At 71.4% G+C, this 55041-nt stretch carries 54 protein-coding genes, 6 pseudogenes and 1 riboswitch (2 of these 61 only partly in view); of the genes and pseudogenes, 26 read left to right on the forward strand and 34 right to left on the reverse strand.

The window, feature by feature from the left end; translation table 11 throughout:
• A protein-coding gene (locus ACWD0A_RS12855) for an MmcQ/YjbR family DNA-binding protein (RefSeq protein ID WP_451297385.1) crosses the window boundary here: on the reverse strand, positions 1-140 show its 5' portion. Its footprint begins 214 nt before the window's first position; the window shows 140 of its 354 coding nt (coding positions 1-140); it begins with the start codon at positions 138-140; its stop codon lies beyond the left edge, outside the window.
• Positions 141-242: 102 nt separating this feature from the next.
• Between ACWD0A_RS12855 and ACWD0A_RS12860 the strand changes: the two genes are divergently transcribed.
• Both ACWD0A_RS12860 and ACWD0A_RS12865 read left to right on the forward strand, forming a co-directional pair.
• Positions 243-2324, forward strand: coding sequence for a DUF4139 domain-containing protein (locus tag ACWD0A_RS12860; protein ID WP_451297557.1), 2082 nt, complete (start codon positions 243-245; stop codon positions 2322-2324).
• Positions 2325-2332: 8 nt separating this feature from the next.
• Positions 2333-3895 (forward strand): mucoidy inhibitor MuiA family protein, encoded by a 1563-nt coding sequence (locus tag ACWD0A_RS12865; RefSeq protein WP_451297387.1) that lies wholly within the window; start codon positions 2333-2335, stop codon positions 3893-3895.
• Between the two features lie 187 nt (positions 3896-4082).
• On the opposite strand, the gene ACWD0A_RS12870 is transcribed toward ACWD0A_RS12865, so the two are convergent.
• The 4 genes from ACWD0A_RS12870 to ACWD0A_RS12885 form a co-directional block, all read right to left on the reverse strand.
• Positions 4083-5681, reverse strand: a complete 1599-nt coding sequence (locus ACWD0A_RS12870) for a solute symporter family protein (RefSeq protein ID WP_451297389.1) — start codon at positions 5679-5681, stop codon at positions 4083-4085.
• On the reverse strand, positions 5678-6097 hold the full coding sequence (locus ACWD0A_RS12875) for a DUF485 domain-containing protein (RefSeq protein ID WP_451297391.1): 420 nt from the start codon (positions 6095-6097) through the stop codon (positions 5678-5680). Before ACWD0A_RS12875 ends, ACWD0A_RS12870 begins: the two co-directional genes overlap by 4 nt.
• Positions 6098-6459: 362 nt before the next feature.
• Positions 6460-7110: a TetR/AcrR family transcriptional regulator gene (locus ACWD0A_RS12880; RefSeq protein WP_451297393.1), complete on the reverse strand. Its 651-nt coding sequence runs from the start codon at positions 7108-7110 to the stop codon at positions 6460-6462.
• A gap of 115 nt (positions 7111-7225) precedes the next feature.
• The gene (locus tag ACWD0A_RS12885) at positions 7226-8524 is read right to left on the reverse strand and encodes a PucR family transcriptional regulator (protein WP_451297395.1); all 1299 of its coding nucleotides are present in this window, start codon (positions 8522-8524) and stop codon (positions 7226-7228) included.
• A 182-nt stretch (positions 8525-8706) separates the two neighbouring features.
• Here ACWD0A_RS12885 and ACWD0A_RS12890 point away from each other — a divergent pair, with 182 nt between their 5' ends.
• The 4 genes from ACWD0A_RS12890 to ACWD0A_RS12905 all read left to right on the forward strand — a co-directional run bounded on the left by ACWD0A_RS12890 (position 8707) and on the right by ACWD0A_RS12905 (position 11699).
• On the forward strand, positions 8707-8850 hold the full coding sequence (locus ACWD0A_RS12890) for a hypothetical protein (protein WP_451297397.1): 144 nt from the start codon (positions 8707-8709) through the stop codon (positions 8848-8850).
• A gap of 5 nt (positions 8851-8855) precedes the next feature.
• Positions 8856-10136 (forward strand): ABC transporter substrate-binding protein, encoded by a 1281-nt coding sequence (locus ACWD0A_RS12895; RefSeq protein WP_451297399.1) that lies wholly within the window; start codon positions 8856-8858, stop codon positions 10134-10136.
• 158 nt (positions 10137-10294) lie between these two features.
• On the forward strand, positions 10295-10903 hold the full coding sequence (locus ACWD0A_RS12900) for a carboxymuconolactone decarboxylase family protein (protein ID WP_451297401.1): 609 nt from the start codon (positions 10295-10297) through the stop codon (positions 10901-10903).
• On the forward strand, positions 10896-11699 hold the full coding sequence (locus tag ACWD0A_RS12905; protein WP_451297403.1) for an SDR family NAD(P)-dependent oxidoreductase: 804 nt from the start codon (positions 10896-10898) through the stop codon (positions 11697-11699). The genes ACWD0A_RS12900 and ACWD0A_RS12905 overlap by 8 nt, the downstream gene beginning before the upstream one ends.
• 15 nt (positions 11700-11714) lie before the next feature.
• Here ACWD0A_RS12905 and ACWD0A_RS12910 read toward each other — a convergent pair whose 3' ends face one another.
• From ACWD0A_RS12910 to ACWD0A_RS12920, 3 genes are all read right to left on the reverse strand, one after another.
• Positions 11715-12254, reverse strand: a complete 540-nt coding sequence (locus tag ACWD0A_RS12910; protein WP_451297405.1) for a hypothetical protein — start codon at positions 12252-12254, stop codon at positions 11715-11717.
• 70 nt (positions 12255-12324) lie between these two features.
• Positions 12325-13251, reverse strand: a complete 927-nt coding sequence (locus ACWD0A_RS12915; protein WP_451297407.1) for a hypothetical protein — start codon at positions 13249-13251, stop codon at positions 12325-12327.
• 453 nt (positions 13252-13704) lie between these two features.
• Complete coding sequence (locus ACWD0A_RS12920) at positions 13705-14313, reverse strand: TetR/AcrR family transcriptional regulator (protein ID WP_451297409.1); 609 nt, start codon at positions 14311-14313, stop codon at positions 13705-13707.
• A gap of 131 nt (positions 14314-14444) precedes the next feature.
• On the opposite strand from ACWD0A_RS12920, the gene ACWD0A_RS12925 reads away from it, so the two are divergent.
• A complete protein-coding gene (locus ACWD0A_RS12925; RefSeq protein ID WP_451297411.1) occupies positions 14445-17276 on the forward strand; it encodes a LuxR C-terminal-related transcriptional regulator in 2832 nt (943 codons plus the stop codon).
• Between the two features lie 250 nt (positions 17277-17526).
• Here the strand turns inward: ACWD0A_RS12925 and ACWD0A_RS12930 are convergent, their stop codons facing one another.
• Together ACWD0A_RS12930 and ACWD0A_RS12935 are read right to left on the reverse strand one after the other, a co-directional pair.
• The gene (locus tag ACWD0A_RS12930; RefSeq protein ID WP_451297413.1) at positions 17527-17862 is read right to left on the reverse strand and encodes a hypothetical protein; all 336 of its coding nucleotides are present in this window, start codon (positions 17860-17862) and stop codon (positions 17527-17529) included.
• Between the two features lie 265 nt (positions 17863-18127).
• On the reverse strand, positions 18128-18931 hold the full coding sequence (locus ACWD0A_RS12935) for an EamA family transporter (protein ID WP_451297559.1): 804 nt from the start codon (positions 18929-18931) through the stop codon (positions 18128-18130).
• A gap of 176 nt (positions 18932-19107) precedes the next feature.
• On the opposite strand from ACWD0A_RS12935, the gene ACWD0A_RS12940 reads away from it, so the two are divergent.
• On the forward strand, positions 19108-19962 hold the full coding sequence (locus tag ACWD0A_RS12940) for a LysR family transcriptional regulator (protein ID WP_451297415.1): 855 nt from the start codon (positions 19108-19110) through the stop codon (positions 19960-19962).
• Positions 19963-20008: 46 nt separating this feature from the next.
• On the opposite strand, the gene ACWD0A_RS12945 is transcribed toward ACWD0A_RS12940, so the two are convergent.
• The gene (locus ACWD0A_RS12945; protein ID WP_451297417.1) at positions 20009-20590 is read right to left on the reverse strand and encodes a VanZ family protein; all 582 of its coding nucleotides are present in this window, start codon (positions 20588-20590) and stop codon (positions 20009-20011) included.
• Between the two features lie 139 nt (positions 20591-20729).
• On the opposite strand from ACWD0A_RS12945, the pseudogene ACWD0A_RS12950 reads away from it, so the two are divergent.
• Positions 20730-20975 (forward strand): annotated as a pseudogene (locus ACWD0A_RS12950) (ferritin-like domain-containing protein); the annotation flags it as partial.
• Positions 20915-21106 (forward strand): annotated as a pseudogene (locus ACWD0A_RS12955) (beta-propeller fold lactonase family protein); the annotation flags it as partial. The pseudogenes ACWD0A_RS12950 and ACWD0A_RS12955, both read left to right, overlap by 61 nt.
• A 41-nt stretch (positions 21107-21147) precedes the next feature.
• On the opposite strand, the gene ACWD0A_RS12960 reads toward ACWD0A_RS12955, so the two are convergent.
• Both ACWD0A_RS12960 and ACWD0A_RS12965 read right to left on the reverse strand, forming a co-directional pair.
• On the reverse strand, positions 21148-22140 hold the full coding sequence (locus ACWD0A_RS12960; RefSeq protein ID WP_451297419.1) for an NAD(P)H-dependent flavin oxidoreductase: 993 nt from the start codon (positions 22138-22140) through the stop codon (positions 21148-21150).
• Between the two features lie 13 nt (positions 22141-22153).
• Positions 22154-22595 (reverse strand): annotated as a pseudogene (locus ACWD0A_RS12965) (MaoC family dehydratase).
• Between ACWD0A_RS12965 and ACWD0A_RS12970 the strand changes: the two are divergent.
• Positions 22594-23781: an acyl-CoA dehydrogenase family protein gene (locus ACWD0A_RS12970; protein WP_451297421.1), complete on the forward strand. Its 1188-nt coding sequence runs from the start codon at positions 22594-22596 to the stop codon at positions 23779-23781. The pseudogene ACWD0A_RS12965 and the gene ACWD0A_RS12970 overlap by 2 nt on opposite strands.
• 97 nt (positions 23782-23878) lie before the next feature.
• Here ACWD0A_RS12970 and ACWD0A_RS12975 read toward each other — a convergent pair whose 3' ends face one another.
• A complete protein-coding gene (locus ACWD0A_RS12975) occupies positions 23879-25510 on the reverse strand; it encodes an FAD-dependent monooxygenase (RefSeq protein WP_451297423.1) in 1632 nt (543 codons plus the stop codon).
• Between the two features lie 338 nt (positions 25511-25848).
• Between ACWD0A_RS12975 and ACWD0A_RS12980 the strand changes: the two genes are divergently transcribed.
• Together ACWD0A_RS12980 and ACWD0A_RS12985 are read left to right on the forward strand one after the other, a co-directional pair.
• Positions 25849-27072, forward strand: coding sequence for a serine hydrolase domain-containing protein (locus ACWD0A_RS12980; RefSeq protein WP_451297561.1), 1224 nt, complete (start codon positions 25849-25851; stop codon positions 27070-27072).
• 119 nt (positions 27073-27191) lie between these two features.
• A complete protein-coding gene (locus ACWD0A_RS12985; protein ID WP_451297424.1) occupies positions 27192-27887 on the forward strand; it encodes a nucleotidyltransferase domain-containing protein in 696 nt (231 codons plus the stop codon).
• A 112-nt stretch (positions 27888-27999) separates the two neighbouring features.
• On the opposite strand, the gene ACWD0A_RS12990 is transcribed toward ACWD0A_RS12985, so the two are convergent.
• A complete protein-coding gene (locus ACWD0A_RS12990; RefSeq protein ID WP_451297426.1) occupies positions 28000-28599 on the reverse strand; it encodes a dihydrofolate reductase family protein in 600 nt (199 codons plus the stop codon).
• Positions 28600-29304: 705 nt separating this feature from the next.
• Positions 29305-29796 carry a lamin tail domain-containing protein gene (locus ACWD0A_RS12995; RefSeq protein ID WP_451297428.1) on the reverse strand — a complete coding sequence of 164 codons (492 nt, stop codon included), beginning with the start codon at positions 29794-29796 and terminating at the stop codon, positions 29305-29307.
• A gap of 356 nt (positions 29797-30152) precedes the next feature.
• Between ACWD0A_RS12995 and ACWD0A_RS13000 the strand changes: the two genes are divergently transcribed.
• Complete coding sequence (locus ACWD0A_RS13000) at positions 30153-30716, forward strand: hemerythrin domain-containing protein (RefSeq protein WP_451297430.1); 564 nt, start codon at positions 30153-30155, stop codon at positions 30714-30716.
• Positions 30717-30751: 35 nt separating this feature from the next.
• Here ACWD0A_RS13000 and ACWD0A_RS13005 read toward each other — a convergent pair.
• Positions 30752-31501: pseudogene (locus ACWD0A_RS13005) on the reverse strand (M20/M25/M40 family metallo-hydrolase); the annotation flags it as partial.
• Positions 31502-31750: 249 nt separating this feature from the next.
• On the opposite strand from ACWD0A_RS13005, the gene ACWD0A_RS13010 reads away from it, so the two are divergent.
• Complete coding sequence (locus ACWD0A_RS13010; RefSeq protein WP_451297432.1) at positions 31751-32215, forward strand: MarR family winged helix-turn-helix transcriptional regulator; 465 nt, start codon at positions 31751-31753, stop codon at positions 32213-32215.
• A 145-nt stretch (positions 32216-32360) separates the two neighbouring features.
• Positions 32361-32531, forward strand: coding sequence for a hypothetical protein (locus tag ACWD0A_RS13015; protein ID WP_451297434.1), 171 nt, complete (start codon positions 32361-32363; stop codon positions 32529-32531).
• Here the strand turns inward: ACWD0A_RS13015 and ACWD0A_RS13020 are convergent.
• Genes ACWD0A_RS13020 through ACWD0A_RS13030 form a run of 3 tightly spaced genes read right to left on the reverse strand, consistent with a single transcriptional unit; the run spans position 32482 to position 33936 of the window.
• A complete protein-coding gene (locus ACWD0A_RS13020) occupies positions 32482-32895 on the reverse strand; it encodes a gas vesicle protein K (protein WP_451297436.1) in 414 nt (137 codons plus the stop codon). The two genes, ACWD0A_RS13015 and ACWD0A_RS13020, sit on opposite strands and share 50 nt — an antisense overlap.
• A complete protein-coding gene (locus tag ACWD0A_RS13025; protein ID WP_451297438.1) occupies positions 32885-33124 on the reverse strand; it encodes a gas vesicle protein in 240 nt (79 codons plus the stop codon). Before ACWD0A_RS13025 ends, ACWD0A_RS13020 begins: the two co-directional genes overlap by 11 nt.
• Entirely contained in the window at positions 33121-33936 is an 816-nt protein-coding gene (locus ACWD0A_RS13030; RefSeq protein WP_451297440.1) for a GvpL/GvpF family gas vesicle protein, read from the reverse strand. Before ACWD0A_RS13030 ends, ACWD0A_RS13025 begins: the two co-directional genes overlap by 4 nt.
• A 40-nt stretch (positions 33937-33976) precedes the next feature.
• Between ACWD0A_RS13030 and ACWD0A_RS13035 the strand changes: the two are divergent.
• A pseudogene (locus tag ACWD0A_RS13035) lies at positions 33977-34603 on the forward strand (SRPBCC family protein); the annotation flags it as partial.
• Positions 34604-34749: 146 nt separating this feature from the next.
• Here ACWD0A_RS13035 and ACWD0A_RS13040 read toward each other — a convergent pair.
• The 4 genes from ACWD0A_RS13040 to ACWD0A_RS13055 all read right to left on the reverse strand — a co-directional run bounded on the left by ACWD0A_RS13040 (position 34750) and on the right by ACWD0A_RS13055 (position 38116).
• Positions 34750-35754 (reverse strand): ABC transporter substrate-binding protein, encoded by a 1005-nt coding sequence (locus ACWD0A_RS13040; protein WP_451297442.1) that lies wholly within the window; start codon positions 35752-35754, stop codon positions 34750-34752.
• Positions 35755-35805: 51 nt separating this feature from the next.
• The gene (locus tag ACWD0A_RS13045) at positions 35806-36633 is read right to left on the reverse strand and encodes an ABC transporter ATP-binding protein (RefSeq protein WP_451297444.1); all 828 of its coding nucleotides are present in this window, start codon (positions 36631-36633) and stop codon (positions 35806-35808) included.
• A complete protein-coding gene (locus ACWD0A_RS13050) occupies positions 36633-37724 on the reverse strand; it encodes a FecCD family ABC transporter permease (protein ID WP_451297446.1) in 1092 nt (363 codons plus the stop codon). Before ACWD0A_RS13050 ends, ACWD0A_RS13045 begins: the two co-directional genes overlap by 1 nt.
• A gap of 100 nt (positions 37725-37824) precedes the next feature.
• Positions 37825-37951: riboswitch (cobalamin riboswitch) on the reverse strand.
• Between the two features lie 24 nt (positions 37952-37975).
• The gene (locus ACWD0A_RS13055; RefSeq protein WP_451297448.1) at positions 37976-38116 is read right to left on the reverse strand and encodes a hypothetical protein; all 141 of its coding nucleotides are present in this window, start codon (positions 38114-38116) and stop codon (positions 37976-37978) included.
• Positions 38117-38227: 111 nt separating this feature from the next.
• Between ACWD0A_RS13055 and ACWD0A_RS13060 the strand changes: the two genes are divergently transcribed.
• On the forward strand, positions 38228-38599 hold the full coding sequence (locus ACWD0A_RS13060; RefSeq protein ID WP_451297450.1) for a hypothetical protein: 372 nt from the start codon (positions 38228-38230) through the stop codon (positions 38597-38599).
• A gap of 49 nt (positions 38600-38648) precedes the next feature.
• On the opposite strand, the gene ACWD0A_RS13065 is transcribed toward ACWD0A_RS13060, so the two are convergent.
• Positions 38649-38987, reverse strand: coding sequence for a hypothetical protein (locus tag ACWD0A_RS13065; RefSeq protein WP_451297452.1), 339 nt, complete (start codon positions 38985-38987; stop codon positions 38649-38651).
• Between the two features lie 281 nt (positions 38988-39268).
• Between ACWD0A_RS13065 and ACWD0A_RS13070 the strand changes: the two genes are divergently transcribed.
• The 5 genes and pseudogenes from ACWD0A_RS13070 (at position 39269) to ACWD0A_RS13090 (ending at position 44269) form a co-directional block, all read left to right on the forward strand.
• A complete protein-coding gene (locus ACWD0A_RS13070; protein WP_451297454.1) occupies positions 39269-40162 on the forward strand; it encodes an oxygenase MpaB family protein in 894 nt (297 codons plus the stop codon).
• 91 nt (positions 40163-40253) lie between these two features.
• Positions 40254-40849 (forward strand): annotated as a pseudogene (locus tag ACWD0A_RS13075) (aldehyde dehydrogenase family protein); the annotation flags it as partial.
• Positions 40850-41026: 177 nt separating this feature from the next.
• Positions 41027-42304, forward strand: a complete 1278-nt coding sequence (locus tag ACWD0A_RS13080) for a cytochrome P450 (protein ID WP_451297456.1) — start codon at positions 41027-41029, stop codon at positions 42302-42304.
• 256 nt (positions 42305-42560) lie between these two features.
• The gene (gene bla / locus ACWD0A_RS13085; RefSeq protein ID WP_451297458.1) at positions 42561-43490 is read left to right on the forward strand and encodes a class A beta-lactamase; all 930 of its coding nucleotides are present in this window, start codon (positions 42561-42563) and stop codon (positions 43488-43490) included.
• 212 nt (positions 43491-43702) lie between these two features.
• The gene (locus tag ACWD0A_RS13090; RefSeq protein WP_451297460.1) at positions 43703-44269 is read left to right on the forward strand and encodes a hypothetical protein; all 567 of its coding nucleotides are present in this window, start codon (positions 43703-43705) and stop codon (positions 44267-44269) included.
• A gap of 32 nt (positions 44270-44301) precedes the next feature.
• On the opposite strand, the gene ACWD0A_RS13095 is transcribed toward ACWD0A_RS13090, so the two are convergent.
• Positions 44302-45444 (reverse strand): winged helix DNA-binding domain-containing protein, encoded by a 1143-nt coding sequence (locus ACWD0A_RS13095; protein ID WP_451297462.1) that lies wholly within the window; start codon positions 45442-45444, stop codon positions 44302-44304.
• A gap of 762 nt (positions 45445-46206) precedes the next feature.
• Between ACWD0A_RS13095 and ACWD0A_RS13100 the strand changes: the two genes are divergently transcribed.
• Positions 46207-46407, forward strand: a complete 201-nt coding sequence (locus tag ACWD0A_RS13100; RefSeq protein ID WP_177149747.1) for a hypothetical protein — start codon at positions 46207-46209, stop codon at positions 46405-46407.
• A 15-nt stretch (positions 46408-46422) separates the two neighbouring features.
• On the opposite strand, the gene ACWD0A_RS13105 is transcribed toward ACWD0A_RS13100, so the two are convergent.
• The 6 genes from ACWD0A_RS13105 to ACWD0A_RS13130 form a co-directional block, all read right to left on the reverse strand.
• Positions 46423-47061: an RBBP9/YdeN family alpha/beta hydrolase gene (locus tag ACWD0A_RS13105; protein ID WP_451297464.1), complete on the reverse strand. Its 639-nt coding sequence runs from the start codon at positions 47059-47061 to the stop codon at positions 46423-46425.
• Positions 47062-47276: 215 nt separating this feature from the next.
• Entirely contained in the window at positions 47277-48044 is a 768-nt protein-coding gene (locus tag ACWD0A_RS13110) for an SGNH/GDSL hydrolase family protein (RefSeq protein ID WP_451297563.1), read from the reverse strand.
• A gap of 4 nt (positions 48045-48048) precedes the next feature.
• A complete protein-coding gene (locus tag ACWD0A_RS13115) occupies positions 48049-48618 on the reverse strand; it encodes a PadR family transcriptional regulator (protein ID WP_451297466.1) in 570 nt (189 codons plus the stop codon).
• A 38-nt stretch (positions 48619-48656) separates the two neighbouring features.
• Positions 48657-49382: a class I SAM-dependent methyltransferase gene (locus ACWD0A_RS13120; protein ID WP_451297468.1), complete on the reverse strand. Its 726-nt coding sequence runs from the start codon at positions 49380-49382 to the stop codon at positions 48657-48659.
• 20 nt (positions 49383-49402) lie between these two features.
• A complete protein-coding gene (locus ACWD0A_RS13125; RefSeq protein ID WP_451297470.1) occupies positions 49403-50473 on the reverse strand; it encodes an NAD(P)/FAD-dependent oxidoreductase in 1071 nt (356 codons plus the stop codon).
• A 145-nt stretch (positions 50474-50618) separates the two neighbouring features.
• The gene (locus ACWD0A_RS13130) at positions 50619-51509 is read right to left on the reverse strand and encodes an SDR family oxidoreductase (RefSeq protein WP_451297472.1); all 891 of its coding nucleotides are present in this window, start codon (positions 51507-51509) and stop codon (positions 50619-50621) included.
• Between the two features lie 456 nt (positions 51510-51965).
• Here ACWD0A_RS13130 and ACWD0A_RS13135 point away from each other — a divergent pair, with 456 nt between their 5' ends.
• Positions 51966-52433 carry a PPOX class F420-dependent oxidoreductase gene (locus tag ACWD0A_RS13135; protein ID WP_451297474.1) on the forward strand — a complete coding sequence of 156 codons (468 nt, stop codon included), beginning with the start codon at positions 51966-51968 and terminating at the stop codon, positions 52431-52433.
• 199 nt (positions 52434-52632) lie between these two features.
• On the opposite strand, the gene ACWD0A_RS13140 is transcribed toward ACWD0A_RS13135, so the two are convergent.
• Positions 52633-53253 (reverse strand): L-threonylcarbamoyladenylate synthase, encoded by a 621-nt coding sequence (locus ACWD0A_RS13140; protein WP_451297476.1) that lies wholly within the window; start codon positions 53251-53253, stop codon positions 52633-52635.
• Positions 53254-53576: 323 nt separating this feature from the next.
• On the opposite strand from ACWD0A_RS13140, the gene ACWD0A_RS13145 reads away from it, so the two are divergent.
• Positions 53577-53960: a VOC family protein gene (locus ACWD0A_RS13145; RefSeq protein ID WP_451297478.1), complete on the forward strand. Its 384-nt coding sequence runs from the start codon at positions 53577-53579 to the stop codon at positions 53958-53960.
• 51 nt (positions 53961-54011) lie between these two features.
• Here ACWD0A_RS13145 and fusA read toward each other — a convergent pair whose 3' ends face one another.
• Positions 54012-55041, reverse strand: partial view of an elongation factor G gene (gene fusA, locus ACWD0A_RS13150; RefSeq protein ID WP_451297480.1) — the final stretch only. The gene runs 1064 nt beyond the window's last position; 1030 of the gene's 2094 nt are visible here — the last part of the coding sequence; its start codon lies beyond the right edge, outside the window; its stop codon occupies positions 54012-54014.

A 55041-nucleotide genomic window follows, 5' to 3' on the forward strand; every position in this document is an offset into this window, starting at 1 on the left:
ACGGCCATCGACGTCTCGTCGTCGGGCAGGGTCAGGAACATCTTCCCGGCGACACGGAAGGTGGGCATGGACCAAGCCTCCTTCTCGGTCGTCTCCGGCAAGGCGAGGGCGAGCTCACGGACTTCGTCGGACGTGCTCATGCCCCGACCGTACGACGAGCCACCGACATCGGGCGCCGACGCGGACGCCGGACCGCTCGGGCGTAGGATCCGCTCAGCATGGACGCGGCGGGGGCGGAGCACATGACGGCGGAGACAGCACACAGGTGGGGGTCGACCCTCGATTCGGTCGTGGTGTACGCGCAGGGCGCGGTCTGCCGCCGCCTGGCTCGTGGCAGCGTGCCGCCGGACGGCCGGGTGAGGGTGACGGGACTGCCCCGCTCGCTGGATCCCGGCTCACTGCGGGCCCGTGTCCTTCGCACCGCCCGGGTGCGCGTCACCGAGGTACGGGTGGAGGTCGAAGCCGAGCCCCTCGGCTCCGGCACGCCCGACGACTTGCGACGCGAGGTCTCGCGGCTGCGCGACGCGTACGCGGCGGCGCAGGGGCGCCGGGACCGGCAGCTGAGCCTGATCGAGGAGGTCGGGGCTCTGCGCCCGGTCCCGCCTGCCCGCAGACGCGAGGACCCGCACCGCCGCACCCCGGTCGACGCGTGGCTGACGCTCGCCGACTTCGTCGACGAGCGGCTGACAGGACTGCACACGCGCCTCGTCGAGCTGGAGGAGGCGCTGCACCGCGTCGAGCACGAGCTCACCGTCTCCGCGGACAGGCTCGCCCGCGCCTCCACCGACGCACCGTCAGCGCACGTGGAGACCACGGTCTCCGCGGTCCTGACCCTCGACGGCACCGGTGACACGGAAGTGGAGCTGGAGTACGGGGTACCGGGCGCCGTCTGGGTGCCGGCCTACCGTCTCACCCACCGTCAGGGCGACGGCAGCGGCCGTCTGGTGCTGCGCGCTTCGGTCGCCCAGCGCACCGGCGAGGACTGGACCGGCGTGCGCATCGCCTTGGCCACCGCCGACCTGCGGCGCCGCACCGACCTGCCGAGGCTCCGCTCGATCCGGATCGGACGCCGTCAGCCTGCCCCCACGCCTTCTGGCTGGCGCGAGCCTCCGGCGGGGCTCGCCGACCTGTTCGCCGGGTACGACTCGGCGGGCCCTCGCCCTGCCACGACCGGCGCACCCGCGGTTGTCGGGGCCGGCTCGGTGCCCGTGGCTGCCGCGGGCGGCTCCGCGTCCGGCCCTGTCCCGCCACCGCCGCCACCGCAGGGCTACGGCGGGCTGCCCGCCGCGCTCCCGGTGCCCGGCGACGCGGGCATCGCTCCCCCGGAGGTCTTCGGCGGAGCGATGCCCGCCCCCGCGCAGCCGGTCCGATCGCGTCCGAGCGGCAGGCCGGGTGCCGGCGGCAGGCCCTTCGCGGCGCCCGCCCCCATGGCACCCGCGGCTCCTGGCGGAGCCGCGCCGCCGCCCCCTCCGGCACCGATAGCAGGTCCGCCACAGCCGAGCGACGCCGAACTCGACTACGCCGCCCTTGTCCTGTGCGGCCCCGACGAGCAGGGCGGTCGCAGAGGCCGGCTGTTTCCCGACTCTCCTATCGACGCGGTGGCGGCCGAGTACCGCCGCCGCGCCGAGGCGGTGGCCGTGCTGCCGCTGCCCGGGCACGCCGTGCGGCCCCGCGAGTCGGCGGGTTCCTTCGACCACCGCTTCGATGCCGCCGCGCGCGCCGACATTCCGTCGGACGGGACCTGGCACACCGTCACCGTCGGCGAGATCCCGGTCGGCCTGCGCATCGAGTACGTGTGCGTTCCGTCCGTGGAGCAGACGGTGTACGCGACGTTGGTGCTCTCCAACGCCACCGACCAGGCTCTGCCAGCCGGCCCGGTGGAGGTCACCGTCGGCGACGACTTCCTGCTGACCGCCGCACTGCCCACGCTCGCCCCGGGCGGTGTCCGCCGGGTGGGGCTCGGGCCTGCCGAGGGGATCCGGGTCACCCGCCGTACGAACCTCCACGAGTCGACCTCGGGCCTGCGCAACAACACCACCGTGCTCGACCACCGCGTCCACGTGGAGCTGGCCAACCGGCTCGCGAGGCCCGTCACCGTCGAGGTCCGCGAGCGGGTGCCGGTCACCTCCGAACCGGACGTCCGCATCGTGGAGCGGGCCGACTGGACGGCACCCGAGGAGGGCGCGGGGCCCGAGCACCATGCCCCGGGCACCCGCGTCCGGCGGGTGGACCTGCCCGCCGGCGGCACCGCCGTCCTCGACGGCGGCTACGAGATCCGCATCCCGGCCGGCAAGACCCTGGTCGGCGGCAACCGCAGGAGCTGACACACGGCATGTCCACGGCCCCGAAGCCGATCGCCCTCCCCGTCACCGCCGTCACCTGCCTGGAGGACCGTGCCCACATCGAGCGCGCCATCGTGCTCGACCTGGAGGCCGGGGTCCAGCGGCTGCGTCTCGGGCCGGTCAGTGCGCTGGCCGTCGACCGCACCCTCCATGCCGAGCTGACCGCCGATCACCCGGCGACCGTGCTCGACGCGCGGATCGTCCGCAGCTGGACGCCGCGCGGGCCGCTGCCGTCCACCGACGACGACTCGGCCCTGCGCCGCCGCGTGCACACGCTCGAAGAGGAACGGCTCGCCCTGGGGCGGCGACGCGATCGGCTGCACGCCCGCCTCGACCTGCTCGGCCGTCTCGCCGCCGATCTGCTGCGGGAGATCGGTGAAGGCGCCGGCTCCGGGGAGACCGAAGTGGCCCGCTGGACCCGCGAACTGGACCGGGTGGACCACGAACGCGACTCGTACGGCGAGCAACTCCGCACCGTGGAGGCCCGGCTGGCCGACCTCGCTGGCGAACTCGGGGAGGCGCAGCGGGCCCTGGGCCTCTCCGAGGAGGAGCCCGCCGAGCTGGTCGGCCATCTCGAACTGACCGTGGAGGCGGCGGTCGCCGGACCGGTCGGGCTGCGCCTGAGCCACCTCACCCCGTGTGCGCTGTGGCGGCCCGCCTACCGGGCCGTGCTCGACGGTGACTCCCTGACGCTGGAGACCGACGCGATGGTCTGGCAGCGCACGGGCGAGGACTGGTCGGACGTACGGCTGACGTTGTCGACGGCACGGTCGGCACTGGCCACCGATCCCCCGCGGCTGGGCGAGGACCGGCTGACGCTCAGGGACCGCTCGGCCGCGGAGCGCCGCACGGTCGACGTCGAGCTGCGCGAGGAGGAGATCGGGGACCTCGGCCCCGCCCCGGTGCTCGGGCTTCCGGGGGTGGACGACGGCGGCGAGGCGCGCGTGCTGCACTCTCCCGCACCGGTCTCCGTGCCCGCGGACGGCCGCGCCCACCGTGTGCCGCTCTCCGTCTTCACCGCGGCCGCGAGCAGCGAGTACGCCTGCTCACCCGAGCTGTCCCCGCTGGTCACCCAGGTGGTGCGGTTCGACAACGTGTCCGGACATGCGCTGCTCGCCGGGCCCGTGGACCTGGTCCGCGGCAGCGGATTCAGCGGCCGCGGCACGCTGGACTTCGCCGCCCCGGGTGCCCCCGTCGAGCTCGCCTTCGGCAGCTCCGACGACTACCGGGTGGTCCGGCAGGCCGAGGAGACCCGCGACTCCGCCGGAATCACCCAGCGGACCGTGGTCACGCGCACGGTCCGGCTGCACCTGTCCCGTTTCTCCGCTCCCGGGGAGAACGGCGAACGGGTGGTCGTCCTCCGGGAGCGCATCCCGGTCTCCGAGGTCTCGGCGGTGGAGGTACGCCTGCGCAAGGAAGCCTGCTCCCCGGCGCCCGACGTGGTCGACGCCGAGGGCATCGCCCGCTGGGACGTCACCCTTGCGCCCGGCAGCCGCCGCACGGTCACCCTGGTCTACGAACTGTCGGCGAGCGCCAAAGTCGCCGGGCTCTGAGTTCGGAAGGGGGCGCTGGACCGGGCCGTGCGCCGCTTCGCGCCGCCCTCCATGCGGCCTTCGTCGCGTGGGACCTCCTTACCGGCCGGGCCGCCCGTCTCCCCGGCCCCTTCCCCATCACCGCAAGAAGGAGTCCGGCCCGGCCGTTCACGCGGCGGGGCCGGAACCCAAGACCTTCACGATCCTTCTAGGCGGAGGTGTCGTCCGCGCCCGTGAGCGTGTGCAACTCGAGCGCGGAGTACGTGGCCTGCTCCGGCCTGTCCCTCCCCAGCACCGAGCCCAGCCACCCCAGGAGGAAGCCCAGGGGGGCGGAGACGATGGTGGGGTACTGCAACGGGAACAGGTTGAAGTCCATGTCCGGGAACAGCGCGGTGGGGGCTCCCGACACCGCCGGGGACAGCACGGCCAGGATCACCGAGGAGACCAGTCCGCCGTAAATGCTCCACAGCGCGCCGGTGGTGGTGAAGCCGCGCCAGTACAGGCCGTACAGCAGCGCGGGAAGAACGGCGGAAGCCGCGACGGAGAACGCCAGCCCGGCGGCGAAGGAGACGTTGAGGCGCTCGGCGAGCAGGGCCAGGCCCACCGCCGCGCAACCGATCAGCACGACCGCCCAGCGGGCCACCAGCAATTCCTTCTCCTCGGTCGCGCGTCCTCGCTTGAGCACCACACCGTAGATGTCGTGCGCCACGGACGTCGCGGCGGCGAGGGCGATGCCCGCAACCACGGCCAGGATCGTGGCGAAGGCCACGCAGGCCATGACGGTGAGCATCCACGACCCGCCGAGGGAGTGGGCGAGCAGCAGGGTGGCCGTGTTCCCCGAGGGGCTCCCGGCGAGGATGGTCTCCGGGCCGAGCACCGCCGCGGCGCCGAATCCCAATATCCCCGCGGTCACGCAGAACACGCACGTCAGAACCGCCGTCCACTGCACTGAGCGCCGGGCAGCGCGCGCCGAGGGCACCACACACATGCGCATCAGGAGGTGCGGGAGTCCAGCGGCTCCGATCAGGGCTCCGAGCTGGAGACTCAGTCTGTCCAGCGTTTCCAGAGCGGTCCCCTGAGCGCGGGCGCCGGGCGCGAGGAAGTTCTCGCCGACGCCGCTGCGGCCGGCCGCGGTTCCCAGCATGTCACTGGGGTTCCAGCCGAACTTCGCCAGCACCAGCAGCGCCAGGAAGATGCTGGCGACCAGCAGGAGGGCCGCCTTGAGCAACTGCACGAGCGTCGCGCCGTGCATACCGCTGAGGGCCACGTAGATGATCATCAGGACGCCGAGGAAGACCATCAGGAAGTTCTGGGCCGCCTCACCGGACAGGCCGAGCAGGGGTGCCGCGAGCGCACCGGCTCCCACGAGTTGGGCGGTGAGGTAGAACAGCGAGATCACCAACGTGGCGAGGCCCATGGCCAGATGGACGGGCCGCGGCCGCAGCCGGCGCGCCAGCGCGTCGCCCACCGTGTAGTGGCCGGTGTTGTGGAACGGCTCGGCGACCACCAGCAGAATGACGGCCCAGACCACCACGGGCCCCACCAGGTACGGGATGCCGTCGAACCCGGCCAGTGCGATGAGCCCCGGAGTGCCGAGCAGCGTCGCCGCGGAGATGAAGTCGCCGAACAGGGCGATTCCATTGCGCGCGGAGGGCAGTTCGCGGCCGCTGATGAAGAAGCGGCGGGGGGTGTCGCTGTCCGCCGCACCCCACAAGGCGATGAGGATGACGCAGACGACGAAGACCGCGAAGACGATCAAAGTGGCTCCGTTGTGCGCGATCTGGGAAGAAAGCTGAGAGGCGCTCACCGACGCCTCCCTCTTGGTCGGAGGCCGCCCCGGACCCGCTCGGCCAGCGGATCCAGGGTGGTGTGGGCGTAACGCCCGTACCAGCGGCACACCAGGAGCGTGGTGACGCACTGCAGGAGCGCCAGGGCGAGCCCGATGTTCAGGTGGCCGACCAGCCTCACGGCCATCAGCCCGCCGGCCACGTTGGCCAGAAGGGCGTTGAGCAGATAGAAACCGACCACGGCGGCGGCAACCGGAAGGACCCTGGAGCGGCGCTCGGCGCGCAACCGCTCGACGTCCGCCGGAAGGTCCGGCTCCGCGTAGGACGGGTGCGCGTAAGGGGTGTGCGGGTGAGGGGTTTGCGAGTAAGGGGTTTGCGCGTGGGAACCGGGGGCGTATGAGCGCGGTCGCTCGTACGGCTCAAAGGGACTGGTCAAGACGACATCAACTCCTCTTGGCTGTATGCCGCGGCGAGGGCGAGGCGTCACCGCAGGGGCAGTCGACCGGGTCGGTGTCAGCCAGAGCACGGGCTCGGTGTCCGAGCCGTGCCGCAGTGATGTGCTCAGCCCTTGTGGATCCTGATCTACTCGGTCAGCGAGGGATGTCGACCACGATCCTCAGCTCACGGGCGGCCGCCGTGAGCCAGGGCGAACAAGTGAAAGACGACCGGACGGCATCGACAATGCCGAACGGCGTTCGGTTCGGGAGCCTAGAGGTCCCCGGCGCGCAGGACAAGACGTCGCCGGAGAGTCACGCTCCGTGTCCGCCCGAGGTTTGCCGCCGCGGTCTTGCGCGGCGATCAGTCCCCGGCCGGTTTCGGGGGTGCGGCGACGCGGGCGTGCAGTGCGGTGAGGCCGTCGAGGAACATCTCCAGGGCGAGTTCGAAGCTGTCCCGGTCGATCACACCTGCGCGGTCACGCAGGCGATGGGCCCCTGCCAGGTGCGGATAGCGCTCGACGTAGACCTGGACGTCGTCGTCGAACCCTCCGGCGAACGAACTCATCGCGGCCCCGAGCACCAGGTACTTGGTCGAGGCGCCGATCAATGTGGCATAACGCGGCGGCCAGCCGGCGCCCACGAGGCCGCCGTGAACGGCGTCGGCGCGCCGCAGGGAGGCTTCACGGCGAGCGGGGCCATAGGCCAGGAACGGGACGATATGGGGATGGGCGGCCAGCGCGGCGCGGTAGGACCGGGCCCAGGAGGCCACGCCGTGCCGCCAGTCGCCGGTCTCGAAGCCGGAGACGTCCACGTCCTCCATGATGGTGTTGGCGACTTCGTGGAGGACGTCGTCCTTGGTCTTGACGTGCTCGTAGAGCGAGGAGACCTGAACGCCGAGGTCCCGCGCGAGCCTTCGCATCGACAGCTCGGCAAGCCCGTCCTGGTCCACGATCGCCAGCGCCGTGGCGCAGATGCGCCCGCGACTGAGAATCGGCTTGGTCGGTCGGCCCACCGATGCACCCCCACACCGTGAGGCGCCACGGCCAGCGGCGCCCAGCTTCCGGGTTCACCTTACACCTACCACCAGTAACCGATCGCCGTTCGGAAGCCTCCGGATGGATTCCGGCTCACTGCACGTCCTCCGATTCCCCGGCCGCGTCGCGTATGGCGAGAGCGACCAGCAGTTCCAGCAGATCGGCGATCCGGCGTACGTTACGCCCGGTGCGTTCCTCGACGCGGCGCAACCGGTAGTGCGCCGTGTTGTGGTGCACCTGCAGCCGGTCCGCCGCCAGCCGCAGGTTCAGATCCGCCTCGGCGAACGCCCGTATCGTGGCCGCGAGCGCACCCCCGCGCCGGACGTCGTCATCAAGCATGGCGCTGATCCGCGGGTCGACCAGCTGACGGGCGATGTCGTCCGCGCGCAGGGCAAGGTACCGGAACGGAGACAGCCGCGGCAGCGCCGCCACCCCTCCCCCGCTGGGTACGAACTCCAGGGCGGCCCTGGCCTCCTGGTAGGCCCTCGGCAGCTCCGCCGCGCCCCCGGCCACCGTGCTGATCCCCATGGCCAGGACCGTCCCGTCCCTGGCCAGGTGCCGCTGCGCATCTTCGAAGCGCGCGCACATCTCGTCCGGATCGGTGCCTGCTGGCAGCACCGGCACGGCCACGACCTCGCCGTGCCGCACGACCACCAGGACTCTGGCGGCCCGCACGCCGGCGGCGGAGATCGCCGCGCTGGTGAGGTACCCGCGCTCGGCCGCCGTATCCGCTCCCTCGTGCGGGGCGCCGTCGGCGCCGACCGCCACGACCACCATCATCGGCACGTGCGCGCCGATGCCGTAGTCCTGTGCAGCGGCCAGGAGAGGCCCCCGGGTCGGCATGTGGCCCGCGAGCAGTTGCTCGAGCAGGTCCCTGCGCTCGCGGTCCGCGTCGGCCACGACGTGCTGGCGGAACTCCATGTAGGCCTGTGCTGCCTGGGTGGCGGCGAAGTCCATGTACCGCATCAACGGGGCGACCAGGGTGAGCACGGCATCCTGCCCGGCGGCCGACGGGCCCGCGCAGTCGCGCAGGGCCTCCCAGAAGACCTGCCGGCCGACCCGGAACGCGCTGATGTAGTCCTCCAGCGCGAACCCTTCGCGGGCCCTGCGCATCGCCGCCGCGCGACTGAAGGCGAGTTCCTCGGAGGCGAAGCTCCGCTCGCCCGCCAGCAGCGCCAGCTGGACCCGGTAGTGCGAGAGCACCTGGTGACGCACGTCCTCGAAGAAGTGCTCGTCCTGCGCCGCGTAGGCGGGGATCTCGGCGCGCATCACTGCAAGCGCGGACTCCGTCACCTGCTCCACGCGCGCCTTCACGGCGCACAGGATCCGCAGCCGCTCGCGGCGCAGTTGCTCGGTCAGGGGAGGCACACTCGGAACGATCGCGGGATGCATGGCGGGATCGTCGACGCCGAATCGTGACCCGTCAACAGGGCGGGGACCGGTTCTTCACGTCGGACTGTGCGCGGCACACAGTCCGGCGACCGCGAAGTTGAGTGCTCACACCCAATGCCCGCGCAGCCGGGGCCCTCCTACTGTGGCGCTCGCCCACGGGGCCCTGCTGAAAGGCGGTGCCCATGCTCGAGGTTGACGGCGCGCCCGACAGGGAGCCCTACGGCGTACGGCGCACCTCCGCCACACCTGCCGCCGGCCGGACCCCGCTTCCCCCACAGCCCGACCCCCAGCCCCTCACCGCACCGCCCACCACCGGAAAGGGATGATCCGGATGCGCCACACCACCGCCGTGCGGGCAGCCGCCGCGGGCATCGCCGCCCTGCTCACCGCCACCGCCTGCTCAGGTCAACGGGGACAGGACGATGCCGCCGCCTCGGCCGACGGCGCCTGCAAGGGCCAGCAGACCACGGGTATCACCGACAAGAGCATCAAGATCGGCGGCATCTACCCGATGTCCGGACCGGCCTCCGCCTACGGCACCATCAGCAAGGGTGTCAGCGCCTACTTCCAGTACGTCAATGCCGAGAAGGGCGGAATCGGCGGCCGCAAGGTCGAGTTCGTCGTCCGTGACGACGGATACCAGCCGCCGAAGGCAGTGGAGGAAGCCCGGCGACTGGTGGAGCGGGAGAAGGTCTTCGCGGTGTTCCAGACACTGGGAACAGCCTCCACCTCGGCCGTGAGGGACTATCTCAACCAGAAGAAGGTGCCGCAGCCGTTCGTGGCCACCGGCGCCTCCCTGTGGGGTACGGACACCCAGCACCCGTGGACCATGGGGTGGCAGCCCAACTACGTGGCCGAGTCACGGATGTACGCCGACTACCTCAAGAAGGAGAGGCCGAAGGCGAAGGTGGCCGTCCTCTTCCAGAACGACGACTTCGGCAAGGACCTGCTCGGCGGCTTCAAGCAGGCCGTCAAGGGCAGCGGCGTCGAGGTGGTCGCCGAGGAGAGCTACGAGGTCACCGACCCGTCCGTCTCGGCCCAGATGACCAGCCTCGCCCGCTCCGAGGCGGATGTGCTGCTGAACGTCACCACGCCCAAGTTCGGCAGCCAGGCCCTGGCCGCGGATGCGAAGAACCCCAAGTGGAACCCGCTGCACATCGTCAACAGCGTCTCGGCGTCGACGAGCGTGCTCAAGCCCGTCGGCTTCAGGAACGTGCAAGGCGTGGTCTCCGCCACCTACTTCAAGGATCCCGCCGACCCCCAGTGGGCCGACGACGCGGAGATGCGGACCTACCGGGCGGCGATGAGGAAGTACGCCCCGGACACCGATCCCTCGATCCAGTTCAACGCCTACGGCTGGGCCGTGGCCTCGAGCCTGCACAAGGCACTCGACGCCATGGAGTGCCCGACGAGAGAAGGACTGAGGGACTCCATCCAGAAGCTCGAGGCCGTCGAGGTGGGCATGCTGCTCCCCGGTGTCACTCTGATCACCGGCCCCCAGGACCGGTTCCCCATCGAGACGATGCAACTCGTGCGCTTTCAAGGGGAACGATGGGTCCTGTTCGGGGAACCCCTCGACACCCGGAAGAAGTTCGGCCCCGTCACCGGCTGACGTCCGGCCGACGGGGAGGGACGGCTTCGCGCACACCGGCCGGCCCTCCCGGTCGCCCGCGGACCTGCCACGCCCGTCCGCACCACACGCCCACACCACCGCGACGTACGCACCCGCCCCCCTGGTGTTCCGGGTAGGCACCTCACCTTGGAGACTCCATGCCGGAGCAACACCCTGTACGGCACGGCCACGCCCTCCCGCGGGTCGTGCCCCTGCCCGAGAACGACTGGGACACGCGGACCCGTCACCTGCTGGCCGCGGTGCCGCGGGACCCGGGGGGCCGGGTTCCGAACATCTTCACCACTCTCGTGCGTCATCCCGAGCTCTACGAGCAGTTCATGCCCTTCGGAGGTCAGCTGCTCCGCCGGGGCCGGCTCTCGGGAAGGTTCCGTGAACTGCTGATCCTGCGCACCTCGTACAACACCGGCGCCCCGTACGAGTGGGGACGCCATGTCCCCCTGGCCAAGGCGTCGGGCCTCACCGACACGGACATCGACCGCATCGTCCAGGGCCCGGAGGCCGACGGGTGGACCGCCCTCGAAAGGAGCCTCATCCGGGCCGCGGACGAGCTGAACCGCGACGCGCGGCTCTGCGACGCCACGTGGGAGGCCCTGGCCGAGCACTTCGGCGACGCGGAGATGATCGAGATCACCATGCTCGTAGGTCAGTACCACATGGTGGCGTTCTTCCTGAATTCCGCCGGTGTGAAGCTTGACCCCGGCTTTGACAGCGCAGGCCCTGTGGAAAGGAAGGCTGACGATGAGTGAGGCGGAACCGGACCGCGCCGCCCGTCGGCTGGCAGGCCGCAGGGTACTGGTGGTCGGCGCGGGCACCCGTCCCGACGACGCCCCGCAGGCGCCCGTAGGCAACGGCCGGGCGATCGCCGTTCTCGCCGCCCGCGAAGGTGCGGACGTGGCCTGTGCCGACGTCGTCGGCCCGGCCGCCGCCGTGACCGCCGACCTGGTCACCGCCGAGGGTGCCCTGGGTGTTCCCGTGGTCGCCGATGCCACGGACGCGGAGCAGTCGGCCGCCATGGTCGCCGAGACGGTCCGCAGGCTGGGCGGGCTGGACGCACTGGTGGTCAACGTGGGCATCGGCCTCGGCACCGGACTGGCGGGCTCGTCACCCGAGGAATGGGACGACGTTCTCAGCCTGAATCTGCGTGCGCCCTTTCTGGCCGCCAAACACGGCCTGCCGTCCATGGCTGATGAAGGTGCCGTCGTCTTCATCGGGTCGGTCGCCGGACTGCGGGCCGCGACCGGCTCTCCCGCCTACGACACCTCCAAGGCCGGCCTCTACGGGCTGACCCGCCATGTGGCGAGGGAGGGAGCGGCACGAGGCATCCGCGCCAACCTGGTCGTCCCCGGCCTCGTCGACACGCCCATGGGCCGCCACGCATCGGCGAACCGGACCTCCCGGGCCTCCTCCTTCGCCCGCATTCCGCTCGGCCGTCAGGGCACCGCCTGGGAGGTGGCAGAGGCCGTCACCTTCCTGCTCTCCGATCGGGCCTCCTACATCACCGGCCAGAGCCTGGTGGTGGACGGCGGTCTCACCGCGGCGTGAAACGCCGGGTACCACTCAGGACTGACTGTTGAGGAATCCGATCCCTACAGCCCCCCACCACCCGACCTGGGAAACCACGACGGAGATCGCTCCACGCACCAGCAGCCGGTTGGCCACCTGGCCTCCCGCCTGCTCGGCGAGGGATCGGTGCAGAGCGTGCGCGTGCACGCCGTTGAGAGCGATCAGGAGGACCAGTCCTAGCTTCACCCGGGTGGCTGCCAGCGCCGGATCAGGGTCGAGGAAGGCGCCACTGATCACCATGCCCGTCAGACCGGACCAGACGAGCACGTGCAACGGGCGGGTGAAGTCAAGCACTTCACGCAGGCTGCGCCGCCCCAGCAACCAGAGCAGACCGTAGTAGTCAATGGTCTGCACAGTGCCGAGTCCGAGGATCAGAGCTGCCAGGTGTACGAAGAGTGCAACCGCGCGCAGCGTGGGGCCGGCTTCGAGGTACAGCGCCGCCCACACACTGGCCGCCCACACCAGACAGACCAGCGCGTCGGCGACACCGATCATCCAGCCGGGCACCGGTCCACGGAACAGATCCAGGCTCATGGGAATCACCTCTTGGCGGCGGGTCGTGGGAACGGGCCGGGCCGTCCCCACGACCCATGTGCGGCCCTGATCAGTCCTCAGCCACCCAGCCGGCCATGATGCCCATGACGCCGCCGTGCGAATGTCCTGCGCTCTCGTACCTGCTGGTGATCTGCAGGACGTCACCCCGCTCGATGGTGCCGAGCGGATCGCCGCTGCACGGCGGCATGTCCGAGATCTCCGTATTGCCGTGGAGGTCGATGAACTCGGGGCTTCCGCCCTCCTCCGCCACGATGTTGCACAGCAGCTTTCCCGTGGTGAGGTTCTCCGTACGCACAGAGCGGCCCGCGTGGTGCAGGTGGCCGCGCATGTGGACGAGCCTTCCGGAAATGCTGGAGCGCCACCGCCTGACCTTTTCGCTGACGCCGTCCGGGGCGTCGTACGCACTGCCCAGACAGCCGCCGGCATCCATCCAGATCGGCGTCACGTGCTCGAGCCGCGAGCCCGCGGCCGGCTCATGGGTGAAGATGAAGGTGATGTAGACGGTCTTGCGCTGGGGCGCATGGTTCATGAGGTCGTAGAGCATGTTCCAACGCTCGCCCCGGCGCACCTTGATGCCGTATCCGGACGGCAGGACGCTTTCCACTCGCTCGTTCCCGGAGGCGAATTTCCGCTGGGGGCCGCGGCAGACGACGTCGCTTTTCGCGTGGGTGCCCAGCACCGCGTGGTGGAGCATCGGACCGGTGTTGACGTTCGCGTTCGACCCGTCCGCGTAGACCAGGTTCGGCTTGAAGCCCGTGATGAAGCAGTCGTCGCACGGCTTTTGGACGTTCAGCGCCAGGCGGTTGCCGGTTTCGCCGTGGTCGTGCCCTGACGCGGCGGGAAGGGTGAACGGGCCGTAGCGCACGGTCGTTGTCGTCCTGGCATCAGCGGCTCCGTGCACCGCAGGCGTGGACGCCTGCTCCGCGGCAGGCACCGGGGCGGCACCGGTGACGACCAGTGCCAGAGTGGTCCCCACCGCGGTAACGATCAGAGGGGCAGTGAGGGGCAAAGTTCGCTGGGGCATGTCTCTCCCTTTTCGGATCGGGAACTGGTTGCCGGACAGGCAAGGACATGATGGGGAATTCGTGCGGCGGCCCCGAGGCTGCTGAACCGATTTCCTCCTAGTGGTGTTCCAAGGAGGCGATCTGGGTTGGCGAAGGAGAAACATCGGCCCTGGCATCGGGAATCCGGTTCACTTTTATGGCCTTGCCGCGACTCACCGGTAGGGTGACGTGCGCCGTCTGCAGTGTCAACGGACGCAGAAAGCATGCAGAATCAGAGGAAGCGCGCGTGATGCACTGACCAGCATTCTCGCTGCATTTCTTGCCGCATTGACCAGGGCAGGACCGGTGACTTCACTGATTCGTGGTCGTATCCCGCCGGTGATGCGGGATGCTGACCGATGACCCGGGCCGCGCCGCGGAAGGCCTCATTCGGCAGCACCCAGCCCGGCGAACAGAACGCGCATCAGCGAGGACCAGGCACCGTGATCCGGGCTTTCGGTCTTCACGGCGGCGAGTACGTCCACTCCCAGGGACACGCACAACACGAGGCGGGCGCAGGCCGCTGCATCGATCATCGGGCCGAACGTGCCGTTCCGCTGGGCGAGTTCCACCAGGTCCCTCAACTCGCTCTCCACCCGACTGAGCGCGGCATAGACCCTGCGGGCAACCTCGGCGTCCCGCCTGGCGGCTGTGAGCGCTTCGCTGACCAGCGGCGCCCAGGTCTTCTGACGTGGATCGGAGAGATCTGTGACGATCAGGGCGAGGACATCGGCGGGTCCGGCACCGCTGCTCATGGCCTGGGCGAGCTTGTGCGATGCCGCCGCCAGGCCGTAGTCCACCGCCTCGGCGAGAAGTTCGGCCTTGTTGCGGAAGTTGCCGTAGATCGCCCCGGTGGAGAGGCCGGCCCGGCGGGCTATGTCCTGCACCCTCGTGCGGTCGTAGCCCTGTTCACCGAACTCCTGGACAGCAGCCTCGACCAGGCGTTCACGGATCACCGGCCTGGACGGCCTCGCGAAGGAATCAGGCTCTGCCACGCGCCCAGCCTAACCGCGTCATGCGGCCGGTCCGCTCGGGTCACGGCAGTCTTCCACCGCTCGCTCTCCGCCTCGGCCACGGTACGGGCCCAGGGTCCTCTTGCACTCCCGGCCGCGAATAATCATTATTCTTGCCCCAGGGTCAGTCCATCCAGGAGGCGTACGTCATGACGTACGGCACCGAGCACACCATGGTCGGCAGACGGGCCGAACGCCGGCAACTCATCGCGTGGATCGAGGCCTGCCGCAGTGCGAGGAAGGGTGGTGCACTGCTGCTGATGGGGGATCAGGGGCTCGGCAAGACCACGCTGATCCGGCACGCCACGCACCTCGCGCAGGAGTTCCACACCGTACGCGCTGACGGAGTGCGGGCGGAGCAGAGCCTGGACTACGCAGCGGTACAGCGAATGGTCCGCCCCTTGGCCGTCGGCGTACGCCGCCTCCCACCACACTTGGCCGAGCTGCTGGAGAGGGTCCTTCTCGGCCTGGCGCCGCCGCCCCGGGAACGGCCGCTGATCTCCGTAGCCGTGCTGGCCCTGCTGTCGGTGAGCTCCGTCAGGCGACCGGTGCTGGTCACCGCCGATGACCTGCAATGGGTCGACGCCGAGTCACAGCACGTCCTCGGTCTTGTGGCCCGTCGGATCAGCACCGAACGGGTCCTGGTCCTGGCTGGTGCGGACGGTGAGGAACCCATGCTGATGCCGGGTGTTCCGGTACTGCATCTGACCGGCATGAGCGACCGCGACTGCCTGCGGTTGATCGCACAGCACCACCCGTCAACGGTGGCCCCCGCCGTATGCGAGGTACTCGTCCATGCCGCCAACGGCAATCCACTGGTCCTTCTCGAGCTCCTGCGGACCCGGAACCCCGGTCAGCTGGCGGAGCTGCCACGGCTGCCTGATCCACTCCCGCTGGGGCCGCGACTGACCGAGCTCAGGCTCGCGCCGTTGCGCAGTCTCTCCGGCGACTGCCGCCGGCTGCTCACGCTGCTGGCCACGGAACCGCGCCTGGATCCTCTGACGCTGTACCGGGTGGCCCAGCTGGCGGCGATCGACCCCGCGGCCTTGAAAAGCGCCGAGGTGGCGGGGCTGATCACTGTGTCGAGGACGACCGTGTCCTTTCGCGACGCCGCCCTCGCCCGGGCCATCCGCCAGAGTCTGGATCTGAGCGAACGGCACTGGGCGCACGAACTCCTGGCGCGTGTGTTCGCCGCCGGCCACGACGACCGTCGTGGCTGGCACGAGGCCGCCCTGTCCACGGAAGCGGACGCAGGCCTGGCCGACGAGCTGGAGCGCCAGGCCGGCCGGGCGCGTCGGCACGGCGAGCCATGCCACGCCGCTGTACTGATGGAACGCTCGGCGGAGCTGACCGGTGAGGACGGTCAGCGGGCCGGCCGCCTCGTCGCCGCTGCCACCTGCAGCAGCATGGCCGGGCGTCTGCGGCGTGCCGCCCGGCTGCTGGAGCAAGCGGCGGTGCTCGCCGGTACGCAACGCTCGTCCCTGTCAGGGGACATCGCTCTTCTGCAGGGCGTGCTCTCGCTCCACCAGGGCACACTGGACGACGCCTACGACGCACTGCTGACCGCCGCGGACGTACTGGCGGTCGGCAACAGCCGTCTCGCGGCCAAGGCACTGGCCGCGGCAGGCGAGGCCGGCCTCTACGCGGGAAGCCAGGACTTGCCGGTACGGGCGGCCCGGAGGGCGCGGGCGCTGCTCGGTGGATCCGAGGTCCCGGACGAGCCCGACGCCCGGCTCGCCGTCCACTGCCTCCTCGGAGTCGCCGAGTCATTACGGGGGCTGCCGACCGCCGGTATCCGGCTGCGCAAGAACGTCGCAGATGCCGCGCAGGCGGAGGACCCGCTTCTGCTCGCCTGGGCGGCCCATGGAGCACTCTTCACCGCCGACGACGCCCATGCCCGTTCACTGGCAGCACGTGCGGTGGCGCTGGCGCGCAGGGCAGGTGACATCCCGGCGGTTGCGCACGCCATGCAGTACCTCGCCTATTCCGAGTGCTGGCTCAGCGGACCGGACTCTGCGCGGCTCATCGCGACCGAGGCGTTGCGGCTGGCCCGCGGAACAGGTCAGTTCACCTGTGTGCGCAACCTGATGGGGATGCTGATGCTCACCGCCGGGCTCGCCGGTGACACCGAGACCTGCGAGCGGTACGCGGACCGGGTGGTCGACAAGGCGACGGAACACGGGAACGGGCTCGCCTGCGCCCTCGGTCTGTGGGGTCTGGCGCATCTCGATCTCGCCTCGGGACGCTGGGAGGAGGCGGCTGCGAAGCTGCGTCGGATCACCCGTATGAAGCCGGGGCACCCCGGTGTCGCGCTCCAGGCGGTGCCCGCCTATGTGGAGGCCGCCGTCCGCGCCGGGCTCCGGCCCCGGGCGGAACGGGCCACCGCAGCGTTCGCACGGTGGGCGGAGGGTGTCGGCCAGGGCTGGCCGACCGCGCTGGTGGCCCAGTGCCGCGCGGTCCTGTCAAACGGAGACCCCGAGGAGTACTTTCTGCTCGCTCTACGCCTGCATGCGCCCGGTGACCGTGAACTGGAGCTGGCGCGCACCACCCTCCTCTACGGCGAGTACCTCAAGCGCGAACGCCGGCGGGCGGAGTCCCGTGTTCAGCTCCGGGAGGCCGCGGAGATCTTCCGCAGGCATCGGGCCCGGCTGTGGCTCGACCGGGTCTGTGCGGAGTTGCGCGCCAGCGGCGGCAACGCGACTGCCGAAGCCGAGGACAGTACCCACACGGCTCACCCGGCAGGGACGGACAGCCTGACCGCCCGTCAACGCGAAATCGTCCGGCTGGTCGCGAGGGGCGCGACCAACAAGGAAGCGGCGGCGCGGCTCTGCCTGAGCCCGCGCACGGTCGACTACCACCTTCGCCGCGTCTTCCAGCAGTTGCACATCACCTCCCGCGCCGAACTCATCCGGCGGTTCGGCGCCGAGTCCGTCCGGAGCCGGTGACGGACACACCACGCAGAGCACGTTCACAGGCTCACTCCCCAGGCGCTCGTCCCCCGCACCCCTCGACGAGCCCGCATCCGGTTGGCCATGGACCTGTCCCGCCGCAGGCGCCCGGTCCACCCCCGTTGTCTCCGGCAGCCACCGCGTCGGCGCGGGCGGTGGTGACGGCGGGGCCGGACACCGAGACGCCCGAGCCCCTGCCCCGCATCGTCAACGCGTGCCTCTTACCGATTACCGACGGCCGCAGCCTTCAGCGCAGCTCGGCGAGCGGGTGTACGGTCCACTCCCAACCGCCGGTCCGGCTGAGTTCGGCGAAGACGACCTGGTCCTCGTCGCCGTTGCGCGCTGCCCGTCGCGCACGGGCGACGGCGGCGACGAGCTCGATGTGGAAGTCGAGCGGGAGCGCGTCGTCCCCGTCCACCGAGTCGGCAAGTACCACGGTCGTCGCGCCGTGCTGCCCGGCCTTGACGCTGTATTCGTTCGCGCGCAGCAGGCTGATCGTGTCGGCCCGCACGAGAACGGAGGAGGCCGCCGACGTGTCCGTGGCCGGGGCCGGCGTGCGGTGAAGCACCCATACGTCTGCCACAAGTCCCTCCCAAGGGCTCGAGGATCCCTTGCCGCCATCAGGTACCGAAACGCCACCCCCGGGGCCGGCCTCCGCAAGGGCGGCGAGCACGCTCCGCCCCAAGGCAGCCTCGACCGCAGAGGTTCTCGCCCACCACTCCATGGGGAGCGCTTGGAGTGTCCCACTTACCTCCGCGCAACGGCCGGACCGCCACGGCACTGACCGCCGACCGCGGCCGCGAGGTCTGCCCGCGGGCTCGCGGAACCGCTCACCGCGCGGGCAGCGGTCAGGTGCGCGACGTGAAGATGCTGAGTGAGTTGGCGGTGACGATGGCTCCGACGGCGGCCCACTCGATCCACCCCAGGCTCTGTCCCAGGCCGATCCATCCGGTCAGCGCGGCCAGGACAGGATTGACGCTCATGAAGAGCCCGAAGGCGTGGGCCGGTACGCGGCGCAGGGTGAAGAGGTCGGCGAGGTACGGCACTGCCGAGGCCAGGACGCCCGCGGCGACGGCGCAGCCGACGGCCTCCGCCGTCGGTGGGTGCCTGAGGACCAGGACGAGACCGACCGGCAGGAACATCAGCGCGGACAGGCCGGCGGCGGCCGCGGTGCCCTGCGCTCCGGGGACGCGGCGGCCGACGGTGCGGTTCAGCAGGATGTACGACGCCCAGCAGACGGCGGCCAGCAGGCCCAGGCCCATTCCGAGGTAGTCGGTGGAGGGCTGCGGACGCATGAGGGTGACGACGCCCGCTGCGGCGATCACCGCGCAGCACAGGTCCACGCGGCGGCGAGTGGCGGCCAGGGCGATGGCCAGCGGGCCGAGGAACTCCAGGGTCACCGCCAGACCGAGCCCGACGCGCTCGATGGCGCTGTACAGGGACAGGTTCATCGTGCCGAACACGAGGGCCAGCAGTATCACCGGCCGCCACTGCTGCCACGTGAAGTCGCGCAACCGGGGCCGGCCGATGGCGAGCAGGACGATCGCGGCGACGTACTGGCGTACCGCGACGACGCCCACGGGGCCGAGAACCGGAAAGGCGAGGGAGCCGGTCGCGGCGCCGATCTGGTTGGACAGGCCGCTGCCGAGCATGGTGGCCACACCGGCCAGGGAACCGCCGCCGGGTCGGGGCGCGGAAGGCACCGACGCGGTCCGGGAGTGCGAAGACGCTGTGGGTGCCGAGGCGGGCGCTGCATGCATGCGTCGATCCTGCGATGCCGTGACCGTTGCGCAAAATGCACAGGCTGAGGCATCTATACGCTTGAGTCATGGATATGGAACTGCGGCAGCTGCGCTGTCTCGTCGCGATCGTCGACGAGGGCACCTTCACCGATGCCGCCATCGCGCTCGGTGTCTCCCAGGCGGCCGTCTCGCGCACCCTGGCCTCGCTCGAACGGGCCCTGGGCGTACGGCTGTTGCGGCGGACATCGCGCGAGGTGGCCCCGACGGCGACCGGGCTGCGCGTGGTGGCGCACGCGCGACGGGTGCTCGGCGAGGTGGAGGACCTGGTCCGGGAGGCCACGTCCGGTCACACTCTGCTGCGGATCGGATATGCGTGGTCGGCGGTCGGCCGCCACACGCTGGCGTTTCAGCGCCGTTGGGCTGCCGCGCACCCAGGGACCGAGCTGCACCTCCTCCGCGTCCCTTCCGCCACGGCCGGGCTGGCGGAGGGAGCCTGCGACCTGGCCGTGGTGCGCAGATCGCTGGACGACCGTCGGTTCGAGTCGGCCATCGTGGGGCTGGAGCGCCGCATGTGTGCCATGGCCTCCGACGACCCGTTGGCCCGCCGCCGCTCGGTCCGACTCGCCGACTTCAGCGGACGCACCCTCCTGATCGACCGGCGGACCGGCACCACGACGACAGAGCTGTGGCCGCCCGAGGCCCGCCCGGCAACCGAGGAGACGCACGACGTCGACGACTGGCTCACCCTGATCTCCACCGGCCGCTGTATCGGAATGACCGCGGAGTCGACCGCCAACCAGTATCCGAGACCCGGTGTCGTCTACCGTCCCGTCCGCGACGTCGAACCCATCGCAGTACGGCTCGCCTGGTGGCGGGAGGATCCGCATCCCGCCACCCAGGCCGCGATCGAACTGCTCACCACCCTCTACCGCAGGGCGTGACCGGCTGAAGCGACCGCGACCGGCCGGCCCTTGCGCCGGGCGGGCCTTATCCGGACGACACATCGGTGCCTGCGTTCCGGCCCTTCGTCCAGCGGTGCCACCAGTGATGGCGGCGCGGGTGGACGGCCCGGCCGAGCCTTCGGCCGAGCAGCAGGTAGCCCAGCACGGCGCCCGTGGTGTTGAGGATGACGTCGTCGATGTCGAAGGCTCTTCCGGTGACGAGAGCGCCTTGGATCAGCTCGACATGCAGCATGGTCACCACGGTCACGAAGACCACACGGAGCAGCCCGCGTGCGCGAGGCGCCAGCACGGGCAGCAGCAGCCCGAACGGAATGCCCAGGGCGATGTTGCCGCCCAACTGCTTGACGGTGTCCTGGAACGCCGGTTGGGCGAGGTAGTCGCTGATCGAGTCGCCCGGTCGAAGGTTGCTGTGCGTAAGAGGTTCCGAGGCGACCGACCTCTCGAGAGTGAGGTGGGCGAGCGCCACACTGAACACGACCGTCCCCGCGAAGGCCGCGAGCATGGCGAGGGCTCGGAGCGCAGGGGGAGCCGGTGCGCGGCCGGAGGGTGAGGCCGGGCTGAGGCCGTCGTCGGCGCCACGGTTGTCCTTGTCGGCGCTGCGTCGCATCGTAACCCTCCATCAGACGGTGATTCCGGCTCTGCGGTTACCCGCGGTGAGGTGAGGCATGCGTCAGGTATTCGCCAGGGATGTCCTCGTGCCTGAGGGCGGGCGGCAGTAGCGCCGCTCCGGATTTCACACGCAGGGCATCAGCCGCGAGACCGGCGCCGACATCATCGGCCTGCTGCAGATGCGCCCGCACGCACTGAACGATGTCGCACTGTCGCTCAAGGACGACCGTTGGAACGTGGTGGGGCCGCATTTCATCGCCGTGCACGAGATGCTGGACCCGCAGGTGGAACGGGTCCGCACCATGACGGACGACCTGGCCGAGTGCATCTCGGCCCTGGGCGGCGAGCCGAAGGGAACACCCGGCGCCCCGGGCGCCGACCGCCGAAGCCGCCTGCTGACGCCAACTACGCGTCGGGCAGCGTCAGAAGCTTGCCGCTCGAATCCGACGGCAGCCTGTCGGGTGCCACGACCGAATTCGCGCACCGGGGCTCCGGACCCGATACCGACAGGCAGGCGGGCCGCCGGCCGTCCGCCCTGCTCGCTCCGGGGCCAGGTCAGGCCCCCGGTCGAGCGACCAGGCCCGGCAGGCGCCGCCGGATCAGGTCACCGGCTCCCGTCACCGTTCTGCCGACGAGCTCGGCGACGGTGGGGATGTCGTCGATGAGGCCCATCGCGGGCCCGGCGGTCCAGATGCCCGATTCGGGGTCGCCCAGTTCGTACACCTGCCGGCCGCGTGATCCCGCCACCAGATGCCGTACGTCCTCGAACCGGCCGCCGGCGGCGAGCTTCCCCACGGCCTCGCGGCTGACGGCGTTGCTCGCCACCCGGGAGGTGTTGCCCAGCTGACGCAGGATCAGCTCGGTGTCGAGTTCGCTCGACGCGACGATGTGTTCCTTGACGTTGCGGTGGACGGGCGCCTCCTCGGTGCACAGGAAGCGGGTGCCCATGGTGACGCCCTCGGCTCCGAGGGCCAGCGCGGCGACGAGGCCGCGGGCGTCGACGATGCCGCCCGCCGCGAGGACCGGGACGGTGAGCGTGGCCGCGGCGCGCGGGATCAGGACGAGGCCGGGGATGTCGTCCTCGCCGGGGTGCCCCGCGTATTCGAAGCCGTCGATGCTGACGGCGTCGGCGCCGAGTGCCTGCGCCTTGAGGGCGTGGCGCACGCTGGTGCACTTGTGCAGGACCTTCACACCGGCGGGCTTGACGTCGGCGATCTGCTCGGCCGGGTTCGCTCCGGCGGTCTCGACGACGGTGATGCCGGACTCGATGACGGCCCGCCGGTACTCGGCGTACGGGGGCGGGGAGATGGCCGGCAGGACGGTGAGGTTCACCCCGAACGGCTTGTCCGTCAGGTCCCGGCACCGGGCTATCTCCTTGACCAGCGCCTCGGGGGTGGGCTGGGTGAGCGCGGACAGCATGCCCAGCGCCCCGGACTCGGCGACGGCCGCGACGAGTTCGGCCCGGGCGACCCACTGCATGCCGCCCTGGACGACGGGGTGGTCGACGCCGAAGAGATCGGTGAAGCGCGTGCGCAGCACGGCGGTCATGGACGGCTCCTCATCAGGGGTAGAAGTGCGTGAGCGATTCGGCGACGCAGGCGGGCTTGGCGGAGCCTTCGAGCTCGAAGGTGAAGGAGCGGGTCATCCGCATTCCGCCGTGGGCCACGGGTTCGACCGAGGTGACGGCCGCGTGCAGGCGCACCCGGCTGCCGACGGGGACGGGCGCGGGGAAGCGCACCTTGTCGACCCCGTAGTTGAGGGCCCTGCCGACTCCGGTCACCTGGAGGAGTTCGGCGAACATCGGAATGCCCCAGCTGAGGAACCATGTAGCCGTGCGCGATGGTCCGCCCGTACGGGCCGGCCGCCGCGCGTGCGGTGTCGGTGTGGATCCACTGATGGTCGCCGGACACGCCCGCGTAGGTGTCGATGAGTTCCTGGGTCACCTGGGGCTCCCGCTGACCGAGCCGGGCGCCTCCCCCGGTTGTTGAAGGAGAACACACCATGCTGAACAGGGACTTCGGTCTCACCGAGACCCAACGGGACTTCCGCGCGATGGCCGCGGAGTTCGTCGACACCGAGATCCTTCCCCACGCCCGTGACTGGGACCGCGCCGAGCAGGTCGACCCCGGCATCCCCGAGCGCCTCGGCGAACTGGGGTTCCTGGGGCTGATGCTGCCGGAGCAGTACGGCGGCATCGACGTCGACATGCTGTCGTACGTCCTCGTCACCGAGGAACTGGGCCGCGGCGACTCCTCGGTGCGCGGCATCGTCTCGGTGTCGCTCGGCCTGGTCGCCAAGACGATCGCCACGCACGGCACGGACCAGCAGAAGGAGACCTGGCTGCCCGCCCTGGCGAGCGGCGACGCGGTCGGCTGCTTCGCGCTCACCGAACCCGGCACCGGCTCCGACGCGGCCTCCCTCACCGCCCGCGCCACCCGCGACGGTGGGGGCACCTCCCGGACGAAGCCTGGGGGAGACTGGCTCATCGAGGGCAGCAAGATCTTCATCACCAACGGCACGGTCGCCGACGCCGCTCTGACGTTCGCGCGCACCGGCGAGAACGAGATCACCGCCTTCCTGGTGCCCACGGACTCCCCCCACTTCACCGCCACGGAGATCCACGGCAAGCTCGGCCTGCGCGGCCAGGCGACCGCGGAACTGTCCTACGACCGGGTCCGGGTCCCCGACCGGGCACGACTCGGCCCGGTGGGCAAGGGCCTGGGCATCGCCCTCGGCGCGCTGTCCCGGGGCCGCATCTCGGTGTCGGCGGGTGCGGTCGGTGTGGCCCAGGGCGCACTGGACGCGGCCGTCCGCTACTCCACCGAGCGCACCCAGTTCGGCAAGCCGATCGCCTCGTTCCAACTGGTGCAGGAGCTCCTCGCCGACTCGGCCGTCGACGTGCAGACCGCCCGGCTGCTCACCCACCACGTCGCAGGGCTGGTGGATGCGGGCGCCGGTCCCAGGGAGTACGCGACGGACGCCTCGGCCGCGAAGTACCACGCCAGTGAGACGGCGGTGCGGGTGAGCAACAACTGCCTCCAGGTCTTCGGCGGTGACGGCTTCATCGACGAGTACCCCGTCGGCAAGTACCTGCGCGACGCCCGCGTCCTCACCCTCTACGAGGGCACCAGCCAGGTCCAGAAGCTGATCATCGGCCGTGCCCTCACGGGGATCGACGCGATGAGCTGACGGAGTGACGGTCCGCCGGACCGCCGGTGCAGGCGGCCCGGCGGTCCGTCTTCCCCTCACCGCACGGACAGCAGCGGGCGTCCGCGACGGTCACCGCCTAGCGCGGTGCCCCGAACACGCCGGACAGGTACGCGGCCAGCCTCCGTGCGTCCGCCGCGGTCAGGCGCAGGCCCAGATAGCCGTCCGGCCGGATCAGGAACGCGGTGGGGCCCCGTGCAGCGTAGAGGCGGCGGAACTCCCCACGGCTGTCGTGGCGGGAGGGAAGGCCCAAGAGGCCGTCCGGCCGGGCGTCCGCCCCCAGAACGGCACAGCACCGCACCTGGCCGTGCGTGAGGCGTTGTGTCTCCACCATCAGTCCGGCAAGCGCCCCGAAGGACCCCGTGTCCTCGGCGTACAGCAGCAGTGTGTGACCCTCGTGGCCGCGCAGGACGTCGAACAGCCGCTCCGGAAACTTCGCGACGGTGCCGACGAGGCCACTGCAGTCCGGTGCCCGGTCACCGGAGCCGGGTCCGTGCAGGCCGGCTGCCCTCGGGCCCACGATCGGACTGCCCCGGTAGGCGACCAGCAGTTGGGCCTCGCGCAATATCAGCGTCGCCGGGTCCTCGGGATCGGCCTGCACGCCGCCCGCTGTCGCATGACGCACCGTGCGACCCACCACCTCCTCGCCCACGGGCCTGCGTTCGGCGTCGTAGCTGTCGAGCAACCGGGGATGCGCGGTGCCCGCCACGGCGAGTGCCAGCTTCCAGGCCAGATTGACGGCGTCCTGGATGCCGGTGTTCATGCCCTGCGCGCCGGTCGGCGGATGGATGTGAGCGGCGTCGCCGGCCACGAAGACCCGGCCGGCGCCGTAGCGGTCCACCAGTCGGTGACTGATACGGAAGACGGACGACCAGCGCAGCGCCGATGCGGTCGTCGGCTCGGGTGCGAGCCGGTCGAGAACGGCCTGGACGTGTTCGAGCCCCGGGGGCCGGTCGCCCTCCAGACCGTGTGCGACACCGTCGTCGGCGGTCCGTCCGGCCGTGGACAGCTCGGGAGGTACGAGCATGGACATGCGGTAGCGCGAGCGGCCCGGCAGCGGGATGCACACGAGGACGTCGTCCGGCGCGTCCTGCCTCCGGTGCGTCGAACGCACCCCGTAACCCGGCGGCAGACTCCAGTCGACCTCCACGTCGGCCAGCATGAACTCCTCGGGGAACGCACCGCCTTCGAACGAGAGCCCGAGCGCCTTGCGCACGATGCTGTGCGCGCCGTCGCATCCGACGAGGAAGCGGGACCTGACCTCCTCCTCGCCGCCGGACGGTGTGACGATCCGGCTCCACACCCCGTCCGCGTCCTGCTCGAACGAGACCAGCTCCACACCGCGCTCGATCCGCGTGTCCCAACGGGCGAGGTGCTCCTCGAGGAGCCGCTCGGTCTCGTACTGAGGGAGCGCGGCGAAGCCGTACGGCACCTCCGGCGGCAGCTTCATGTCGAAGCGCAGGTGTTCCGCGCCGTCGACGTACGTCAACTGCCCTCGCATCGGCACGGCGACGTCCGCGGCGGCGCGCGCCAGACCCATCCGGTCCCAGATCTCCAGGGTCCGCGGCTGGATCCCCACGGCCTTCGCGTACGGCAGCCTCGCCGGCAGTTTGTCGATGATGCGGCAGGAGACGCCGCGCCGCCGCAACTCCACAGCGGCGGTGAGCCCGACCGGCCCGGCGCCGACCACCAACACGTCGGTGTGCCCCACTGGTCTCTCCCGTCGAAGACGCCCTGCACCGCCTGACGTCACGGCTGCGCCCCGTCCATGGTCACCCGGCCGGCGGGGTCCGGCTACTTGTGCTCGCGCGCCCGGCCCACCGGCCGGGCACGGGCTGCGAAAGCGCCTTGCGCGGCAACGGCCGGAAGCGGCGGACAGTCCGCAAGGCACGTACCGCGTGCACGGTTTGGCGAGGCCCGCAACCCGGGTGCCACCATGCGGGGCCGACCCGGCGGGCCTAGCGTGGAGGAGGAGTGATGTCCTCGATCAGGACGTCCTCGTCCGGACGTCCTCGCCTGGCAGGAGGTCTGCCCGTGAGGTATTCGCAGATGCGCTGGCGCAGGGCATGCGTGATCGTGGCCGCGGCCGCGATGCTGACGGTGCCGCTGTCCACAGGAAGCGCGTACGGCGTCGCACCGGCGCTGGGGCCGTCCGTCTCCGCGTCGATCTCCGGCGACAACGACTTCCCCGAGCTCAGCCCGGCCGTCGCCGCGCGTCTGGACACCGCTGTCCGGCAGCTCATGCGCGAGGCGAACGTGCCCGGCGTGATGGTCAGTCTGTCGGCGCCCGGCAAGGGGAGCTACGTCCGGACCTTCGGCGTCGCCGACAAGGCCACCGGCGCCCCCATGGAGCCGAATCTGTACATGCGCATCGGCAGCGAGACCAAGACCTTCACGGTGACCGCGCTGCTCGAACTGGTCGACGAGGGCAAGGTGGGGCTGGACGATCCGATCGACAAGTACATCAAGGGAGTTCCCAACGGAGACAAGATCACCCTGCGCAACCTGGCGGGCATGCGCAGCGGTCTGTTCAACTACTCCATGGACGAGGACTTCGTCAAAGCACTGGAGTCGGATCCGAAGAAGCCCTTCACCCCCCAGCAGTTGCTGGACTACGCCTTCAAACACCCGGTGCAGTTCCAGCCCGGTGAGAGGTTCGAGTACAGCAACACCAACCTGATCCTGGTCGGCCTGGTGGTGGAGAAGGCCGGTGGCATGCCGCTGAACGAGTTCATCGACCAGCGGGTCGTGAAGCCGGCCGGGCTGCGCCACACCGTCTTCCCCACCGGCGCCGAGTTCCCCAGCCCGCACGCCCACGGCTACACCAATCAGACGGCCTCGGGAAAGGTCGAGGACACCGTGGACTGGAACCCCTCCTGGGCCTGGGCGGCCGGAGCGATGGTCTCCGACCTGCGGGACCTGCGCAGGTGGGCGCGTACGCTCGCCACTGGCACCCTGCTGTCCCGCGAGACGCAGGAACAGCGCCTCAAGACGGAGCCCACGAGTATCCCGGGTGCCGGCTACGGGCTGGGCATCTTCGACATCCAGGGCTGGATCGGCCACAACGGCTCCCTGCCCGGCTACGAGTCCCTCACCATCTACCACCCTGAGTCGCAGGCCACGCTGGTCGTGCTCCTCAACACGGACGTCCTGCACGACAACACGGAGCCCAGCACCCTCTTCGGCGAGGTGATCACCCGCATCGTCACTCCCGACAACGTGTACAACATTCCGGTCGTGGCGAGCCGGCCGTCGCCGTCGCCGACGTCCTAGGGACGGCAGACCGCCCCGTCCGCGTGGCGGCGACGCGACGGCACGAGGCACAGTGAGCCCATGAGCGGACGAGGGCTGGAGAGCGACGGGACCATCGCACGGGAAGGAGCGCTGAGCCTGTGCCGGTCGCTTTCGCCCCCGTCGTCGATGACGCCCACGCTCGGATCACCGAGATGTTCGACGCCACCCGGCTGCACAGCGCCTACCTCTACGGCAGCATCCCCCGCGGCACCGCCGTCCCCGGCGTCTCCGACCTCGACCTGCTTCTCACCCTCCGCGACGAGCCCACCGACGCAGACCATGTCGGCGCCGGAACGATCGAGGCCGCGATCGACCGTTCCTTCCCCCAGGTCAACGGCGTCGGCATCCTCCTGTCCAGCGCGCGCACGCTGCTCAGCGAACGAGAGCTCCATGACGGCGGCTTCTTCATCGCCTGCCTGTGCACCCCGCTGCTGGGCGGCGACCTCGCCGAACAGCTTCCCCGCTGCCGTCCCACGAGCGTGCTCGCCCGCGAGACGAACGGTGACCTCGCACGCGCGCTCCCCCGCCGGCGTGCGCGAGCGGCCGAAGCCGCCACGGAGGCCGACCGCAAGGCGCTCAGCCGGATCGTCGGCCGCAAGATCGTGCGCAGCGGCTTCACCCTGGTCATGCCCCGCTGGGGCGGCTGGACCAGCGACCTCGGAGAGTCGGCCGAACTCTTCGGCCGTTACTACCCGGAGCGCCGCGAGCAGATGCGCCTGGCCTCGGCCACCGGCCGCACGCCCTCGGCCGACCCGATGGTCCTGAGCCTGCTCGTCGACGACCTGGGGCCTTGACTCGCGGCCGAGTACACCGCCGTGCACGGCGAGAGAGCACCACGGCCCTGAGCCGCCGGAGCATGCCGACGGTCAGGGCCAAAGGGACGTCTCCCCCACTTCGTCAGGGGTCTTACGCCGAGGACTTCCGGGCGTAGGTGAGGAAGACCGCCCCGCTCTTCAGGGCGGTGTGGCCCGTCAGTTCCCAACCGCGCGGATCGAAACCGGCCTTGTGGGAGAAGAGCGGTATCCCGGTGCCGATGGTCAGCGGGCCCAGCTTGACGATCAGCCCGTCGATCTCGGAGTAGAGCGCGCCGGCCAGTTCACCACCGCCGAGCAGCCAGATGTCCTTGCCGTCCTGCTGCTTCAGCTCCCGCACCTTCGCGACCGGATCCCCGGCGACGAGTTCCACGGCGGGGTCCGGGCTCTCCGTCAGGGTGCGGGAGAACACCAGGTGCCGCAGGTGCGGGTAGGCGTCGGTGACGCCGGCGTGGAGACCGATCTCGTAGGAGCGGCGCCCTTCGAGAACGGTGTCGAAATGTGTGCCGCCCGCCGTGACGGACAGCGCGGCCCGGGCCGGGCCGGGGAGGGTCTCCGGGTACTCGGCGACGAGGTGCTGCACGTAGTCCTCGGGGATCGGCCAGAAGCCGTCCGGTCCGGTGGGGTCGGCACCGTCCGGTCCCGCGAGGAAACCGTCGATGGTGGAGGCGATGTAATAGACGAGTCTGCGCACAAGAACCCTTACGTTGTCCGTTGGTCGTGTGGAACCTCATGAGGCCGGCGTGCCGTCAGGCACTGCCTCGCATCGGCTTCCCGGCCGAAACGAAGTGACGTCAACGAGGGTACGCACACCCGCTGTTGACGTCGGTGGGGGCGCAGCCGTCGACCGGGTCTCCCGCCGGGGCGGTGGAAGAGCTCGCGCTTTCAAGGGCGGACCGCGGAGCAGGACCGGATCGACCGGATGCTCGCCGACGCCCGTCGGGGAGCCGGCAGCGATCCACTGCGGCGGCGTGTTCTGGTTCGACGGCGCGCAGTGGCGGGCCGCCCGAGGGTTCCTGGACCACTGCGAGCAGGAGGATCTGGACCCCATGAGCGAGTCGGGGTTCGACTACTGCCTCGACGACTACCTGTTCGGCCGGGAGTTCACACCCGAGGCACTCGTCGAGCACCGCGATGCCGTCGAGGGGTACGACGACGCGGCAGAGCGGGACGACGCACTGTTGCCATGCGGGAGATCTTCGGCCGCCACGGATGACATGACGCGGCGAGCCCCGGGCCGGCAGGGGCCCGCAGTCGCGTGGCGCCCTGATCGGGCGCCACGCGGACCTTGCCGTGCTTCCCCGCCGCGACGATCAGCGCGGCCCCGGCTGCCGGGTCCGGGAGCCCTGCTCAGCGCAGTGGGAGCCCGCGAGCGGACGGCTCGCGGCAGCCGTCACGGTCAGTGGAACGTGATGTAGCCGTTGCCGTCGCGGTCGTTCGCGCTCTTGGTGTAGGAGTGCACGTCGGCGCCGCTGCCCGACGGCTTGTAGAAGTAGATCGTGTCCCGGTCGTTGTTCCATATGAAGTTGCAGTTGTCGCGGTAGACGACGTTGCCGGCGTCGGAGTCCGTGCCGTTGCCGCCGCGGAGCTTCACGTAGTCACCGGGCTGCAGGTAGTGGTTGGCGGTGAAGGTGAAGCGGTTGCCGGCGGCGTCCTTGACGTAGTAGCCCCGGAGGTTGACGGTCGCCGACGACGAGTAGTTCTTGATGGTCAGGTACTCCTCGCGGGTGTTGCCGGTCGAGCAGCTGTTGGAGTCTCTGCCCGGTGCGTCGTACTGGACGCCGCGGAGCTTGAGCGCGGAGGAGTATTCGGCGGCCTGGGCCGGGCTCGCGGTCAGAGCGGCGAGTGTTCCGGCCGTGACGGCTACGGCGATGACGGCATGGATGCGCACGTGAGGTCCCCCCTCAATAGTGTGATGAGCGGCAGAAGCCTACAGACACGACGAGTCGCTTGTTAGCGTTTCAAGTTCTTATCCCGGACGATTCCGGATGCGCCCACACCGATCGGCCGCAGCGCGAGCGGTGGCCGGACGCGTGGGCGGACGCCGTGCAGCCGGACTTCAGGTGGCGAGGTCACCCGCCCACCGCTGTACCGGCACGGAATGTGACCCGATTGGGCTCTCCGCCGACCGTGGGCGGCGGGGTAACGGTTGTGTGGGCTCGGCTCGCCGCGCGTCGCCGCGGACAACGTCACCGCTTCGTCCGGAACCGGTGCGGCCGGTGCCCGTCACAAGGACAGGGAGGCGTCATGGGACACGGCGGAAACGTCATCGAGGAACTGACCGCGGACCACCGCGAGGTCGATGCGCTGTTCGAGAAGATCGACGGGCTGCCGGCAGCCGACCCGAAGCGGCGGGAGCTGGCCGACCGGCTCACCTTGGAGCTGGTGCGGCACTCGGTCGCCGAGGAGGAGTACCTCTACCCTGCGGTGCGCCGGTACGTCGACGGCGGCGACGACCTGGCCGACAAGGACCTCGCCGACCACGCCGAGGTCGAGCGCATGCTCAAGGAACTGGAGAGCTGCCGGCCCGTCGACGACCGGTTCGACACGCTCCTCACCCACCTCAGGACGTCGGTCACCTCCCACGTCCAGGACGAGGAGAACCGCCTCTTTCCCCTGCTGGCCGACGCCTGCCCCGCCACCGCGCTCCACGAACTCGGCGAGAAGATCCGCTCCGCGAAGAAGGCGGCCCCGACCCGGCCGCACCCGTCCGCTCCCGACAGCCCGCCGGCGAACAAGATCCTCGCGCCTGGCGCCAGCATGGTCGACCACCTGCGCGAGCTGCTCACCGGCCGCGGCCACCCCAGCTGATCCGGAGGTCGCGGATCACGGCCTCGTGCGATCGCTCACAGGTCGCGCGGGCTCTCGTTCTCCTCTGTGTTCCGCAGCGCGTGCACCAGTCCGGCGACGAGGTTCGCCCGCTCGGCCATGGCCTCGATCACCAGGTACTCGTGGTCGGCGTGGGCGCCGCCTCCGACTGCTCCGAGGCCGTCGAGAGTCGGCACGCCCAGCGCGGCCGTGAAGTTTCCGTCGCTTCCGCCGCCGACGGCCGTGCCCTCGATGCCGGGAAGCAGCCTCTTCGCCACCGCGAAGAGCTCGGCCGACGCCGACTCGGGCATCGGTGGCCGGCCGACAGCTCCCCGCACCGTGATCTCGGCCCCGTCGAGATGGGGAGTCAGTGCCGCGAACGCGGATTCGATGCGTTCCTTCTCGTCGGCCAACTCGACCCGGACGTCGACGACGACGGTCGCCTGTGCGGGAACGACGTTGTCCAGGGTTCCCGCGGACGCGACGGTCGGGGTGACCGTCGTGCCGATGCCGGGTCGGGAGAGCGCCGCGATGTCCAGTACCTGGTGCGATGCCTCGATCAGGGCGTTGACCCCGGCCGTGGGCTCAAGGCCCGCGTGCGACGCCCGGCCCGTGACGGAGACCTCGAACGTGCCGCACCCCTTGCGGCCGGTCTTCAGGGCGACGCCGCCGTCAGCGGCGCCTTCGAGCACGAGGACGGTGCCGCAGGCGAGGGCTCGTTCTTCGACGAGCGCACGAGAGGAGCGTGAACCGACCTCTTCGTCGGCCGTCACCAGGATCTCGACGCCACCTTCAGCCGCGCGTACCCCGGGGCGGCGCAGGGAGGGTCGCTTCCGCGGGTTCGAGCACCTCGGGTCCGCCGAACCGCGTCGCGGTGATCCTCCGGTACGGGATCTCGTTCATCTCTCCACCTTCCGTGTCGTGTAACAAAGTTATACGACATATAATCACCTGACCGAGCTCCTCCGGGCACGATCAGCAGATGAATGCCGTGTAACTTTTTGCTCCCGTCCACCGACACCGGGAGCCTCGCACCAATGGAGCCGGCCGAAGAACTGCGCTTCCTCATCCTGGCCGCACAGCGCGAGGGCAATCTCCAACTCGCCCACGGGCTCCGGCCGCTCGGGGTCACCCCCGCCCAGGCGGAAGTCCTGCGTCTGCTCGCCGAGCGGCAGCCGCTCAGCCTGTCGGGTCTCGGTGCGCTGCTGGTGTGCGAGAGCGGAAGCAACCCGAGCCGCTTGCTCGACCGGCTCGTCACGGCGGGGCTCGTGCGCCGCGAGGAAGGCAGCAGCGACCGCCGCCAGGTCCAGCTCACGCTCACTCCGGCCGGCCACGAGACGGCCCGGGCCGTCGCCGCGGTCGAGTCGGACCTGCACGCACGCATCGCCTCGGCCGCGGAGGGCCACGACGTGGATGCCGTACTCGGCTTCCTGCGCGCCCTGGTCGCGGGCCAGAAGTCCGGGGACGCGGTGGCCCGCCGCACGGGGCGGCCGGTGGCTTAGGGCGTCACAGCTCGCGGAGCCGGGCAGGGCATCCTTCACAACGTGCGCGCATCATCACACGATCCTCACAGCGCACCGTGCTCGACCCGCTCCAGCGGGGCTACCCGGAAGGCAGGACGCTTTCTTCGCCTCCGGGGAGGCCGCCGTGATAGCCGTCGCTCTGCTCCTGCCCCTGCTGCTGCTGGGTCTGCTCCTCGTGCTCGATCGCTACGAGGACTACATGATCGCCACCACCCGCACGCCGCGCCACGCGGACCGCACCGGCGTCAGTCGGATGGCGGGAGCAGCGGCCCGAGCGGCCCGAGATCCAGGTTGAGATCGTCCATGGTCAGCCCGTACTGGGCGCACAGACCTGTCATGCGGTCGTGCAGGATCATGAGGGTGGCCCCGAGCCTCTCCTCCTGTTCTTCGCTGAGGTCCCCTTGGTCCACCCGGTGCAGCGCCTGGCGCTCCATGAGCTGACGCAGCAGCTCGACCAGGGTGAGGACCAGTCTGACCAGGTCTCGTTCCACGGTGTCGGGGTCGGCGGTGATCCGGCGTGACGGGGTCCGCACCGGTGGTTCCTCTCCGGCCGGCGGCAGGTCGCGCGGTGTCGCGGGGAGCAGGTGGAAGGCGCGGGCCGCGGCGTCCGCCACCTCGTCGAGGCGATTCCTGGCGGGGTCCCGGTCCTCAGACGTCATGGCTGTCCCGCGAAGCGGCGGGTATCGCCCAGGGAGACGGGTTCTCGGGGCCGATGGACACGATCAGGGCACGCAGCGAGACGCGTACGAGATCGACGTCGGCGACGGACAGGACCACGTCACCGGTGATGACTGCCCCGCCGCTGAGCAGCCGGTCGAGCAGGTCGATGAGCGCGACCTGCCGCCCGTGCAGAGGTTCCGGCTCTGGGAGGTCCCGGGGCTCGGTCATGGGACCGCACCGCCCGTGGAGTCGTCGGAACCGGCGGCGGGCGTGGCGAACGAGTACGGCGCCCACGGTCCCGTCACCTCGACACGCACGCCCGTGAGCCCGTCGGCAGCCTGCGTCACCTCGGCACGGAACGCCTGCGCACGGTCCGCGTGCACCAGGTAGGCGTCGTTGAGGACGTTCTCGTCCACGGAAGGGGCCAGGGCACCCTGTTGGACGCGGTGGCGTGCGCGGCCGGCAGCGTACCGGCGCCCTGCCGCTTCGACCCGTTCGGCCGCCACCTCGGCGGCCCGGTAGACGTCGTCCCGGACGCTCTGCTGCGCCCTGCGCTGACGCAGATACGCGCGCCCGGGACCGAGGTCCGCCGCCTCGCCGGGCACGGGGGCAAAGGGGGCCGCGGCAGGGTCGGCATAGATCTTGACGCCCCACTCGAGGTGCCCGGCCAGCCGTTCCAGCCGCTCGTCGAAAACGCCGGCCCCGCCGTCCAGGGCCCTGCGCGCGCTGTCGTCGTCGAGGTACACGGTCGCCAGGCGCATGGGCAGGACCGTGGTGCGAGCGGCCAGTGCGTCGATGACGGCGTGGTGGGCGCGGGCAACCGCCTCCAGCCAGTCCAGGTCCTCCAGGTGCCGTTTCAGGGCCGCCTCGTGGAAGTCGTCCGCGGGTACGGGGCTGACGGCGAGCAGGAGCCGGTCGTCGCGGGTGGAGCCCATCAGGTGCACCGATGCGCCGGCGACACCGGTCAGTCCGCCCGCGACATCCGCCAGTCCGTCGGCGTCCCGCGCCACGGCGTAGGCGTAGAGCACCTGGTCACTCATCGCGTCCGCTCCTCCGACGACGCCCCTCGCGGGGGTCTCCTTGATGAACATCGTCGAAGCGCTGGACGTCGGCGTCCCGATCCGCACCGCGTACGACCACTGGACCCAGTACGAGCAGTTCAGCAGCTTCACCAAGGGTGTACGGAGTGTGTCCCAGGGCGACGAGACGACGAGCGACTGGAAGGTCAAGGTGGGCCCGTCGACCCGCGGCTGGAAGGCCACCGTCCAGGAGCAGGTGCCGGACGAGCGGATCATGTGGACCTCCGAGGGCGCCAAGGGCACGACCCGGGGGTGCGTGACGTTCCACGAACTCGCGCCGAGCCTGACGCGCATCGTCCTCGTCGTCGAGTACTACCCCTCCGGGTTCTTCGAGAAGACCGGCAACCTCTGGCGCGCCCAAGGACGGCGCCTGCGCCTGGACTTCAAGAACTTCCAGCGGTACGTCACCTTCACCGACGAGGAGCCCGAGGGCTGGCGCGGAGAAATCCGCGACGGCGAGGTGGTCCGGACCCACGAGGAGGCCGTGGAGGAAGAGGAGGAAGCGGCCGCGTACGAGGACGAGGAAGACGAGAACGGGTACGAGGAGGAAGCCGAGGAAGGCAAGGACGAGGAGGGATACGAGGACGAGGAATACGAGGGCGAGGAGGAGGAAGAAGAAGAAGAGTGAGAGCTGCGCAGCGTGCTGCACGGGTTCGGCGAGGAGACCCCCACGGCCCGCTTCGCCCCAGCCCGGACCGGTGCTGCGTACGGCTCGACCCGGCCGCCTGACGACGACGGGGCAGGACCGGACCGGCCGGGGGCACACGTCCGGTCTCAGCGAGGCGTCACCGACCGCAGGTAGGCGCCGAGTGCCGCGACGGCCGCCGGATTACGGGGGCTTTCCACCAGGTCGACGTAGTCCAGCACAAAGATGCGCCGGTGCTTGACCGCCGACACCTGGGCGAGCGGCGGGTAGGAGAGCAGGAAGTTCTTCTTCTGCTCCGCGGTGGTGTCGCCGTAGTCGTTGACGACGATGACGTCGGGGTCGCGCTGGACGACGGTTTCCCAACCCACCGTCGTCCACGAGTCCTTCAGGTCCTTCATGATGTGGTCGCCGCCGGCCTTGGTGATGATGTCGTCCGGCGCGGCGAAGCGGCCGGAGGTGAAGGGCTTGTCCTCGCCGCTGTCGTAGAGGAAGACCGTCGGCCGGTCCGCCCCCTTGGGCGCCTTCGCCCCGGTGGCGCCGATCTGCCGGCGGAAGTCCGCGATGAGCTTTCGCGCCCGCTCCTCCACGCCGAAGAGCTTCCCGAGGTTGCTGAGATCGGTGTAGAGCGCCTCCAGCGGCGGCATGATGCCCCGCGCCTTGTCGCGGCCGTTACGGCAGGACTCGGTGAGGACGTACGAGCTGATGCCGACCTTGCGCAACGCGTCCGGTGTCAGGCCGTTGTCCTCGCCGAAGCCGTAGTTCCAGCCCGCGAAGACCAGGTCGGCACGGGCGTCCAGGACGACCTCCTTGGTGATCCGGTCCTTGGAGAGCCACGTCACCTTGTCGTAGCCGGTTTTCCAGGGAACGCCGGTCAGGTCGCCCTTGTCGTCCGGCATGACGAAGCCGGCCATCCGGTCCTCCAGGCCGAGGGCGAGCATGATCTCGGTGATGCCCACGTCGTTGGTGACCACCCGTTCGGGGACCTTGTCGTACGTCACCTGGCGACCGCAGTTGGTCAGCGTGACCGGGCCGTTGCCCTTCGCCTGGGGCGTCGGTGCGACATGCGCGCCGCACGCCGTCAGGCTCAGGGTGAGCGCGGTGGCGAGGGCCGCGCGTCGCAGGGCGTGGATCATGGTGCTCCTCATCGGCAGGGGTACGGGGAAGCCGAGGACGTTCGTCCCGGCTCAGGAAGCGGGCAGGTCGTCGGGACGGGCGATGCGGTCGAACAGCAGTTGCACGGCGCCCGTCACCGGATGCCGTACGCGGTGTGCGCGCACCCCGAAGACGTCGGCCAGCAGCTCGGGAGCCAGGACGTCGTCCGGCGGGCCGGAGGCGACGATGCGGCCGTGCGCGATCACGTACAGCACGTCGCAGTGGCCCGCCGCCAGGTTCAGATCGTGCAGGGCGGTCAGTACGGTCGGTCCGCCCCCGGACTCGGTCCAGGGGGATCCGCAGGCCCGCACCAGCGACAGGACGTCCAACTGCTGGGCGATGTCGAGGTGGTTGGTCGGCTCGTCGAGCACGAGCACACGGGGCTGCTGGGCCAGCGCGCGGGCGATCAGGACGCGCTGCCTCTCACCGCCGGACAGGGACAGGAAGGACCGTTCCGCGAGATGAGCCGCGCCGACCCTGGTGAGCGCGTCGCGGCAGATCCGGGCGTCGTCCGGGGATGTGCGAGCGCCCGGGACCGGGCCGCGCCGGTGCGGCAGGCGCCCCATCTCCACCACCTGGGCCACCGTGAAATCGAACTCGGCCGACGAGTCCTGCGGCAGCGCGGCGAGCCGGCGGGCACCGGCGCGCGCGTCCATGGCGTGCAGGTCCTCGCCGTCCAGGCGCACGGTGCCGGCGGTGGGACGCAGCGCCCGGTACACGCAGCGCAGCAGCGTCGACTTGCCGCTGCCGTTCGGCCCGACGAGGCCGACGACCTGGCCGGGAGCGGCGTGCAGGGTGATGTCCCGGACGAGGCGGGCGCCCGCGACGTCGACCGACAGGTCCTCGATGTCGACACGCATCAGCGGCCCCCGAACGCGTAGCCGCGGCGGCGCATCAGCAACAGGAAGCAGGGCACGCCCACGACGGCCGTGACGACGCCCACCGGCACCTCCGCCGGGGCGAGCACCGTCCGGGAGACGACGTCCACCCACACCAGCAGCACCGCTCCCGCGAGGGGCGTCACGGCGAGCACCTGCCGGTGGCCGGCGCCCACCACCATCCGTACGAGGTGCGGCACCATCAGGCCGACGAATCCGATCGCCCCGCTCACCGCCACCACGGTCCCCGTGACGGCGGCCGTCACGACGAACAGTTCCCTGCGCAGCCGCCGGGCGTCCACGCCCAGTGCGGCGGCCGTCTCGTCCCCCATGGCAAGGGCGTTGAGCCGCCCCGCCGACAGGGCGAGATGGACCGTCCCGGCGAGCACGGTGGCGGCCGCGACCGGCACCGAGCCCCAAGTCGCCCCGCCGAGGCTGCCGAGCAGCCACATCATCGCCGACCGGGCGGCTTCGCCACGGTCGGCGCTGAACACCATGAGGGTGGTGACGGCCGAGAAGCCGTAGCTCATCGCCGTACCGGTCAGCACCAGCCGCAGCGGCGTCAGGCCGTGCGCACTGCGCGCCGCCGCGTACACCAGGACCATGGCCGCCAGCGCCGAGCCGAAGGCGGAGACCGGCAGCGCCCACATGCCCAGGACGGAGAACGCCCCCAGGAGGATCACCGCGTTGGCCCCGACTGCCGCCCCGGAGGAGATGCCGAGCACGAACGGGTCGGCGAGCGCGTTGCGGACCATGGCCTGTACGGCCACACCGACGGTGGCCAGGCCTGCGCCCACGACCGCCGCCAGGACGGTTCGGGGCAACCGGATGTGCCACACGATGGCGTAGGCGGACTGTTCGTCGGCCCGTATGGTGCCGCCGGTCAGACCGGCCCGCAGCAGGTGCAGCACCTGGCCCCACGTCAGGTCCGAGGCTCCGAGGCCGACCGCGCACACGAGGGAGAGGAGAAGCAGGGCGGCGAGTGCGCCGGCGAGCGGCGGAGCCGGTATGCGCCTGGGGACAGGCGGAGCCGGCGCGGCGGTGGCCGCGGACGGGGACAAGCTGACGGACACGCGTGCGGTCCTTCGCCTCGGGCCGCGTCCGTACGCATCAAGGGGTGGCCCTCATGACGAGGACGTGCGCCATCCCTCTCGCAGTCCGCGGCGAGCAGTCGGGAACTCCAGCCGTCCCACGGGTGATCGGGCTTGCGCGGCCGACCCTGACGGGCGATCGCGCTTACCGTTGCGGGTCAGCGCCGGATTCCCACCGGACTTCCCCCACGGGACGCAGTGCGCAGCGTAGCAAGCACGGTGGACCTCCCCGTTCAGCGCGTGGAGCCTCCACGGGCCGCGGCGAGGTCGTCGAGGTTCTGCGCCACCGCTGTGGCGACCGCTGTGGCTCCGACGCCGCCGAGGAACTCGTCCTTCAGCCCGCGACCCGCCGGGGGATTCCCGGCGAAGGCCATGCGGATGGGCGGCCGCTTCGCCGGTTCCGACGGCGCCGTTCGCAAGACCGGTGGAGGAACGGCTCCGGAAAGGCGGCACATGTCCGCGCCCGCCCCGTAGAATCGGCGCTCATGTCGAACCCTGATGACCTGCTCGTCGACATCGCCGCCATGGTGGAGTCCGAGCACTCCAATCAGATGTCCCTCACCGTCGTGATCCCCGGCGCCGTCATCACCGGACGGCTGGCTCCGGAGGCCGTCTGGCGGGAGCGAGTGGCCGAAGTGCTGAAGGACTCGAACCAACTGGGCGCCTTCTCCCCCGTGTTCACGAGGCCCGGAGGCTGGCGCGACCGGCACGGTGAAGCCCCCTCGTACCTGCACTTCCATGTCGCGAGAATTCTCCAGGGCAGTGTGGGGATTCCCGAGACCGGCGGCATGTACCGCATCGCCATCAAGGACGTGAGCGCCTGGACAGTGGGGGACTTCAGCTACTCCGACCGCTGAGCGGACGGCCTTCGTGGCGGCGGGCCGGGGACTCGGCGGACGGTCCGGCTCACGCCACGTGGTCGCTGTATCCGCAGACCCAGGCGAGTGCGTCGTGCACGCCCCGGACGTAGTCGCGCTTCCCGGCCTGCAGGGTGGGATCGTCCAGCTGGACCACTGCCGCGTCCACCTCGGCGGTCAGCAGCCGCAGGCCGGGAATACCGTCGGCGCCCGCACCGGTGACGGGTGAACGCTCCGCATGTCCCATCGCCCACTCGTAGGCCGCTGCCGCGCCGGAGGAGAACTCGGGCGCCGTTCTGCGTGCCGCCAGGCCCTTGAACACGAAGGCGACGTCCTCGTGCACCCTGACACCGATTCGCTGCTCGCCCTGCCGCTCGTTCGTGGTCACGTCGACCGACTTCCCTTCACCGGCAGCTCCTGACGTCCGCCGTCCAGGTCCTTCTCTGACCCGGCCCTGAGAGGTGAGTGGCCAGGTTCCCATATGTCCCTCCTGTTCCTCGGATGCGTTTTCGGTCGGTACCACGGACGGGTTCCCCCTCACCCCGCGCCTACGCGCACGACGACGCCCCCGCGTCCGAATCGCGCCGGCAGGTGCCCGGTGCGGGCCCCGGCGGCCCGGCACGCCACGCGTTGGTGACACCCCCGCCCGCCCGGGTCGATACTTGGGCCATGAACGGGTCCGCGCCTGTCGTCGGGGACCTGCGCAAGCGGGTCGGAGCCGGGATCTTCCGCCGCGTCGCAGGGCCGGCCGGTCCTGCCAACAGGGAGCGCATCCACCACACACCGGGACCACGGTGGTTCGGGCCCGAGCGGCCCATCCGTACCGTGCAAGGTGACGCGTCCATGTTCATCGGCGGGCTGCGCGCCCTCCTCCTGCAGTCCCTGCACCCCCTCGCGATGGCGGCCGTGGCCGCGCATTCCGGATACCGCGGCGACCCGTGGGGCCGTCTGCAGCGCACGAGCACCTTCCTCGCCGTGACCACGTTCGGCACCGCGGACGACGCGCAGGCGGCCGTGGACCGCGTCCGCGCGGTACACGAGCGCACACGGGGCACGACGGCCGACGGCCGGCCGTACCACGCGGCCGACCCGCACCTTCTGGGCTGGGTCCACGTGGCCGAGGTCGACAGCTTCCTCGGGGCCCACCAGCGCTTCGGCGCCCACCCCCTCGACGGCGCGGGCTGCGACGCGTACATCGCCGACATGGCACGCGTGGCATCTGCCCTCGGCGTACTCGATCCACCGCGCGACCGGCGTGAACTGGCAGACCGGATCGACGCCTACCGCCCCGAACTGTGCGGCACCACGGAAGCCCGCGAGGCGGCACGGTTCATCCTGCTCCATCCGCCCCTGCCGCTCGTGGCCAAGGGCCCCTACGCCCTGCTGGCCGCGAACGCGGTCACCGCGCTGCCCCCGTGGGCCCGCAGCTCCCTGGGCCTGCCGAACCCGGGCCCCGCCACGGAGACCGTCGTCCGTCTCACCGGCCACGCCCTCACCCGGGCCATCCGCTGGGCCCTGGCTCCCTCCCGCACCGCACCGACCGCGCGACGACCGCCTCGGTGAGGACGCGGAAACGGCCGTGCGGTCAGTTCCGGGGGATGCGCCCCTTGCAGTGCATCGCGGTGCGCAGCAGAGCGCTGTCGGCGCCGAAGCCGGGCTCGCGCGGCTGACCGCGGTGTACCAGAAGCTGCCCATCGGCGACCCGTTCGACGAGGGCACCCTCGTCGGACCACTCGTCTCCGGCACGGCGCCCGACGCCATGCAGGACGCCCTTGCCCGGGTGCAGGCACAGGGCAGGAAGATCCTCGTGGGCGGCAACCGGCGCCTGGCCGACGCCGCGCCCCGGGCCGCTTACGCCGAGCCGGCCATCGTCCGCGTCGACGAGCAGACCGACGTCGTCCGGGAAGAGACCTTCGCCCCCATTCTTTACGTGCTGACCTACGACACGATCGAGGAGGCCATCGCCCTGCGCAACGACGTACCGCAGGGCCTGTCGTCGAGCATCTTCACCCGTGACCAGCAGGAAGCCGAACTCTTCCGGTCCTCGGAGGGCTCCGATCTGCGGCATCGCCAACGTCAACATCGGCACGTCGGGTGCGGAGATCGGCGGCGTCTTCGGTGGCGAGCAGGAGACCGGCGGCGGGCGCGACTCCGGCTCCGACGCGTGGCGCGCCTACATGCGCCCAGCCCACCAACACGATCAACTACTCCGGCCGCCTCTCCCTCGCCCAGAACGCCAGCTTCCTCTAGGCCCGCACCGTCACAGCGGCCGGCCCCGCCGCCCCCTCCGAGGGCCCGCCCGGGCGGGGGCGCGCGACGCCCTGCTCATCCGGTCGGTTATCGTGTGGCCTCGGCCCCGAGCGGGCAGCTTGGTCAACTGTCCCCCCGTCGGGTGATGGTCCGTACGCCTTGACGGAGAACACGCGCGTGGCAAGCACGGAGACACGTCCGGCACCCCTGCCGACCGGCCTTCCCGGCATTCCCGGCCTCTTCGACCCGCCGTTCGTGGCCGACCCGTTCCCCACGCTGGCAGTGCTGCGGAGCACCTCGCCCGTCCACTTCGATCCCGGCACCGGCCTGTGGCTGGTCAGCCGCTATGCGGACGTGCGGAGCGTGCTGCTGGATCCGGGGACGTATCTGCCGGACAACGCCCAGCACTCCGTGACGCCCCTGCCCGTGCGCGTACTGCGCATCCTCGCCAGGGCGGGTTTCTCCCTGCCGCCCGCACTGGCCAACAACCGCGGCGCCGACCACGCGGACCTCCGGCGCCTGGTCATGCGCTTCTTCAACGCCGAGCGCGTCGCGGCGGCAGTGCCGATGGTCGAGCAGACCGCTGCGGAGATGCTGTCCGGTCCGCGGTCCCGCTACGCCGCCGGCGACCGCTGCGATCTGGCCGCCGAGTACGCGCGACTCCTGCCGTGCCGCGTGATGATGCGGCTCCTCGGCATCGACGGCGTCTCCGCCTCCACGCTCGCGACGTGGAGCGACGCCGCACTGGAACTCTTCTACGGTCGCCCTCCCGCCGAACGGCAGCTCCACCTGGCGGAGCAGGTCGGTGCGTTCCACCAGTGGCTGACCGCGCAGGTGTCCTCGGCCGCGGCGACGGACGGGCTCATCGGCGGACTGCGCCGGCACCGGAAGCCGGACGGCACGCCGCTGGACGCCGCGACCGCCGTGGCCGTGTGCTTCTTCGTGTTCATCGCCGGGCAGTCCACCACCGGGCAACTGATCTCCACGGCGCTCCTGCGGGCCGTGTCCGATCCGCAGGTCTGGTCACGCGTCGCAGGGGAGGACGGCTTCGCCGAGGCGTGGGTGGAGGAGATCCTGCGGCGGGAGCCGCCGGTCACCACGTGGCGCCGGGTGACCGCGCGCGAGACGGAACTGTCCGGTGTGCGCCTGCCGGCCGGAGCGCAGCTGCTGCTGATGCTGATGGGCACCGGGTCGGACCCCGAGATGTTCGACGATCCGGAACAGCTGTGCCCGCACCGGGAGAACATCCGGCACCACCTGGCGTTCGGTGCGGGACGGCACCGCTGCCTGGGCGCCTCCCTGGCCCGCACCGAAGCCGCGGTCGCTCTGCGGGCGGCAGCCCGTGCTCTGCCGGACGCGGCACTCGTGGAACCGGGGACGCAGCCGCCGATGCTCGGCCTGCTCTCCTTCCGCGCACCGCTTCAGGTCGTGGTGCACCGCCACTCCGGCCGGTGACGCGGCCCCACGGGTAGGCAGCGACGGCACCACCGAGGATCCGGTCCCTGTCCTCTCCTCGCTCGACACGCTCCCACCGGATCCACCCCCCGAACTCTGTGCCGGATGAGCATGGAACTGCGCACCAGCCCATGGGACCGCATGGCAGCGCGGAGGTGAGGGTGGTCCCGGCGCTCACGACCACGCAGCGGGATGGGGCCGTGCCGTTCCATCCCCTCATCCGCCCTGCGTGCGGGGCTCTTTGGAGGTTCGGACCATGCAGCGCACCCGTGTCCGGCGCACCGTCGTCGGCGCCCTTGCCGTGCTCGCGCTCGTCCCGCTGGCCGCGTGCGGCCAGGGCGGCGGTCCGCCGGCCTCGTCGTCTCCGTCCGCGCAGACGACGAGGGCGACTACGGCCGCGAAGCCGTTCGTCGGTGCCTTCCAGGAGCTCGAGCGCCGGTACGACGCGCGGCTCGGCGTGTACGCCGTCGACACCGGCACCGGGCGCGAGGTGGCCTACAAGGACGGCCAACGCTTCCCCTACGCGTCGACGTTCAAGGCGCTGGCCGCCGGTGCGGTGCTGCGCCGGCACTCCCCGGGCGGCATGGACGAGGTGATCACGTACTCCAGGGGCGACCTGATCACCCACTCCCCCGTGACCGAGAAGCACGTCGGGACCGGAATGACCCTGCGGGCGCTGTGCGAGGCCGCTGTCCGCTACAGCGACAACGCTGCGGCCAACCTGCTCTTCGACCGGCTCGGCGGGCCGAAAGGCCTCGACGCCGTACTGGAGGAGCTCGGCGACGACGTCACGCGGATGGAGCGCCGCGAGCCCGTACTGAGCCGATGGACTCCGGGCGACACGCGGGACACGAGTACGCCGCGGGCGATGGCCGGGAACCTGCGCGCGTTCGTCCTCGGAGACGTCCTGGGCCAAGCGGAACGCGCGCAGCTCACCAGGTGGCTGCGGACCAACACGACCGGGGACGAGCTGATCAGGGCCGGGGTGCCCAAGGGGTGGGTGGTCGGCGACAAGACCGGAACGGGCAGCGGTTACGGCGCGCGCAACGACATCGCCGTCGTGTGGCCGCCCGACGCCTCCCCCATCGTCGTGGCGATCATGTCGAACCGCAGCGAGAAGGACGCCGCCTTCGACAACAGGCTGATCGCGGAAGCGGCATCGGTGGTCACCGACACGCTGTCGTAGCATGATGCTCCGGCTCCAGGAGCCCTACCGGTGACCGGGCTCGGCCCAGGTCACGTACGGCGGTCAGGACGTCCGCCATCAGCGCGGGGGCTGCGTCGTCCGGTCGCGTACGTGCCCTGCGGCGCCGGCAGACCGTCAAGAGGCCTCCTGCAGAAGGTCAGTTCTGCGTCAAGCCCTGCGCCTGGGCCCACGAGGGGTCTACGGTCGCCGTCATGAGGCGCATCGGCGGATCGCTTCGGGGGCGAGGCGGGAGAGGCGCCGCCTCCCGTGCGCCACGGCACGGCGGCTGGGCGCTGCACGTGCGGTTCGCGGCCGTCTGCGCCGCCGTGCTCCTCACGATGCTGCTCGCCGTCGACGCGGTCGCGGCCGGACTGACGCCGGCGCGTACCGCGCTGTGGACGGCGCTGTCCGTCCTGCTGTTCGTCGTGCTCGTGCCGCCGAAGGTGACCGCGGGGGAAACGTCCCCGGGTTCGCGCTTCCTGGTGTCGCGCGGTCTGCTGCACGAGAGGCGCGTACGCATGGACCGGCTGATGTCGGTCCGCTGGGCGGACGGCGTGGCACAGCGCATCGTGCTGCGGGACACGGACGGGGGCCGGGTAGAGCTCGACCCGCGGGTGCTGGTCGCCGACCCGCCGCTGTGGCTGCTCCTCGACGAGGGCGGCCGGACAAGCCGTGCCGACGGGCTGCTGCTGTGCGGCGCGGACGTCATGCGCGAGCTGGCCGAACGGCTCGAACGGGAGATGGCGCGGAACGTCTTCGAGGTGTCCGGTCTCCAATAGCGGTTCCGGCATCCGCTGCAGCCGACGCCGGTTCACGGAGCGAACTGTGTCTCCACGGCGCGACCCGCGTTCTCGTGCAGTACCTCGGCGTGCCGCCGGGCGGCGCGGCGCTCGGTGGAGGTGAGGGTGTCGAACGGCTGGATCGTGACGGTCACCCGCTGTGCTGTGGCGCGTTGGCGCCAGGTGCCGGCGATCTCGCCGCGGACGATCAGCACGCCGGGGGGTGCCGTCGCGCGCCAGACGGCGCCGCGCCGGGGCCGGTCCGGCAGCAGGAGCTCGCGGTCGGCGAGTTCGGTCAGCGGATCGTACGGCGGCAGCAGCCGGACTTCGGTGGCGGCGGGCGCGGTCAGCAGCGCGTCGAGGTCCTCGTGGTGCACCCAGCCGCGCCGCCCCTCGACTGTGACCTCGGCGAGCAGGTCACCGAGCGGGTCCCACAGGCGCCGGGCGCCCGCCGGGGTGAGCGCCAGCCACTTCGCGAGGTCCGCCGGGCGTGCCGGGCCGCACCACCGCAGGAACCGGCGGACGAGCAGGCGGCGGCTCTCCTGCGGATCCGGTCGGCGCCGGCCCGTGGGCCGCCGTACGTAGAGGAACGGTCCTGCCGTGGACACCGCGATGCACAGCCCGGCCTGCAACGTGGCGTACCGGAACAGGGTGTCCTGGACATGGTGCACGCCGCAGCCCTGGCACCACGGGCGGAGCCGCACGTCGACCACCTCGCTGAGTGCGGTGCTCAGCTCGCCCTTGGTGCGTGCCCGTCGGTCGGCGGTCACCGACCGCATCGCTTCTGCGACTTGGCCGACCGCCGCGCCGAAACCGATGTCCTCGGCGGCCGGCTCGCGCCCGAAGGGACCGAGATGTTCCTTGGCCAGGTCGCGGGCGTCGTCCGGGCGGAGCGCTGCCGCGAGACCGGCCAGGTCCTCGGCCCGGTGCACGTGCGTAGCGGCGCGCATGGAGTGGACCAGGGCGAGGCGTTCGGCATCGGGGCTCTCGCCGCGTGCCTGCAGGGCGAGGGCCGCGGTGCGGCCGGGCGGGGAGTCCTGCACCCCGGGCACCACCACGCCGTCGTGCAGCGGGTCGTCGGCCGGGTGCTCGATACAGTGCACTGCCGCCCGGTAGTTCAGTACCTGCGCGCGGGTCACGGTGACCGGCTTGCGAACGGGGTCGACGTGGGCCATCACACCTCCAGGACCATGGACGCAGGCTAGGCCCTCTCTTCTGGATCAGGCCGGATCAGTGAGTGGGGGTCCCCCCACGCCCGCAGGGCGTAGGGGGAGGGTCTGGTGCATGGGGTCTCCCCAGGCCCGCAGGGGCCTGGGGGACGCATCGCAAGGCGGAGGACGGGGGCACCTCCCGGCCGAAGCCTGGGGGAGAGTCCACGCGGTGGGGGCACCTCCCAGCGGTAGCTGGGGGACGTCGGCGACTGACGACAACGCTGGGGGCGCCTCCCGTGCCCGAAGGGCTACGGGGGAGAGGTGCGGTGCCAGGGCACGCGAGCCCGGCAAGATCCGAAAGAGAGGGCCTGGGCCGCCACCGGCCCGCTCGCGGAAGCCGCGGGCGGGCGACCGTCCGTGTCCGCCTCCGGCCGGGGCGACACGGACGGCACACGAAACACGGACCGGCGGCTGGCGCACATCGAACGCGTCGCCGAGGCGGCGGAGCGGGAGGAGACCTGAGGCGGAGCCCTCCGGCGCCCGCAGTGCGCGACGGCTGCACCCGGCGGTGTCCGGCAGGGCGTGACACCGTGGAGGTGGGTCCCGGGCCGTCCGGTCCGCGAAACCGCACGTCTCCCAGGGGCGCCGGCGCCACCGATGCCCCCCGCCCGGTAAACCACTCCCGCTCCTTTTCCCCCGTTCGGCCCTCCCCGTTGGTCCGTTCGGCCGAGACGGGCTCCCATGGGGACGGGCCGGTTGTCGGGCCCGCGAGAGAAAGGCACGCCGATGTACGAGATGCGCGCCGAGGCCACAGCCGACCGAGGCGAACTGATCTGGCATGTGATCAGCAAGGGAACATCTGCCAGTCCCCTGTGCGGAGTCCCCCTGGAGTTGTCCCCCGCCACGGCACCCCAGCTCGAAGCAGCCGTCGAACGCTACTGCTCCTCCTGCATGGACGCCTTCAGCACGGCGCTGAAGAGCTCGTGATCGACGCCCGCGCGCTCATCCGGCGACGACGTCGCCCGCTCCGGGCGAGGAGGCCGCCGGTACGACGCGCACGGCCGGGTCCAGGCACCAGTCGAGCACGGCCGGCCAGGGCCCGTACCCGGCGTCGAGGTCCAGATGCGCGCCCCCGGGCAGGAGGTCGCTGTCCAGTCCCAACGGCGTCGCGAAGACGGCCGGAGCGCCCTCGGGGCAGTAAGGATCGTTGTCCGACGCCACCAGACGGGTGCCCCCGGGCGCCGCGGCCGCGACGTCGCGGGCCGTCACCCCGGAGTGGGCGAACGCGGCGATCTCCGGATGGCCGGCCGCCGTCTCCGGCGCCGGAGGCGCCACGAGCAGGACCCGGCCGGCCAGGACCCGGCCGGGCCGGCGGGCTACCGCGTGCAGCCACAGCAGGCATCCGAGGCTGTGGCAGACGACGACCTCCCGCCCCCGCAGAGCCGTGAGCCTCTCGTCCAGCGCGTCCAGCCAGGCCGGCAGGTCCGGCCGGTCCGGGTCCGGCAGCCGGGGGTACGACGAGTCGTGACCGGCGTCGCTCAGCCGCCCGTCCAGCCACCGCAGCCAGTGGCCGTCCGGGCGGTGGTGCTGCCATCCGTGCAGCAGCAGGAAGGCGGGGCGGTCGGGGGCGTCGAGGGGCATCGGCTCTCGCGATCTGTGCACGGCCCGGCGGCGCGCGGCGCACATGGGCTGAAGGTTCACGAACGCCGTTGTCCTGTGGTGCGGATGCCGCTTTCTACCAGCGCCGGCCGACGACGAGCAAGGTCCGGGCGGCTCGCCGTGCTTCCGCCCGGCGCCGTACGCCTCGCGCGCGAACCCGCGCCCTTGGCGGCGTGGCATGGCCGGCCGCCCCCCGCCTATCCGGACGTGGTGCCCAGGGGCAGCAGTTGAGGACGCTTCGCGGTGCGGCCGTCGCCGGAGGAGCGGCCGCGCAGACGGCGGCCGAGCCAGGGGCCGAGGAACCCGGCCGCCCAGCGCACTTCGGCCGCCACGGCCTGCCGCCCGGTGGTGACCGCGAGGGGCGACAGCGGGAGGGTCCAGGCGTCGCTGCTTCCCGGCAGCTGAAGGGCGTGGGCCACGGCCGCGGCGATGCGCTCGTGGCCGAGAGGACTCGCGTGCAGTCGGTCCGCGGTCCACAGCCGCGGGTCGGTGGCTACGGCGTGCCGGTCGGTGTCGGCCACCGTGACGTGGTGCCGGGCGGCCGCGGCGCGGATACGGGCGTTGAGATCGACGACACGGGACCTGAGCGGCCGGGCCAGCGGCGCGATCTTCGCGACGTCGGGGAAGGTGAGCGTGGCCACGTGGGCGCCGGCGGCCGTGAGCGCGGCGAACATCTCCTCCAGGTGCCCGGCCACCTCCGCCGCGTCGAACCGGGGCCGGAGCAGGTCATTGACTCCGGCGACGACGGTGACCAGGTCCGGGCGCAAGGCCAGGGCGGGCCGCAGCTGTTCGACACGGACCTGGCCGGCGAGACGGCCCCGTACGCCCAGATTGGCGTACCGGAGGGAGGGGTTGACGGTCGTGAGGTGCTCGGCGAGCCGGTCGGCGAAGCCCCGCAGGCCCGTGGAGTCGTCGCCGTCGCCGAGTCCCTCGGTCTGGCTGTCGCCCAGGGCGACGTAGCGCATGTACTCAGCCCTGGACACGGGACGCCTGCCTTTCCCGCAGTACACGCGCGATGCGCCGGCACCAGTCCCGATGGCCTTCTTCGAAGGCCAGGCCGCGCAGGCAGGTGAGGTACGGGCCGATCCGTTCGCCCCGGCACAGGAACTCCTCCTCGTCCGCGTCGCCCCGCAGTCGCCGCAGCAGCGCGCCGAGCAGCTCGATCTTGGCCTCGGCCGCGCACGCCCGCTCCTCGAGCTGCTCGATCACCGGCCCGGTGCCGATAGCGTCGGCGGCCTGGACCTTCACGAGCAGGTCGTCGCGGATGAACGTGGGCTTCGACGGGGCCGCGGCAAAGCGCTCCAGCTCCGCGACACCGGCGTCGGTCACCCGGAACAGGCGCTTGTTGGGGCGGGTCTCCTGCACCACCTGACGGCCCGTGACCAGCCCTTCCTTCTCCAGCTTGGCCAGCTCGGCGTAGAGCTGCTGAGGCAGGGCGTGCCAGAAGTTCGCGACGCCGATGTCGAACGCCTTCGCCAGCTGGTATCCGCTGTACTCGCCGTCCAGCAGCGCGGCGAGCACCGCGTGTCTCAAAGCCATCGGACCAGCCCCTCCCCTTCCCCCCACCGTGAGGGGAGTTACTCATCCATAAGACTAGTCAGGTTCTTGAGTATCAGGGAGGGCCGGGAGTCCGATGGCCGCTGGACGTGTCCGTCAAGCCGCCTGCGGGCTCGCAGCACGGCGTCGCGCAGGGCGATCTCGCGACCGTCGTGTGCGGTGACCGATCGCGTCCTGGCCTCGGCGACGGCGATGTCCCACCGGTCGGGGTCCAGGCCCGCCGCGATCTCCTCGGCGGTGAAGTGCACCTCGCGGGCCGTGGCATGCGAGACATGCACCTGCGGCGCCGATGGGTGGTGGCCGACGACGAGCAGCGTGCCGCCCGGCGCGACCGATGCGGCCAGCCGGCGGAACAGCGCGTCGCGCGCCGCCGCCGGGTGCACGTAGTGCGTGGACACCAGGTCGAAGTGTCCGGCGGCGGGCGCCCAGGTCGTGAGATCGGCCTCGATCCACTCGATCCGGCTCGCGACGGCGTCGCCGAGGGCCTGGGCGTGCTCGCGCGCCCGGCGCAGTGCGATGGCCGCGATGTCCACCGCCGTGACGCGCCAGCCGCGCGAGGCGAGCCAGACGGCGTCGGCTCCTTCGCCGCAGCCCGCGTCCAGTGCCGTACCGGGTGGGAGACCGCCGGCCTCCGTGATGAGCTGCGGATTGGGCCGCCTGGCGCCGGCGGCCGCGTGACCGCGGTAGCGCTCCTCCCAGAACTCCTTGCCGAACTCCTCGGACACACCCGTTCCTTCCTCGGACACGGCCCGTTCCTTTCCGTGGTTCACAGGCCGTGGCGCCGGTTGCCCGCCACGACTTCGCAGACGCGCGCCTCGGACTCGAGTGAGAACGGGTCCCGGTGGGCTGCGACCGCCTGCCGGGTCTCCTCGGCGACGAGGTCGGCGTTGATCTGGGCCGCCGCGGCGGCGCCTGCCGCGGCGGCGCCGCCGACCTGGGCGACGAGATCGGTGACGTTGCCGGCGGCCCACACCCCGGGCACCTCGGTACGGCCCGCCGCGTCGGAGGGGATGTGCTCGCCGGCCCCCGAGGAGTGCGCTGCCGGACGCAGTCCGAGCGACGTCAGGAAGCCGGCGCGCGCCACCATCCGCGGCGAGACCGCCAGCGCCTCGCGGCCGACCACGGTGCCGTCGCCCAGCCGCACTCCCACGAGGCGGTCGTCGGCGATCTCCAGGGACGCCACCTCACCCTCGACCACGCGGATGCCACGGGCGGCCAGCTGCTCCGCCTCCTCTCCGGCCGGCGTCGGCATGGTGTGGGAGAAGAACGTGACGTCGTCGCTCCACTGCCGGAAGAGCAGGGCCTGGTGCACCGACAGCGGCCCGGTGGCCAGTACGCCGACGGCCTGGTCACGGATCTCCCAGCCGTGGCAGTAGGGGCAGTGGAGCACGTCCCGGCCCCACCGGGCGCGCAGGCCCGGCACGTCCGGCAGCTCGTCGACCAGCCCGGTGGCCACGAGCAGCCGACGCGCCCGGACGGAACGGCCGTCGGTCAGCGTCACCTCGAAGTCCCCTCCGTGCTCCGACCGGAGGGACCGCCCGTCGCCACGAGCCACCCCACCGACCTCGCCGGTCACCACGTGACCGCCGTAGGCGCGTACCTCGGTCCGACCGCGCCCCAGCAGCTCGGCCGGCGGCATACCGTCCCGCGCCAGCAGTCCGTGCACGCCTTCGGCCGGGGCGTTGCGCGGGGTGCCCGAGTCGATCACCACCACCGACCGCCGCGCCCGGGCCAGCATCAGCGCACCGCTCAGGCCGGCGGCGCCACCACCGAACACCACCACGTCATAGCCGTTCCTCAGCTCATCGGTCACCGTGACCACCTCCGCGACCACCATGCGAGGAGCTGAACGATTGCCGCAATGATGGTTGCCGGAACGGCAAAAGCAGAGGCATGGCCCCGGGACCGGCGCTCAGCCGCCCCGGCGTCGCCCGCCGGCCCGGCGGCTCCCCCGTCACGGCTCACGGCTCACGGCTCACGGCTCACGGCAGCGGCGTACCGCCCGTGGCGTTGACGATCTCCGCCGTGATGTACGTCGCCCGGGGCGAGGCGAGGAAGACGTACGCGGGCGCCATCTCGGCCGGCTGCGCCGGCCTGCCCAGCGGGGACTGCTTCCCGAACTCGACGGTGTCCGGCATCGTCGCCGGGATCAGCGGTGTCCACACCGGCCCTGGCGCCACGGCGTTGACCCGGATGCCGTCCGACGCGACCATCTGCGCCAGCCCTTGAGTGAACGTGACGATCGCGCCCTTGGTCATGGCGTAGTCCAGCAGGTGGGGGCTGGGCTTGTACGCCTGCACGGACGTGGAGTTGATGATGCAGCCGCCCCTCGGCATATGAGGAAGAGACATCTTCGACAACCAGAACATGCCGTAGAGGTTGGTCCGCATCACACGGTCGAACTGCTCCGTGGTGATGGCGCCGATGCCGTCGGGCTGCGACATCTGATACGCGGCGTTGTTCACCAGGATGTCGATGCGGCCGAACTCCTCCACGGCCCGCTCGACCAGGCGGCGGCACTGCTCCTCCTCGCGGATGTCGCACGCCACCGGCACCGCCTTGCGCCCCGCGTCCTCGACGAGGGCCCGCGTCTGCCGGGCCTCGTCCTCCTCCTCGGGCAGATGGGTGAACAGCACGTCCGCGCCCTCGCGCGCGAACGCGAGGGCGACGGCGCGGCCGATGCCCGAGTCGCCTCCGGTGAGGACCGCCTTCAGGTCCCGGAGCAGGCCGCTGCCCCGGTAGCTCTCCTCGCCGTGATCGGGCGGCGGATCCATCGGTCCCGTCCACCCGGGGTGCTCCTGGTCCTGCTGGGGGAAGTCGGGCCGGGGATGCTCGGTTCCGGGGTCGCGGCCCGCGCCGTTGTCGTCGCGCACGGGAGCCTCCTTCTGTTCGGCTGCGGCGGTGGCGTCACCCGCCTACCCTCCGACCCTCCAGGAATGCGCGCAAATGGGACTTTCAGCTCTCTCCGGCCCACCGCCCCGCCGCTCAGCGGCGCCTCGTCGGGCCTCTGCACGGATTTCTGGGGCCGCTCCCCCGGCCGCAGCGCGTCCGCCGCCTCGCGGTCGCCGCTGTCGTCGTCGCGCACCTTCGTCCCGGCGTCCTCGACCTCCCGCCGGATCTCCTCGGCGCCCGTCCGCGGTGCGTGCTGCCGGTGCGTCGTGTCGTGGCCCATCGCCGTCTCCCGTTCCGTCTCGGGCACCGGGCCGTCCGCCCGGCGCTGTCACGGGCGGGTGCCCGCGTTCCGCCGCCCGAAGCGTTCGAGACCGCACGAGGGCGTCCCCGGACGGGGAAGGGGCATCCGGGCGGCGAGCTCCCGTAGGGTGCCGACCATGGCACGCCACATCGCCACCAACACCAGGGTGGACATCGAAGAGTTGCTGTCGTTCGTACGGCCCCGTCACCGCGCGATCCTGCTGACCCGCCGGGCCGACGGCTCGCCCCAGGGATCACCGCTCACCTGCGGCGTGGACGACTCGGGCCGAATCGTCGTCTCGACCTATCCGGAGCGTGCGAAGACACGCAACGCCAAGCGGGACGAGCGGGTCAGCGTCGTCGTCCTGTCGGACGACTGGAACGGGCCGTGGGTGCAGATCGACGGCACGGCGGAGGTCATCGACTCCCCCGAGTCGGTGGAGCCGCTGGTCGAGTACTTCCGCAACATCTCCGGAGAGCATCCCGACTGGGACGAGTACCGGGAGGCGATGGTGAAGCAGGGAAAGTCGATCATCCGCGTCACGCCGGAGCGGTGGGGTCCGATCGCCACGGGCGGATTCCCGGCCCGGCTCGCCGAGGACTGAGGCTCCCTGGCCGCCGGAATCCGCCCCGACGGGCTTCCCTCCCGCGCCGGGTTCAGCACCCCGTCACGGGTAGCTCACCGGATGCGCCACGTCGGTGGCGGAGTTGGAGGGCCCACTGCGGTCGTTGAGGTCTGTGTCCTGGCCCCCAGATCCGCATCGGCATAGCACCCGCATCGTCCTGGCAGGCACACCTGCCCGGCTACTCGAAGCGAGCCGTGTCGCCCGCTCCCCTGCGGACGATCTCTGCCTCCCCGCCGGAGAAGTCGATGACCGTGGTCGGCTCGGTGCCGCAGTCGCCCGAGTCGACCACGGCGTCCACGACGTGGTCGAGCCGCTCCTTGATCTCCCAGCCCTGCGTCAGCGGCTCCGCCTCGTCGGGCAGGAGCAGGGTGCTGGAGAGCAGCGGCTCGCCGAGTTCGGCGAGGAGGGCCTGGGTCACGGCATGGTCGGGGATCCGGACTCCGACCGTCTTCTTCTTCGGGTGCAGCAACTGGCGCGGCACCTCCTTCGTCGCCGGCAGGATGAAGGTGTAACTGCCGGGCGTCGCCGCCTTGATCGCGCGGAACACGTCGTTGTCGATGTGCACGAACTGGCCCAGCTGCGCAAAGTTCTGGCACACCAGGGTGAAGTGGTGACGGTCGTCCAGATTCCGGATCGACCGGATCCTGGTGATGCCGTCGCGGCTGCCCAGCTGGCACCCCAGGGCGTAGCAGGAGTCCGTCGGGTACGCGACGAGCGCGCCGGAACGGATGCTTTCGGCCAGACCGGTGATGACGCGTCGCTGAGGATTCTCGGGATGCACGTCGAAGTACTTCGCCATCCGCCGAGTCTAAGGCCCGTCCGCCGATCGGTCCCCGACCGGAGCCGCAGTGGGCCGGTGAGGCGGTCCGCGGCCGGTGCGGGCGTGCGCGTCTCGATCGCCGGGACGTCAACCGGGCGCAAGTGGAGGGCGGTTGACGGACGGACGGTCGGCCGGCGCGTTCGTCGGCCGCACCCCACGACACGCCCGGCGCGCGGGTTCCCGTGAGGGTGATCCCCGGCGACCATCCGGGCGCTTCCGCGTGGCGTTCCGGCGCGCGCGCCGCGCACCTGGTGTGGCCTGGCCCGGGACAGGTACCAGCCACGGCGGAAGGGAACGGGGCGATGTTCAGGAACACCAAGGCGTTCAGCGGTTTCTCGGTGAACGACCTCGGCAGGGCCAGGCAGTTCTACGGCGACACCCTCGGTCTGGAGGTCGAGGAGTCCGGTGGCGGGGACATGCGGATGCTGTTCATCACCCTCGGCAGCGGGGCGCGCGTGCTCGTCTACCCCAAGGACGACCACCGGCCGGCCGACTTCACGATCCTCAACTTCGAGGTCGACGACATCGACGCCGCCGTCGACGAGCTGGGGCGGCGCGGGGTCACGTTCGAGAAGTACCCCCAGTTCGAAGCGGACGAGAAGGGCATCGTGCGGCAGGCCGGCCCGACCATCGCCTGGTTCAAGGACCCCGCGGGAAACGTCCTCTCCGTGCTGCAGGAGCACTGAGCCCGGTGGGCCCGCCCCTCCGGTCACGGACGGACGGGCCCACCAGGTGATCTAGGCCGACAGCACCCCCTCGGTCACCGCCGCCGGCACGACGGCGTACCCGACGGCTCGGGTCGTGAAGGTCCCGCGGCCCTGGGTACGGCTGCGCAGCCGGGACGCGTAGCCGAACAGTTCGGCCAGCGGCACGGTCGCGGTGATCACCGCTGTGCCGGCCCGGGCGGTCTGGCCCGACACCCGGCCACGCCGTGCCGCCAGGTCACCGAGTACGCCGCCCACGGCATCGTCGGGCACGGTGGCCGTGACCTCGACCACCGGTTCCAGAAGCGCCATCACGCTCGCGCGCAGCGCCTCGCGGAGCGCGAGCCTGCCGGCCGTGCGGAACGCCATCTCCGAGGAGTCCTTGGGATGGGTGGCTCCGTCCGTGAGCGTGACCTGCACCCCCGTCACCGGGTGTCCGCCGAGGGGGCCTTCGGCCAGGGCGTCCCGGCAGCCGGCCTCCACCGCGCGGATGTACTCCTGCGGCACCCGTCCGCCGGTGACCGTCGAGCGGAACATCAGGTGCCCGGCGCCGCCGGACGGGTCGTCCGGCGTGGCCGCCGCCACATCGAGGACGACATGGGCGAACTGGCCCGCCCCTCCGTCCTGTTTGACGTGCCGGTGCACCAGGCCCGACACACCGCGGGCGACCGTCTCGCGGTAGGCCACCTGCGGCCGGCCCACGCCGACCTCCAGCCCGTGGGCGCGGCGGACCTTCTCCACCGCCACCTCCAGGTGCAGCTCGCCCATGCCCGACAGCACGGTCTGGCCGGTCTCGGGATCGGCCCGCACCGCCAGCGAGGGATCCTCTTCGACCAGACGCGCCAGTGCCGAGGCCAACCGGTCGGTGTCGAGGCTGCTGCGGGCCTCGACCGCCACCGAGACGACGGGATCGGCCACGGCCGGCGGTTCGAGGACCAGCGGCGCCGCCGGTGCGCACAGAGTGGCCCCGGCACGGGCGGACTTCATCCCGATCACCGCGACGATGTCCCCGGCCACCGCGTGGTCCACCTCGGCGTGCCGGTCGGCCTGCACCCTCAGGATG

The organism is Streptomyces sp. NPDC002867, assembly GCF_053591895.1.

Bases quoted from the DNA above. Each gene is read 5' to 3' on its own strand.
- ACWD0A_RS12860 (WP_451297557.1), top strand. From the start codon at position 243: ATGACGGCGGAGACAGCACACAGGTGGGGGTCGACCCTCGATTCGGTC.
- ACWD0A_RS12865 (WP_451297387.1), top strand. From the start codon at position 2,333: ATGTCCACGGCCCCGAAGCCGATCGCCCTCCCCGTCACCGCCGTCACC.
- ACWD0A_RS12885 (WP_451297395.1), bottom strand. From the start codon at position 8,524: ATGCATCCCGCGATCGTTCCGAGTGTGCCTCCCCTGACCGAGCAACTG.
- ACWD0A_RS12890 (WP_451297397.1), top strand. From the start codon at position 8,707: ATGCTCGAGGTTGACGGCGCGCCCGACAGGGAGCCCTACGGCGTACGG.
- ACWD0A_RS12895 (WP_451297399.1), top strand. From the start codon at position 8,856: ATGCGCCACACCACCGCCGTGCGGGCAGCCGCCGCGGGCATCGCCGCC.
- ACWD0A_RS12900 (WP_451297401.1), top strand. From the start codon at position 10,295: ATGCCGGAGCAACACCCTGTACGGCACGGCCACGCCCTCCCGCGGGTC.
- ACWD0A_RS12905 (WP_451297403.1), top strand. From the start codon at position 10,896: ATGAGTGAGGCGGAACCGGACCGCGCCGCCCGTCGGCTGGCAGGCCGC.
- ACWD0A_RS12910 (WP_451297405.1), bottom strand. From the start codon at position 12,254: ATGAGCCTGGATCTGTTCCGTGGACCGGTGCCCGGCTGGATGATCGGT.
- ACWD0A_RS12935 (WP_451297559.1), bottom strand. From the start codon at position 18,931: ATGCTCGGCAGCGGCCTGTCCAACCAGATCGGCGCCGCGACCGGCTCC.
- ACWD0A_RS12940 (WP_451297415.1), top strand. From the start codon at position 19,108: ATGGATATGGAACTGCGGCAGCTGCGCTGTCTCGTCGCGATCGTCGAC.
- ACWD0A_RS12945 (WP_451297417.1), bottom strand. From the start codon at position 20,590: ATGCGACGCAGCGCCGACAAGGACAACCGTGGCGCCGACGACGGCCTC.
- ACWD0A_RS12960 (WP_451297419.1), bottom strand. From the start codon at position 22,140: ATGACCGCCGTGCTGCGCACGCGCTTCACCGATCTCTTCGGCGTCGAC.
- ACWD0A_RS12970 (WP_451297421.1), top strand. From the start codon at position 22,594: ATGCTGAACAGGGACTTCGGTCTCACCGAGACCCAACGGGACTTCCGC.
- ACWD0A_RS12980 (WP_451297561.1), top strand. From the start codon at position 25,849: ATGCGCTGGCGCAGGGCATGCGTGATCGTGGCCGCGGCCGCGATGCTG.
- ACWD0A_RS13000 (WP_451297430.1), top strand. From the start codon at position 30,153: ATGGGACACGGCGGAAACGTCATCGAGGAACTGACCGCGGACCACCGC.
- ACWD0A_RS13010 (WP_451297432.1), top strand. From the start codon at position 31,751: ATGGAGCCGGCCGAAGAACTGCGCTTCCTCATCCTGGCCGCACAGCGC.
- ACWD0A_RS13020 (WP_451297436.1), bottom strand. From the start codon at position 32,895: ATGACGTCTGAGGACCGGGACCCCGCCAGGAATCGCCTCGACGAGGTG.
- ACWD0A_RS13025 (WP_451297438.1), bottom strand. From the start codon at position 33,124: ATGACCGAGCCCCGGGACCTCCCAGAGCCGGAACCTCTGCACGGGCGG.
- ACWD0A_RS13030 (WP_451297440.1), bottom strand. From the start codon at position 33,936: ATGAGTGACCAGGTGCTCTACGCCTACGCCGTGGCGCGGGACGCCGAC.
- ACWD0A_RS13040 (WP_451297442.1), bottom strand. From the start codon at position 35,754: ATGATCCACGCCCTGCGACGCGCGGCCCTCGCCACCGCGCTCACCCTG.
- ACWD0A_RS13045 (WP_451297444.1), bottom strand. From the start codon at position 36,633: ATGCGTGTCGACATCGAGGACCTGTCGGTCGACGTCGCGGGCGCCCGC.
- ACWD0A_RS13055 (WP_451297448.1), bottom strand. From the start codon at position 38,116: ATGGCCTTCGCCGGGAATCCCCCGGCGGGTCGCGGGCTGAAGGACGAG.
- ACWD0A_RS13060 (WP_451297450.1), top strand. From the start codon at position 38,228: ATGTCGAACCCTGATGACCTGCTCGTCGACATCGCCGCCATGGTGGAG.
- ACWD0A_RS13070 (WP_451297454.1), top strand. From the start codon at position 39,269: ATGAACGGGTCCGCGCCTGTCGTCGGGGACCTGCGCAAGCGGGTCGGA.
- bla (WP_451297458.1), top strand. From the start codon at position 42,561: ATGCAGCGCACCCGTGTCCGGCGCACCGTCGTCGGCGCCCTTGCCGTG.
- ACWD0A_RS13090 (WP_451297460.1), top strand. From the start codon at position 43,703: ATGAGGCGCATCGGCGGATCGCTTCGGGGGCGAGGCGGGAGAGGCGCC.
- ACWD0A_RS13095 (WP_451297462.1), bottom strand. From the start codon at position 45,444: ATGGCCCACGTCGACCCCGTTCGCAAGCCGGTCACCGTGACCCGCGCG.
- ACWD0A_RS13100 (WP_177149747.1), top strand. From the start codon at position 46,207: ATGTACGAGATGCGCGCCGAGGCCACAGCCGACCGAGGCGAACTGATC.
- ACWD0A_RS13105 (WP_451297464.1), bottom strand. From the start codon at position 47,061: ATGCCCCTCGACGCCCCCGACCGCCCCGCCTTCCTGCTGCTGCACGGA.
- ACWD0A_RS13110 (WP_451297563.1), bottom strand. From the start codon at position 48,044: ATGCGCTACGTCGCCCTGGGCGACAGCCAGACCGAGGGACTCGGCGAC.
- ACWD0A_RS13115 (WP_451297466.1), bottom strand. From the start codon at position 48,618: ATGGCTTTGAGACACGCGGTGCTCGCCGCGCTGCTGGACGGCGAGTAC.
- ACWD0A_RS13125 (WP_451297470.1), bottom strand. From the start codon at position 50,473: ATGGTGGTCGCGGAGGTGGTCACGGTGACCGATGAGCTGAGGAACGGC.
- ACWD0A_RS13135 (WP_451297474.1), top strand. From the start codon at position 51,966: ATGGCACGCCACATCGCCACCAACACCAGGGTGGACATCGAAGAGTTG.
- ACWD0A_RS13140 (WP_451297476.1), bottom strand. From the start codon at position 53,253: ATGGCGAAGTACTTCGACGTGCATCCCGAGAATCCTCAGCGACGCGTC.
- ACWD0A_RS13145 (WP_451297478.1), top strand. From the start codon at position 53,577: ATGTTCAGGAACACCAAGGCGTTCAGCGGTTTCTCGGTGAACGACCTC.